This window comes from Gabonia massiliensis, assembly GCF_001403595.1.
GTDB classification, from domain to species: domain Bacteria; phylum Bacteroidota; class Bacteroidia; order Bacteroidales; family Coprobacteraceae; genus Coprobacter; species Coprobacter secundus.
This window is the reverse complement of record NZ_LN877939.1, coordinates 435,454-492,858: the sequence shown is the minus strand read 5'-3', so window position 1 is coordinate 492,858 and position 57,405 is coordinate 435,454. Positions and strand designations below refer to the sequence as shown.

Annotated in this window: 35 protein-coding genes and 2 pseudogenes (1 of these 37 only partly in view); 17 read left to right on the top strand and 20 right to left on the bottom strand. The window is 34.7% G+C overall.

Translation table 11 applies throughout. From position 1 onward, the window contains the following. The 9 genes from BN2628_RS06830 to BN2628_RS06790 form a co-directional block, all read left to right on the top strand. The coding region (locus BN2628_RS06830) for a DnaJ C-terminal domain-containing protein (RefSeq protein ID WP_074024036.1) at nucleotides 1-785 on the top strand (785 nt) is incomplete at its 5' end. Between the two features lie 17 nt (nucleotides 786-802). Beyond that, a complete protein-coding gene (locus tag BN2628_RS06825; protein WP_021931452.1) occupies nucleotides 803-1,117 on the top strand; it encodes a chaperone modulator CbpM in 315 nt (104 codons plus the stop codon). 190 nt (nucleotides 1,118-1,307) lie between these two features. Further along, complete coding sequence (locus tag BN2628_RS06820; RefSeq protein WP_044229434.1) at nucleotides 1,308-2,225, top strand: hypothetical protein; 918 nt, start codon at nucleotides 1,308-1,310, stop codon at nucleotides 2,223-2,225. A 12-nt stretch (nucleotides 2,226-2,237) separates the two neighbouring features. Continuing rightward, on the top strand, nucleotides 2,238-2,780 hold the full coding sequence (locus BN2628_RS06815) for a DUF4924 family protein (RefSeq protein ID WP_044229437.1): 543 nt from the start codon (nucleotides 2,238-2,240) through the stop codon (nucleotides 2,778-2,780). A 25-nt stretch (nucleotides 2,781-2,805) separates the two neighbouring features. Beyond that, a complete protein-coding gene (gene rfbD, locus BN2628_RS06810) occupies nucleotides 2,806-3,666 on the top strand; it encodes a dTDP-4-dehydrorhamnose reductase (RefSeq protein WP_044229440.1) in 861 nt (286 codons plus the stop codon). 12 nt (nucleotides 3,667-3,678) lie between these two features. Further along, a complete protein-coding gene (locus BN2628_RS06805; protein ID WP_044229442.1) occupies nucleotides 3,679-5,259 on the top strand; it encodes a peptide chain release factor 3 in 1,581 nt (526 codons plus the stop codon). A 65-nt stretch (nucleotides 5,260-5,324) separates the two neighbouring features. Next, nucleotides 5,325-7,544 (top strand): monovalent cation:proton antiporter family protein, encoded by a 2,220-nt coding sequence (locus tag BN2628_RS06800; RefSeq protein WP_044229444.1) that lies wholly within the window; start codon nucleotides 5,325-5,327, stop codon nucleotides 7,542-7,544. A gap of 69 nt (nucleotides 7,545-7,613) precedes the next feature. Then, the gene (gene guaA, locus BN2628_RS06795) at nucleotides 7,614-9,137 is read left to right on the top strand and encodes a glutamine-hydrolyzing GMP synthase (RefSeq protein ID WP_044229445.1); all 1,524 of its coding nucleotides are present in this window, start codon (nucleotides 7,614-7,616) and stop codon (nucleotides 9,135-9,137) included. Between the two features lie 167 nt (nucleotides 9,138-9,304). Next, nucleotides 9,305-10,573 (top strand): DcaP family trimeric outer membrane transporter, encoded by a 1,269-nt coding sequence (locus BN2628_RS06790; protein WP_044229449.1) that lies wholly within the window; start codon nucleotides 9,305-9,307, stop codon nucleotides 10,571-10,573. Between the two features lie 94 nt (nucleotides 10,574-10,667). On the opposite strand, the gene ribB is transcribed toward BN2628_RS06790, so the two are convergent. After that, nucleotides 10,668-11,315, bottom strand: coding sequence for a 3,4-dihydroxy-2-butanone-4-phosphate synthase (gene ribB, locus BN2628_RS06785; protein ID WP_044229450.1), 648 nt, complete (start codon nucleotides 11,313-11,315; stop codon nucleotides 10,668-10,670). Between the two features lie 218 nt (nucleotides 11,316-11,533). Here ribB and BN2628_RS17555 point away from each other — a divergent pair, with 218 nt between their 5' ends. Both BN2628_RS17555 and BN2628_RS06780 read left to right on the top strand, forming a co-directional pair. Continuing rightward, nucleotides 11,534-11,728 (top strand): cupin domain-containing protein, encoded by a 195-nt coding sequence (locus BN2628_RS17555; protein ID WP_257606418.1) that lies wholly within the window; start codon nucleotides 11,534-11,536, stop codon nucleotides 11,726-11,728. Further along, nucleotides 11,725-12,288, top strand: a complete 564-nt coding sequence (locus BN2628_RS06780) for a helix-turn-helix domain-containing protein (RefSeq protein ID WP_257606417.1) — start codon at nucleotides 11,725-11,727, stop codon at nucleotides 12,286-12,288. Before BN2628_RS17555 ends, BN2628_RS06780 begins: the two co-directional genes overlap by 4 nt. A 75-nt stretch (nucleotides 12,289-12,363) precedes the next feature. On the opposite strand, the gene BN2628_RS06775 is transcribed toward BN2628_RS06780, so the two are convergent. After that, a complete protein-coding gene (locus tag BN2628_RS06775; protein ID WP_257606416.1) occupies nucleotides 12,364-14,454 on the bottom strand; it encodes a M3 family metallopeptidase in 2,091 nt (696 codons plus the stop codon). Nucleotides 14,455-14,618: 164 nt separating this feature from the next. On the opposite strand from BN2628_RS06775, the gene BN2628_RS06770 reads away from it, so the two are divergent. Beyond that, nucleotides 14,619-16,457, top strand: coding sequence for an LTA synthase family protein (locus BN2628_RS06770; protein ID WP_044229455.1), 1,839 nt, complete (start codon nucleotides 14,619-14,621; stop codon nucleotides 16,455-16,457). Nucleotides 16,458-16,575: 118 nt separating this feature from the next. Here the strand turns inward: BN2628_RS06770 and BN2628_RS06765 are convergent, their stop codons facing one another. Both BN2628_RS06765 and BN2628_RS06760 read right to left on the bottom strand, forming a co-directional pair. Continuing rightward, nucleotides 16,576-18,798 (bottom strand): tetratricopeptide repeat protein, encoded by a 2,223-nt coding sequence (locus tag BN2628_RS06765; protein WP_044229458.1) that lies wholly within the window; start codon nucleotides 18,796-18,798, stop codon nucleotides 16,576-16,578. Nucleotides 18,799-18,930: 132 nt separating this feature from the next. Continuing rightward, nucleotides 18,931-19,665 carry a hypothetical protein gene (locus BN2628_RS06760; protein WP_052431537.1) on the bottom strand — a complete coding sequence of 245 codons (735 nt, stop codon included), beginning with the start codon at nucleotides 19,663-19,665 and terminating at the stop codon, nucleotides 18,931-18,933. An 899-nt stretch (nucleotides 19,666-20,564) separates the two neighbouring features. Here BN2628_RS06760 and BN2628_RS06755 point away from each other — a divergent pair. The 5 genes from BN2628_RS06755 (at nucleotide 20,565) to BN2628_RS06735 (ending at nucleotide 31,610) form a co-directional block, all read left to right on the top strand. Then, a complete protein-coding gene (locus BN2628_RS06755; RefSeq protein ID WP_052431538.1) occupies nucleotides 20,565-23,153 on the top strand; it encodes a zinc-dependent metalloprotease in 2,589 nt (862 codons plus the stop codon). A 20-nt stretch (nucleotides 23,154-23,173) separates the two neighbouring features. Then, nucleotides 23,174-26,257, top strand: a complete 3,084-nt coding sequence (locus BN2628_RS06750; RefSeq protein ID WP_044229568.1) for a SusC/RagA family TonB-linked outer membrane protein — start codon at nucleotides 23,174-23,176, stop codon at nucleotides 26,255-26,257. A 44-nt stretch (nucleotides 26,258-26,301) separates the two neighbouring features. After that, entirely contained in the window at nucleotides 26,302-28,056 is a 1,755-nt protein-coding gene (locus BN2628_RS06745; RefSeq protein ID WP_044229570.1) for a RagB/SusD family nutrient uptake outer membrane protein, read from the top strand. A gap of 36 nt (nucleotides 28,057-28,092) precedes the next feature. Next, nucleotides 28,093-28,959 (top strand): T9SS type A sorting domain-containing protein, encoded by an 867-nt coding sequence (locus BN2628_RS06740; RefSeq protein ID WP_154668414.1) that lies wholly within the window; start codon nucleotides 28,093-28,095, stop codon nucleotides 28,957-28,959. Between the two features lie 86 nt (nucleotides 28,960-29,045). Then, nucleotides 29,046-31,610: a M6 family metalloprotease domain-containing protein gene (locus BN2628_RS06735; protein ID WP_044229465.1), complete on the top strand. Its 2,565-nt coding sequence runs from the start codon at nucleotides 29,046-29,048 to the stop codon at nucleotides 31,608-31,610. A gap of 100 nt (nucleotides 31,611-31,710) precedes the next feature. Here BN2628_RS06735 and ubiE read toward each other — a convergent pair whose 3' ends face one another. The 16 genes and pseudogenes from ubiE to BN2628_RS06660 all read right to left on the bottom strand — a co-directional run. Beyond that, nucleotides 31,711-32,451, bottom strand: coding sequence for a bifunctional demethylmenaquinone methyltransferase/2-methoxy-6-polyprenyl-1,4-benzoquinol methylase UbiE (gene ubiE, locus BN2628_RS06730; protein WP_044229468.1), 741 nt, complete (start codon nucleotides 32,449-32,451; stop codon nucleotides 31,711-31,713). A 77-nt stretch (nucleotides 32,452-32,528) separates the two neighbouring features. Beyond that, nucleotides 32,529-33,479, bottom strand: coding sequence for a phosphoribosylaminoimidazolesuccinocarboxamide synthase (locus BN2628_RS06725; RefSeq protein WP_044229472.1), 951 nt, complete (start codon nucleotides 33,477-33,479; stop codon nucleotides 32,529-32,531). Nucleotides 33,480-33,502: 23 nt separating this feature from the next. Further along, nucleotides 33,503-34,495: a PhoH family protein gene (locus BN2628_RS06720; protein WP_055096580.1), complete on the bottom strand. Its 993-nt coding sequence runs from the start codon at nucleotides 34,493-34,495 to the stop codon at nucleotides 33,503-33,505. Between the two features lie 251 nt (nucleotides 34,496-34,746). Beyond that, complete coding sequence (locus tag BN2628_RS06715) at nucleotides 34,747-36,951, bottom strand: sodium-translocating pyrophosphatase (RefSeq protein WP_044229478.1); 2,205 nt, start codon at nucleotides 36,949-36,951, stop codon at nucleotides 34,747-34,749. A 251-nt stretch (nucleotides 36,952-37,202) separates the two neighbouring features. After that, the gene (gene carB / locus BN2628_RS06710; RefSeq protein WP_044229481.1) at nucleotides 37,203-40,421 is read right to left on the bottom strand and encodes a carbamoyl-phosphate synthase (glutamine-hydrolyzing) large subunit; all 3,219 of its coding nucleotides are present in this window, start codon (nucleotides 40,419-40,421) and stop codon (nucleotides 37,203-37,205) included. Between the two features lie 266 nt (nucleotides 40,422-40,687). Continuing rightward, nucleotides 40,688-41,656 (bottom strand): M23 family metallopeptidase, encoded by a 969-nt coding sequence (locus BN2628_RS06705; RefSeq protein ID WP_044229573.1) that lies wholly within the window; start codon nucleotides 41,654-41,656, stop codon nucleotides 40,688-40,690. An 820-nt stretch (nucleotides 41,657-42,476) separates the two neighbouring features. Beyond that, nucleotides 42,477-42,683 carry a hypothetical protein gene (locus tag BN2628_RS06700; RefSeq protein ID WP_055096578.1) on the bottom strand — a complete coding sequence of 69 codons (207 nt, stop codon included), beginning with the start codon at nucleotides 42,681-42,683 and terminating at the stop codon, nucleotides 42,477-42,479. A gap of 34 nt (nucleotides 42,684-42,717) precedes the next feature. Further along, nucleotides 42,718-43,842: a DEAD/DEAH box helicase gene (locus BN2628_RS06695; protein ID WP_044229484.1), complete on the bottom strand. Its 1,125-nt coding sequence runs from the start codon at nucleotides 43,840-43,842 to the stop codon at nucleotides 42,718-42,720. 383 nt (nucleotides 43,843-44,225) lie between these two features. Beyond that, the gene (recG, locus tag BN2628_RS06690; RefSeq protein ID WP_055096576.1) at nucleotides 44,226-46,319 is read right to left on the bottom strand and encodes an ATP-dependent DNA helicase RecG; all 2,094 of its coding nucleotides are present in this window, start codon (nucleotides 46,317-46,319) and stop codon (nucleotides 44,226-44,228) included. Continuing rightward, the gene (locus tag BN2628_RS06685; RefSeq protein WP_055096574.1) at nucleotides 46,312-46,992 is read right to left on the bottom strand and encodes a 2-C-methyl-D-erythritol 4-phosphate cytidylyltransferase; all 681 of its coding nucleotides are present in this window, start codon (nucleotides 46,990-46,992) and stop codon (nucleotides 46,312-46,314) included. The genes recG and BN2628_RS06685 overlap by 8 nt, the downstream gene beginning before the upstream one ends. A 241-nt stretch (nucleotides 46,993-47,233) precedes the next feature. Beyond that, complete coding sequence (locus BN2628_RS06680) at nucleotides 47,234-47,716, bottom strand: hypothetical protein (RefSeq protein WP_055096573.1); 483 nt, start codon at nucleotides 47,714-47,716, stop codon at nucleotides 47,234-47,236. A 304-nt stretch (nucleotides 47,717-48,020) separates the two neighbouring features. Next, a pseudogene (locus BN2628_RS06675) lies at nucleotides 48,021-48,953 on the bottom strand (sigma-54 interaction domain-containing protein); the annotation flags it as partial. A 144-nt stretch (nucleotides 48,954-49,097) separates the two neighbouring features. Next, nucleotides 49,098-49,331 (bottom strand): annotated as a pseudogene (locus BN2628_RS17790) (response regulator); the annotation flags it as partial. A 110-nt stretch (nucleotides 49,332-49,441) separates the two neighbouring features. Next, complete coding sequence (locus BN2628_RS06670; protein WP_052431540.1) at nucleotides 49,442-51,904, bottom strand: hybrid sensor histidine kinase/response regulator; 2,463 nt, start codon at nucleotides 51,902-51,904, stop codon at nucleotides 49,442-49,444. Between the two features lie 13 nt (nucleotides 51,905-51,917). Continuing rightward, nucleotides 51,918-54,797 (bottom strand): calcium-translocating P-type ATPase, PMCA-type, encoded by a 2,880-nt coding sequence (locus tag BN2628_RS06665; protein WP_044229497.1) that lies wholly within the window; start codon nucleotides 54,795-54,797, stop codon nucleotides 51,918-51,920. Between the two features lie 906 nt (nucleotides 54,798-55,703). After that, nucleotides 55,704-57,405 carry the 3' portion of an alpha amylase C-terminal domain-containing protein gene (locus BN2628_RS06660; RefSeq protein ID WP_044229500.1) on the bottom strand. The gene runs 326 nt beyond the window's last position, so 1,702 of the gene's 2,028 nt are visible here — the last part of the coding sequence; its start codon lies off the right edge, out of view; the stop codon is at nucleotides 55,704-55,706.

The window sequence follows — 57,405 nt, the reverse complement described above, 5'->3', positions numbered from 1 at the left end:
CTGCACATAAAAAATTTCAGGAGATTAATGAAGCGAATGAAGTGTTAAGCGATCCCGAAAAAAGAAAAAAGTACGACCAGTATGGAGAGAACTGGAAACATGCAGATGAATTTGAAGCACAGAGGCAGAGGTATAATCAGCAAAGTGGAGGTTTTGGAGGAGGTGAGGGATTTTGGTCTTCATCTCAAGGATTTGGAAGTGGAGATACAGGAGAATTCTCTGATTTCTTTGAACAAATGTTTGGAGGAGGGGCGAGAAGTCGGCATCAATCTGCAAGATTTCGAGGGCAGGATTATACTGCTGAGCTGCATTTATCATTGAGAGATGCTTCTAAAACTCATAAGCAGATATTGACGGTAAATGGTAAGAATATTCGTATAACTGTGCCTGCGGGAGTTGCAAATGATCAAACTATAAAACTTCCGGGACAAGGAGGTCCTGGTATGAATGGAGGTCCTGCGGGAGATTTATATATAACTTTTGTGATAGAAGAGGATCCAGTATTTAGACGATTGGGCGATGATTTATATATCACTTCAAACATTGATTTATATACGGCTGTGTTGGGTGGAGATCAATTAGTAGATACAATGGAAAGTCGAGTGAAATTAAAAATAAAACCTGGTACTCAACCTGGTACGAAAGTTCGTTTGAAAGGGAAAGGGTTTCCTGTATATAAGAAAGAAGGTCAGTTTGGGGACTTGATTGTTACGTATAGTGTTTCTATTCCGACAAATTTGTCGGAAAAACAGAAACAATTATTTGAAGAATTGAAGAAATCGTGAATTAAAAGGATGTAATTATGCAGACAGATTTAATTGTAATTAGTGAGTATTGTCAGAATTGTCATGTTGACCCTTCATTTATCAAAATGCTTGAATCAGAGGGGCTGATTAGTTTACAGACAATTGAAGATGAAAAATATATTGTTGCATCCGAATTACGCGAACTTGAACAATATACGCGTATGTATTATGATTTGTCAATAAATATCGAAGGGATAGATACGATACATCATTTGCTGGATCGTATAAAAGATATGCAACGGGAAATATCCGATTTGAAGTCTAGATTGCAACTGTTTGAAACAGAATATTTTTCTCCTTTTGATGAGTAGGATAAGTTATAGCTTTAGGACAGCTGTTGTACATCGAGTGAGTGTAGTACTATGAATAAAGTGTCTGAATATTTTGTGTGAAAAACATGTGTGAAAGTGCGGAGCTTAGCCCTATTTATATTAAATTTGCGCTGAATTTGGAGAAAATTATTGCCTTTGGAATAGTTAAATAAAGGAGAGATAAAATTGTATGAAAAGAGTTCATGTAGTTTCAGCAGGTGATTCATATATGTATCGTTTGGCAATAGCGCTAAAAAACAAGGGGTACGATGTCAGCTGTTCTGGTGTAAAGTATGATTCTCCCGAGGCACAGGAACTTTTGCAGAGTGATGTTTTGCTGGAAGAATTATCATATTTTACGGTATCGTCGCGTCCGAGGATAGATTATGTAGTACCGTCTTTGCAAGTTACGGCAGAACATCCTGAGATAAAAAAAGCAAGGGAACAAGGTTTGTTGGTGGTTGCTTTTCCTGATTTTATCTTACGCATGGCAAAAGATAAGATAAGAGTCGTGATTAGTGATGTAAGATATCCGACTCGTATTTTGTCAATGATTTATCGAGCAGTTGTTCGTCAGAATATGAGGTGCGATTATGTTGTGATGAATGAAATGAAAGGACTAGAAAAACGTATAGTGCTGAGTTATGATGCTCGCATAATACTTTTAGAAGGAGATGAGACAGATACCTACATGTTCGAAAAAAAACCAACACATCATCTATATCGTCCTCATATATTGTTATTGCCAGATGTAAAATGGCATGCTTCTGAAACGTTTCCGACGTTGGAGTCTTATAAAAATCTTTTAAAGGAAATGGTGGCGTCAATTGAACGAGATGGGAAATTTATATATAATCAGAATATTCCGTTTTTGCAAGAGTTAGCCGATTCAGTGCGAGAAGACATTACAGCCATACCTTATTCTTCGCATAAAATAATGGAGAATGCGGGTCAGGTTTGTTTGGACACGCGTTATGGATTGATACCGGTGTGCCATAGTGATGAAGATTTTCTCAGTGATCTCAATGCCGCACGTTTAGCAAGCCGTCAGTTGGGAGTAAATGATAAAGATTTTTATCAATTAGTGTCGGAATTTGTAAATGAATAACAGATACATATCATGATAATTGCCAGTCAGAAGAAAAAAGAAAATATCGCAGAATATCTGCTGTATATGTGGCAGATAGAGGATTTAATACGAGTCTATAAATTGGATATTGATGCTATACAAAAATATATTATAGACCCATATGATATCTCAGATGAGAAGAAAAAAGAGATGCGTGACTGGTATGAAAGTTTGATTGAGATGATGCGTTCTGAAGGTGTAGAAAAAAAGGGGCATTTGCAATTGAATAAAAATGTAATTATTGATTTGACTGATTTACATTTAGCTCTTTTAAAGTCTCCTCGTGAACCTTTTTATGGAGCTTCTTTTTTCAAAACTTTACCTTATATCGTAGAGTTGAGAGGTAAATCAGGAAATGAACAGGTGGGAGAAATTGAAACCTGTTTTAATGCTTTATATGGAGTGCTGTTATTAAAGTTGCAGAAAAAAGAACTTTCGGAAAATACACAAGTAGCTATTAAGCAGATCACTACTTTTCTGGCTCTTCTTTCCGAAAAGTACAAGCAAGAAAAAGCAGGTGATTTAGAATTATAAAAGATTGATACTGAAATAAAAGAGAATGAGCACAATTTTGGTTACAGGGGCTAATGGCCAGTTGGGTAATGAGATGCGCGATTTGTCCAAAATACATCTTGTACATAATTTTTTATTTACGGATATAGATGAGCTAGATATAACTAATACTCAGGTTGTTATGTCGTTTGTGTCGAATAATAAAGTAGACTATATTGTCAATTGTGCTGCTTATACAGCCGTAGATAAAGCTGAAGATGATATTTTATCCTGTCGGAAAATAAATGCTTTGGCTGTACAGAATTTAGCTAAAGCAGCTTCTATTAATGGTGTGCGTATGATTCATATTTCTACAGATTATGTGTATGATGGATGTGGTTATAGGCCCTATGAAGAGGATGATCAAGTAGCTCCGGTCTCGGTTTATGGAAAAACTAAACTCGAAGGAGAAAAACTTTTACTTGATGCTTGTTCTCAGTCCGTCGTATTGCGCACTTCGTGGCTTTATTCTTCATATGGCAATAATTTTGTAAAAACTATGTTGCGTTTGGGGGAAGAGAAGGAACAGCTCTCGGTGGTTTTTGACCAGATTGGGACGCCTACATATGCTGCTGATTTAGCTCAAGCCATTATGAAAATAATTGATTCTCCAGAGTTTGTCCCAGGGATTTATAATTTTTCAGATGAAGGGGTATGTAGTTGGTTTGACTTTGCTGTGAGCGTGCATCGTATTGCCGGAATAAGTAAATGTAAAGTATTGCCTATAGAAAGTAGAGAATATCCGGCAAAAGCTGTACGACCATTTTACAGTGTAATGAATAAAAAGAAAATAAAGAAAACATATAAGTTTGATATTCCTCATTGGGAAGAGAGCCTTGAAAAGTGTATTACAATTTTAATGAAATAATCTTTATATAAAGTGAGCACATTAAACGAAGAAATTCTGAAACGACGTACGTTTGCGATAATTAGTCATCCTGATGCAGGTAAAACGACACTGACAGAAAAGTTGTTATTATTTGGTGGTGCAATCCATGTAGCAGGAGCGGTAAAATCTAATAAAATAAAGAAAACTGCAACCTCCGACTGGATGGAAATAGAAAAACAGAGAGGTATTTCTGTTGCTACATCGGTGATGGGATTTAATTATGGTGATTATAAAATCAATATTCTTGATACACCTGGACATCAGGATTTTGCTGAAGATACGTATCGTACATTGACAGCAGTAGACAGTGTGATTATCGTTATTGATGCGGCAAAAGGAGTGGAAATGCAAACTCGTAAGTTAATGGAAGTTTGTCGGATGCGTAATACTCCTGTAATTGTCTTTATAAATAAGATGGATAGGGAGGGAAAAGACCCTTTTGATTTGCTTGATGAGGTGGAGGCTGAGTTGAAAATTAGTGTGAGACCCTTGAGTTGGCCGATTAATATCGGGCAGCGTTTTAAGGGTGTTTATAATATCTATGAAGAAAATTTGAATCTCTATACTCCTAGTAAACAGGTAGTAACAGAATCTGTAGAGTTTCGAGATATCAATAATCCTGAACTTGAGAAATATATTGGTGAGATGGATGCTGAAAAATTGAGGTCGGATCTTGAACTTATTGAGGGAGTATATCCAGATTTTAATGTTTCAGAGTATCTTCAGGGACATATGGCTCCAGTCTTTTTTGGCTCAGCATTAAATAATTTTGGTGTAAAGGAATTGTTGGATTGTTTTGTAAAAATAGCGCCTACACCGCAGCCAATTCAAGCCGTAGAACGAGAAGTGAATCCTGAAGAGGAAGCTTTCTCAGGATTTGTTTTTAAGATACATGCTAATATGGATCCCAATCATAGAAGCTGTATTGCATTTGTTAAAATTTGTTCTGGAAAATTTGAACGGAATGCCAATTATAAGCATGTACGTCAGGGTAAAATGATGCGTTTTTCGAGTCCGACTGCATTTATGGCCCAGAAAAAGTCTACAGTTGATGAGGCGTATCCGGGTGATATTGTGGGACTTCCTGATACAGGAAACTTTAAAATTGGAGATACATTAACTTCTGGAGAGAATTTACATTTTAAAGGTTTACCCAGTTTTTCGCCGGAAATGTTCAAATATATTGAGAATACAGACCCGATGAAGACCAAACAGCTTAATAAGGGAGTGGAACAGCTTATGGATGAAGGAGTAGCTCAACTGTTTGTGAACCAATTTAATGGTCGAAAATTGATAGGTACGGTAGGTCAGTTACAATTTGAGGTTATCCAATATAGATTGTTGCATGAATATGGAGCGCAATGTAAGTGGGAACCTGTAAGTTTGTATAAGGCTTGTTGGATAGAAAGTGATGATTACGAGGCTCTTGATGCATTCAAAAAACGTAAATATCAATTTATGGCAAAAGATAAAGAAGGGCGGGATGTTTTTCTGGCTGATTCGAATTATGTTTTGCAGATGGCTCAATCTGATTTTCCAAAAATAAAGTTTCATTTTACTTCTGAGTTTTGATATAAGATAATCATATTTATAAAGTGAAATAATACAATTCTGTTCTTAATCTAAATATATGGCTGATGGGACACCTAAATACATTAATATCAGATTTAGCCTTGATTCTTGTTGTTGCTGGCGTTACAACATTGTTGTTTAAATGGCTAAAACAACCGGTTGTTTTAGGTTATATTGTTGCCGGTTTTTTAGTTGGACCTCATTTTTCATTTTTTCCAACTGTATCGGATTTGGCAAATATAAACATATGGTCTGAAATAGGAATTATTGTCCTATTATTTTCTTTAGGGCTTGAATTTAGTTTCCGTAAATTGGTTAATGTTGGTGGTTCGGCAGTCATAACGGCTGCCGTTATTGTTGTAGGCATGATGCTTTTAGGATATGCGGCAGGTCGAATACTTCATTTTACATACCTCGATAGCGTTTTCTTAGGAGGGATGTTGTCTATGTCATCTACGACGATTATAATCAAAGCATTTACTGATTTAAATATGCGTAAGCAGAAATTCACGTCTATTGTATTTGGAGTACTTATTGTGGAAGATATGTTTGCCGTATTGATGATGGTATTGCTTTCTTCTATTGCTGTAAATAATGAATTAGAAGGTAGTGAACTTATATACAGTATTTTAAAACTTGCTTTCTTCCTGATTACGTGGTTTTTGGTTGGCATCTTTGTTATTCCTACTTTCTTGAAAAAGGCCCGTCGTTTCTTAAATTCGGAGACATTGTTGGTCGTTTCTATGGGCTTATGTTTGGGGATGGTGGTTTTAGCTTCTTATGCAGGGTTTTCTTCAGCATTAGGTGCATTTGTCATGGGGTCTATTTTAGCAGGAACAAATGAGGCTGAAAAGATAGAAAAGGTAGTTCAACCTGTTAAGGACCTATTTGGAGCGGTATTTTTTATTTCAGTGGGTATGCTGGTTGATCCCGTGATATTGACTCAATATGCTTTGCCTATTGTTCTTTTATCTTTAGTTGTCATTTGTGGGCAAATATTATTTGGTACGACAGGAATGCTTATTTCCGGTCAGCCATTAAATGTTGCTGTGAAATCCGGATTTAGTCTTTCCCAAATAGGAGAGTTTGCTTTTATTATAGCAACGTTGGGAATGACTTTAAAGGTCATAGATGGATTTTTATATCCGATTGTTGTTGCGGTTTCTGTAATAACAACCTTTACTACTCCATATTTTATAAAGATGGCAGATCCTGCTTCCAAATGGATTGAAAATCATTTACCGGAGCGATTGAGTTTTCTTATTGATAGATATAGTGCTAATGCTTCGACTGTACAAGTTGAAAACCCTTGGAAAAAGGTGTTCGGGGTATATTTAGGAAAGATAGCTTTATATTCAACTATACTCATTGGAATTTTGATTTTGTCTTTATCTTGGTTTATACCAATGATAGAAGATGTCGTTCCTGATTCATGGGGCACTACGTTGGGGGTAGTGATAACGTTAGCAGTCATGTCTCCTTTTTTGTGGGGATTAGCAATGAAACGCATTAACAGTCGGAAACTGATGTCAATAAAAGAAAATAAAAGTGCAAATTTTGTACCTTTATTTTTAATGGTTATTCTACGTTTTTTGATAGGCTTGGCATTTGTAGTCTATTTCTTGTCAAAAGTATATTCACAGAGGACTGGGGTTCTTTTGGGGGTTGTGTTATTTGTTCTTATCACGCTCTTTTTATCAAAAAGATTACAACGGCAGATTTTGTCTCTTGAAAGTCGATTTATGGATAATCTTAATGAGAGGGAACTTCGACGTACAGGAAAGAAAAATAATCTAGTACATAATATGCATTTGGCCCATATGGAAGTATATGGTAGTTGTGAGTTTATAGGCAAACGATTGGCAGATGCTAATATCCATAGAAATTATGGGGTGAATATTGTTAGTATAAAACGAGGAAATAAGAGAATAAATATTCCGAAAGGAGATAGTCGTATATTTCCTGGAGATTTAATTAGTGTTATAGGGACAGATGAACAGATTCAACGCTTCCTTGAGGCTGTAGAACCTGAGGATACGGGTACAGATGCCGAAGAGCCGGAAATCCATTTTGAATTTGAAAGAATTGCCATACCGGATGATTCATCATTAATAGGAAAAACTTTAGCTCAGTCTGGTATTCGTGAAAAAGATTCATGTTTGGTTGTTGGGATAGAACATGCTGACGGAAGTTTTTACGAGCCTACGGCTGACTTTCTATTTAAGAAAGGAGATATGATATGGATTGTAGGGGAAAAGGAAAAAATAGGAGCGATATTGAGTTAATATTGTATTGTGTATTTGTCTTGTAATAACTATTTTTGTAAAACAAATAAAAAATAATAAATATACTTCATGCAGGAAAAAATCATTATTCTTGATTTCGGGTCTCAGACCACACAGTTGATTGGGCGTCGAGTGCGTGAACTCGATACGTATTGTGAAATTCTACCATACAATAAGTTTCCTAAGGGAGATGCAAATATTAAGGGTGTGATACTATCCGGTAGCCCTTTTTCTGTGTATGATCAGGATGCATTTAAAATAAATTTGGATGAAATTCGTGGTAAGTATCCGATTTTGGGTATTTGTTACGGAGCTCAGTTTATAGCTTATACTAATGGTGGAAAAGTAGAGCCGGCAGGAACTCGGGAATATGGCAGGGCACATTTATCGTCGTTTGATAAAAACAATATCTTATTTAAAGATATTAAGCTTGGAACGCAGGTTTGGATGTCCCATGGTGATACAATAACATCTATTCCGGGAAACTTTAAGAAGATAGCTTCTACTGATGAGGTTGCCATTGCTGCATACCAGATTGAGAATGAAAAAATATGGGGAGTACAATTCCATCCAGAGGTTTATCATACGGAGGAGGGAACTCAATTATTAAAAAACTTTGTAGTTGATATTTGTGGTTGTAAACAGGATTGGTCACCCGCATCGTTTATTGAAAGTACAGTTGTCGAATTAAGACAGCAACTTGGAGATGATAAAGTAGTATTAGCTTTAAGTGGAGGGGTAGACTCATCGGTTGCTGCAGTGTTATTGAATAGAGCTATAGGAAAGAATCTTACATGCATATTTGTTGACCATGGAATGCTGCGTAAGAATGAAGCAAGAAATGTATTGCGGGATTATGGATGTTTAGGTTTGAATGTAATTGGGGTGGATGCTAGTGCGAAATTTTTTAAGGAATTGGCTGGAGTAACTGACCCTGAGCGTAAGCGTAAGATTATAGGTAAGGGATTTATTGACGTATTTGACGAGGAAGCTCATAAAATAAAAGATGTAAAATGGTTGGCTCAGGGGACGATTTATCCTGATTGTATAGAGTCGTTATCAATTACGGGAACTGTTATCAAAAGTCATCATAATGTAGGAGGATTACCTGAAAAGATGAATCTGAAATTGTGTGAGCCATTACGTTTACTCTTTAAAGATGAAGTGAGACGAGTAGGTCGGGAATTAGGTATGCCAGAACATCTTATTACACGCCATCCATTTCCGGGGCCCGGATTGGCGGTTCGTATATTGGGGGATATAACTCCTGAGAAAGTGCGTGTTTTGCAAGATGCTGATGATATTTTTATTCAGGGTCTTCGTGATTGGAATTTATATGATCAAGTTTGGCAGGCCGGTGTAGTATTACTTCCTGTTCAGTCGGTTGGTGTTATGGGAGATGAACGTACATATGAGCGGGCTGTGGCTCTTCGTGCCGTGACTTCGACCGATGCAATGACTGCAGATTGGGCTAAGCTTCCATATGAATTTTTAGGGAAGATATCAAATGAAATTATTAATAAAGTAAGGGGTGTTAATAGAGTCGTGTACGATATAAGCTCAAAACCACCTTCAACTATTGAGTGGGAGTAAAGAGAACGACAAAAAGTATATAAAATAGCTTCGGCTTTTTAAAAAGGTCGAAGCTATTTTATTAAAAAAAGATATTTGATAAATAGAGGTAAACTTTTTCTTTATGCCTGTGTTATGTTTAATGTGTTTCGTGAATACGAAATTGATAAACGTTAAAAATAGTCATAATGAAAAAGTTGTTATTATTGTGTATGATACTGTGCCTTTCTTTATCTGAATTTCCAGTTTGGGCACAGAAAGAAAACAAACGTCCGCGTGATGTGATATTTTTGTTGGGGAAAAGTAATGGCAATGATGAAATCATTGGCATTTTTTATGAAACCCAATTACAGCATTTTCAGGATCCGAGGGCACCACGTTTTTTATTATTAGATCAAAAACGAAAAGTCGCTTTAGGTATTGGTGGATATGTAAAGATGACTGTATCCAATGATTTTAAGGGAATTTCAGATAATATAGATTTTGTTCCTTATGATATTGCTGTACCGAATAATCATGTTGATAATGGACAGTTTCAAATGGATGTATTTACTTCTCGTTTATTTTTGAAACTTGTAGGTGCCAATAAGACTTTAGGTAAATATACAGCTTATATAGAGACTGATTTTAGGGGGCCACATCATACATTACGTTTGCGCCAAGCCTATGTATCCATGAAAGGTTTTTTATTGGGACAGTCTTGGAGTACGTTTTCTGATCTGTCGGCTTTACCTCCCACGATTGACTTTCAAGGGCCGAATGGAAATACGGCTTTACGTAATGTGCAATTACGATATACATTTAGTTTAGGAAAACATTGGTCTGCAGCAGCGGCAATAGAAGCCCCACAAGTTAGTTACACTTTGGCAGATAACACTCAGATGATCCATCAACGTATGCCGGATATACCCTTATGGATACAATTTGATTGGGGTAAAAATAGCCATATTCGGGCTTCGGGATTGTTTCGCGGATTATCGTATCGCAATGATATACTGAGAAAAAATAGAATGAAAATGGGATGGGGAGTACAGATGAGTGGTCTTGCTGAAATTATTCCGAAGCTTTCATTTTATTATCAAGGAACTTATGGTAAGGGCATATCCCAGTATGTTACAGATTTATCAGGAAATAATTTAGATTTAGTTCCTGACCCTAAAAATCCGGGACATTTACAAGCCGTTCCTGTTTTGGCTGTAGTTGGGGGGATACGGTGGAATATAACTCCCAAATTATTCACTTCAGCAAATTATAGTTTAGCGCACGTATATTATGAAAATGGATATACTGTTCCAGACAGATATAAACAAGGTCAATATATTTGTGGCAATATGTTTTATAATTTGACTTCGAGCTGTATGTTAGGAGTAGAATATTTGCATGGTATTCGTGAAGATAAAAATAAAACTTTGGGACATGCCAATCGTGTACAGGCTTCTGTACAATACAATTTTTAATAGGTGGAGGTTGTTATAATTGATAAGTTGAGATAAAGAAGTCAAAAATATCTGTAATATATATTTTTGACTTCTGCTCTATTTAAATACTCTTTTACTTCATGTTTTTTACTTTAGTTCGATATTTTTTAATGTCTAAGATAGTGACGATAGGTAATTTATGAATCTCTCCAAACTTTGAAAGTTCAGGAAGTCTTGACATTGTACCGTCGTCATTCATCAATTCACAGAGTACGGCGTAGGGAGAAAGTCCTGCAAGTCTCATTAAATCGACACTGCCTTCAGTATGTCCTTCACGTTCGAATACTCCATTGGAACGTGCAATGAGAGGAAATACATGTCCAGGATGGTGTAAAGATTCGGGTTTGGCATTTTCGGCTATAGCTGTTTTTATAGTATGCAATCGATCGTAAGCGGAAACTCCGGTTGTAACTCCTTGGGCAGCTTCAATAGATATGGTGAATGCTGTGTTATATTGACTTGTATTTTTTTTAACCATAAGTGGTAAGTGCAGGTTTTCTGCCTTTTCTTCAGGAAGGCATAGACAAACAATTCCACTACAATGGCGTATCATTAGAGCCATGTCAGATACATTCATTTTTTCTGCAGAGAAAATTAAATCTCCTTCATTTTCGCGGTTTTCATCATCAATGAGGATGATACCTTTTCCTTTTTTCAATGTTTCTATTGCTGTTTCGATTCGGCTTTCAGGTGTCCCTGGCAAAATATATTTTTCATTCATATTGTTGAATTATTGTATTACTGCGAACAAAATTAATATATGATTGGAATTGTTCCTTATATTATATTTGCATAATAACTTATTATATTTGCAATTATTATCCATAAATATGACAATCTTAGAAAGGAAAATAATTTATGGAATAAATTCATCATTTAGCCATGTAATTTATTCACAATTTAAATTACCTCAACATTAGGCATATAGAATATGAGATTATGATTATTACTGCGGGAGAGGGACGCCAGTTTGTTGGAGAAGGAGTTTCTCCATATAAGGCTGGAGATTTGACATTGATAGGGAGTAATGTACCTCATTTGCATCTTTGCAATTCAATATTGAATGGTACAGGAGATTCCAAGAGTTCTGAGAAGTGTTACAGTTACCTCCATGTATTTTCCCTGAACATATGAAAACTTTGCCTGATTACAAGGTTGTATATGAATTATTACAGAGAAGTCAAAGTGGGATACGTTTTAGTGATTTTTCATTATCTGCACGAATTTATGATATGATGCAGAAATCTGATCATATTACAGGTATAAATTGTATTATATTGTTATTTGATATTTTAGATGAGTTGAGCCGGTGTACAATATATAAATTATTGTCTACAACAGCCTATAGTGTATATAATAATGGAAATGTACAGGCTCGAGGACCGGTAGATAGAGTATATGATTATTTATATAATCATTTTAAAGAGAAGGTTTCATTACATGTGTTGGCTCATTATGTGAAATTTAATCCAACGGCTTTGTGTCGATATTTTAAACAACATACGAATAAAACAATTTTTGAATGTTTGGCTGAAATCCGTATTGAACACACGTGTCATTTACTAACCTATTCAGATATGACAATTTCGGAAATAGCTTATGAATCAGGATACAATCAGATATCATTATTTAATAAACAGTTTTATATAATAATGCATATGACTCCGACGGAGTATCGAAAACAAATGAGATGAATATTTTGTGTTGATGTAAGATAACAAACTGGTTTCATTTGAACCAGCTTGTTATCTTTTAAATAAAATTGCTTTTTATTCGGAAATAATACCGTCACGTTGCATCAGGGCATTAATACTGGGTTCTTGTCCACGGAAGCGTTTGTATAGAATCATTGGCTCTTCTGATCCTCCTTTCTCTAATATATTATGAAGGAATGAGTTGGCTGTTGTTCTATCAAAAATTCCATTTTTCTTAAACATCGAAAACGCATCAGCATCTAAAACTTCTGCCCATTTATATCCATAGTATCCTGCAGCATATCCTCCGGAAAAGATATGGCTAAGTTGGTTACTTATCATTGTATTATCTACAATTGGAAGTAATTGTGTTGGAGCTATTGCTTTTCTTTCAAAAGTAATAGCATCAGTTACTTGTGAGCTTTGTGTATGCCAAGCCATATCAAGCAATCCGAATGTTAATTGCCTTACACAAAGGTAACCGGCATTATATTGTGATGCAGAAACTATTTTGTTTACCAGTTCGGTGGGAATCTTTTCTTTTGTTTCATAATGTTCGGCAAACGTGTCTAAAAATTCTTTTTCAGTTAGCCAATTTTCCATAATTTGAGAAGGAAGTTCGACAAAATCTTGGTATACATTAGTCCCAGAAAGTGAACTATAAGTACATTTTGTTAAGAGTCCATGTAAAGAGTGTCCAAATTCATGAAGGAAAGTTTCGACTTCGTCAAAAGTCAATAAGGCCGGTTTATTTTCAGTTGGACGTGTAAAATTCATGACAATAGTAACGTGAGGACGGCTATCTTTTCCGTCTTTTTCTTTCCACTGACCCTTAAATTCTGTCATCCATGCTCCATTACGTTTGCCTTCACGAGGATGGAAATCAGTGTATAGAACACCGATATATTCATTGTTTGAGCCGAATACTTCGAATGCTTCTACATCTGGATGATATACTGGTATTTTGGAATTCTTTTTGAATGTAATCCCATATAATCTGGTTGCTAGTCCGAATACCCCTTTTTTCACTTTACTAAGCTCGAAATAAGGTTTTAGTATTTCGTCGTTTAATTTGTATTTAGCATCTTTCAATTTATCAGCGTAAAATGACCAGTCCCAAGGCATAATATCTATGTTTTTGCCTTCCATACCGACAGCGAAACCTTTTATTTCGCTTACTTCTTGTAATGCTACGGGTTTATAAGCTTCTAAAAGTTGATTGAGTAGATTATAAACATTTTTACTATTTTTTGCCATTTTGAATTCAAGAGCGTATTCGGCGTAGTTTTCTTTTCCCATAAGTTGGGCAATTTCATATCGTATTTGTGCAATACGTTCCATAATGATGGTATTGTCAAATTCTCCACTCATGCACCGACTATTATAGGCCCGGTATAATTTCTCTCGTAAATCTCGGCGAGTAGAATATTTCATGAATGCAATATAACTAGGGAAAGAAAGGTCAAATAAATATCCGTTTTTACCTTTAATTTTAGCCAGGTGTGCTGCTGCATCGAGTACACTTTGAGGAAGTCCTGCCAATTCGTCTTTGTCGGTTAATAACATCTCGAACTGGTTGGTTGCTTTCAAAACATTATGTCCGAACTGGAGTGTAAGTTGGCTTAGTTCAGTACTTAGTTTACGATATTTTTCTTTATCCTCCCCTTGAAGATTTGCTCCTTTTTTAGCCATTCCTTCATAGGTTTCGGTAAGTAACATGAGTTGCTCAGCGGTAAGATTTAAATCGTTGCGTTTATCGTATACAAATTTTACTCGCTCAAATAATTTTTCATTTAGAGTAATATTATTTGAATGTTCTGTTAATTTGGGAGAGATGCGTTGTGAAATCTCTATCATATCATCGTTGCTTTCAGCTTCAAGTAAAGCAAAAAAAACATTTGCAACTCGATTTAGTAATTTTCCTGATGCATCAAGAGCTTCGATTGTATTTTCGAATGTCGGTATTGCCCGTTGATTGATGATTACATCGATTTCCTTTTGATGTTGGCGCATACCTTCTTCGAATGCTGGTTCATAATCCGTTACTTTTATTTTATTGAACGGAGTAGTTTCGTGAGGAGTCTTATACTTCCCGAAAAATGGGTTTGCTGCTTGTGTCATGTAAATAAATGTAATTAATACTACAGATAATAATAATTTTCTCATAAAAAAGTTTTTGGTCTAGCGCGACAAAGTTATAAATAATCGTTGCTTTAACATAATGTAGCTATTAATTTATATTAATAGAGATTACAATAATCTGAATAAAAGAATCATCTAATTGTATTTTGGCATATTTTTGCTGTATATATTTAAATTTTTTCCATAAAATGAAACATCGCCTATTCTATTTGATAAAAACATACGCTTGGTTCTTATTTATCTTTATATTACAGAAACCTATTTTCATGATTTGGCATTATGATTTATATCGTAATGTACCTCTTTCTGATTGGTTTGACGTAATGTATCATGGTTTGCCTTTGGATTTTTCTCTTTCAGCTTATATTCTGGTTATACCTGTATTTATTACTCTTCTGACTGTTTGGGTTCAGGGATGTTGGAGCGAGTTGGTCAGTCGTGTTTATTTTGGAATAATATCGTTAGTGCTATCTATTATATTTATATGTGATATAGAACTATATTCATATTGGGGATTTCGTATGGACGCAACCCCATTGTTTTATTTGAGTTCACCGTCCGATGCAGCAGCTAGTGTCCCATTATTAGTTATGATACTTGTTCCTGTTTGCATCATCTTTTATTTTATGTGTATATGGTTCCTTTTATCTCATTATATAATAAAGAATATGCGCAATTGGCGCTTTTGTAAACATCGTTGGAAGTGTACGATTTCATTTATTTTTGTTTTAGCATTTTTATTTGTTCCTATCCGTGGAGGATTTTCTGTTTCTACGATGAATGTAGGAAAAGTATATTTCAGTTCTAATATTTCGCTGAATCATGCAGCTATCAATCCGGTGTTCAGTTTTATGACATCTCTGTCGAAAGAGAAAGACTTTAAAAGTCAATATCGCTTTATGAACGATGAAAAAGCGGAAGAAATATTTACTTCGTTAAAAGGTGGAGATAATTATTTGCTTGAAGATTCACTTCGGTGGATAAAGACAGATAATCCAGATATTTTGCTGATAATATTGGAGAGTTTTTCGGGGGCAGCTATGGATAGTCTATGTGCCGATGCTCCTGCGGGGATAATGCCTAATCTTACGCAATTAGCAAAGGAGGGATTATTTTTTACTAACTTTTATGCAAACAGTTTTCGTACGGATAGGGGATTAGTTGCTGTTTTGAGCGGATATCCGGCTCAACCGACTACTTCTATTATGAAATATCCGTCAAAATCACAATCATTGCCTGCTATAGCTAAATCTCTTGTTAGAAGGGGCTATGAAACCCAATTTTTGTATGGAGGAGATGCTGATTTTACAAATATGCGTTCTTATTTTATATCTACTGGTTATCAAAGCATTGTTTGTGACGAAGATTTCCCGATTAGTGAGCGTTTGTCGAAATGGGGAGCTAATGATGAAGTGACATTTGATAAATTTTTTAACTTAATAGCAAGTCAGGAATATCATCCTTATATGAAAACTTTTTTGACATTGAGCAGCCATGAGCCTTTTGATGTTCCATATAAAAAATTTGATGATCCATATTTAAATTCGGTAGCTTATACTGATAGTTGCTTAGGTGCTTTCATTACAAAGTTTAAGAAAACTCCGCAGTGGGATAATACATTGGTTATATTAGTTGCAGATCATGCCATGAGATATCCTGCAGGTATTCAAGAAGCTGATATTTTGAGACATCATATACCTATGGTTTGGACAGGCGGTGTGATAAAATCCCCTCGTGTCATATATGATTATGCATCGCAAATTGATATTGCTGCCACGCTTTTAGGACAGTTAGGTATATCTTATGATGATTTTATATTTAGCAAAAACTTGGCTAATCCGAAACAATATAAATTTGCATATTATACATTTAAGGATGGATTTGGTTTTTTGGATGCAGACAATAGAGTGGTTTATGATAATGAGTCAAATAGCATAATAATATCAAAAGGAAAGAGTGTTGAGAGAATAGAAGAGCGGGGTAAAGCCTATTTGCAAAAATTGTATGATGACTTAGGAAACCGCTAAAATCCATTGATAATTTTTAATATTGTTTATAGCGATTATATATCTTTCCAAGAAAAAGATGATTACTGAATAATTATTTTTTTCTTGATATTCGGAGTATTGCATGTATAATATTTATCTATTGTGATACACTGTACATAAGTTGGTCTAAAAGGATAGGAATGTCGTTTGCCGATATTCCTGCGTGGATGAGTTCGTCCGTATCTTGGGAAAAATTATGTAAAAATTTTTCCATGTCGTTATTGTCAGCAGCGACGGATTGTCTATATAATTCTATTGCTTTTCTTATGTTACCTAAAGCGAATTCAACGTGTCCGGCATTCATAAAATCGAGAGTTGAGGGTTTCTCTGACAATATTTTTTCATAATATCTCTGGGCTTGATCACATTTCCCGATTAGGAATGAACACCAAGCAATAGGACGCCAAGCTTTGGAGCTTTTGGGATCGAGATAATCTACTTTAAAATAATGCTTTAAAGCTGCCCCATAGTCTTTCTGTTCCAGATAACAGTGGCCTATGTTCATTTCTATAGATAAATTATCGGGTCGAAGTTTCTCTGCACGATGGTAGTATTCAAGGGCCATCTCAGATTTTTTCAAATTGCGATAACACTGAGCTATACGTCTTATAGTCCAGAAACTTTCTGGATTTATCATTTCTGCTTTAAGATATTCTTCCAGAGCTTCTTCATAATTTCCAGCCATTTGAAGACAATATCCGGTTTTTTGATAAAGCTCACTATTTGAATGGTATCTTGTGGCTAATTCATTAAATATTTCAAGCGCATCGGTATAATATTCTTTTTTGAAATAAAATTCACCGATCAGTTGTAAACTTTCATCGTCAGAAAATACAGGTTTTAGTAGGGGAATATGATACAAATTTAATCCCGTAGAAAAAGGGTCTTTAAATTCATTTTTTCTTGGATGTAATTTAAAAAAACGATATAAGTCTTGGATATACTGATTTGAAATATACTCACCTTTTTTATTTTTTTTCATGAAAGCCTCTTCTTTTTCGAGACTATTCATTTCTGTTCCTTCATTGTTAAATTGTGATATCATCATCTGTCGTTGTGCTTCAGGAACATGTGTCAAACTCAGGCAAAAAGAATATTTGTCTGAATTGCACAAAAAGTGAGACATTCCGATAATTTTTTTGAAATTAGCGTCTGTCCCGTCGTTGGTAAAGACTTGGCTTAAGGCTGTATGTTCAGTTGAAAACGGTAAAAGCCAATTACCTGGTTCATTAAAAAATGCGAAGCTTTTCAAATTGGCAAAAGTGCTCATGAAAATATCAGCACCTTCCATTTGTAAATTAGTAAGCTCTTTTAGCTTGTCTGTAATTCCGGCTTTATCGAGGATGTCCTGCCATTCAGGATTTTTATCTAAAGCATCGATGTCGTTCATCAGCTCTTCAGGCTTTATCTTTTTATATAAAGATGGGCTGATTTTCATCATTTCGGGTAGCAATTCTTCTGTAAATTTTTTTGAAATACGTTCTGTTTCACGGCTTTTGATGAATTGCAGAAAAAGATTACGAGTGTCAGAACAAAATGCTGGATTTTCTTTTAACGAGTCTATTTGTAGGTTGATGGCTGAGGATAAGGAAATACGTTCATTATACATTGACAATGCCATTAATGCTCCGCATAAAGCTCGTAGTCGTATTTCGTCTGAATCGATGTTATAAGCTTCCAATAAAATAGACAATTTACGTTCATCATATCTGTGAAATAGATTTAGTGTCAGGGCGGATATAATGAGAGATGTTATTGTTTCGGGAAATTGTTTATCTAATATGGCATTTTTTATTAATGTACAGTCTTCTTCTGATGCCGGATAATTGGTCCATATGTTTAGGAATAATTCGTTACAATATTTTTCTACATCTTGTTTTAATTTGAATTGTTCTTCTGAACAATTTTCTTGTTCGTCAAGTAAGTGGTTCAATGATAAATTGTTAATAGCATTATCAACTTCAGTAAAGCTTTTTTGAAGTGAATTTTCAGATTGGGTATTGATATATCTTCTGTGGCTGTAGTATAATGAAGATGATTCTCTTTCAAGAAGTCGATCAGTCACCCTATCGGTCAAGTTATAAGTCGATAAGATTAGTTTATCATATATTTTTTTTCTTTCAGGGTCATTAAATCCATCAAGCATGTATTGAATCATGTATTTGTAAGAAGTTTCCATTTCGTTTAGGGATTCAGTTATTTGCCAATCTTGTAGAACGGATATTAACTGGCTCAATAAACCAAATGATTCTTTTAATCTTCTTTCAAAAAGAAATTTATATATATTATTTTGAGTATTAATGATTTCTTTTGTTGTCATTTTTTATTTCTTATGGGATATTTAATTTTTTAATGAGCAGTTTTATCTCTCATTTATATATACCAAATTTTGTGCCAAACTTTTAATATGTCAGTTAAACTTTTATATATAGTATGTTTGTTTTGATTTACTTCATTGATGATAAGTTCCTTTTTCTTTTACTAAAATAACGGATAATTGTGGGTCTTTTCTCATTCGATAACCTAAAGGAGAGAACATTAGTTCAAGGGGATGAGAGCGGTGGGCCCACGTAAGTAAATCTATATCGCTATCCAAATATTTTTTTATGGAGCGATACCACCAAAATGGAAAAGATAAAGCTTTAACGCATTTACTGTTGGCAATTTGTTCAAGAGAATCAGTATAGTGAATGATTTCTTCTTTTGATAGATGACTGGGTTTATCTAAGTCTATGTAGCAAGATGTGTACCATCCGGCATTAGTGAATTTTGCTAATGTCTGCCAATTTTTACTTTCAAGAATAATGCGGTCTTTGTCTATGTTATCTTCAGCTGTATTTTCTTCCAACCAGGCTAACCAATCATCTGCATTGTCTTCAGTTAAATTTTTGACATCAATCCAAATATGTTGTTCAGTAGTAGTTAGTTCTTCAAAATATTCATCAAGAGTAATTCCAAATGTTGTATCTTCATCATGAGTGATATCAGGTATACCGGAATCCCGTAAAACAACGTCAACTTCTATACCGGGATACTTTTCTCCTATTTCATTATATTTTTCCAATGAATCTACACGATGTAACCACATTTTTGAGGGATAATACCATGGATATGAAATAGCAGCTAATAACAGTATTATGATGATACTGCCGAAGAATCCCCAAAAATGAAAATTGCGTACTTTCATAAAATTAACTTAAATTCAGGTATCACCTTTACTTAATTGCTAAAATATGCAGATACCTTTCCAGAATAAATAAGCATAAATATATAATACAAATATAGAGAATTAAGAAATATATTATATTAGGTATTCTGATTATTTGTCAATTTATAAAAAAATTTAGAAGTGAAAGATGTAAAGTGAAGGTTCACTTTTTGGTGTAAAGTTATAAGAGATAAAAAGTATTATTTACTTGAATATGAAACGGGAAATCTTTGTCATTAGAAATTTCACATTTTTGAATAAGCATATTTTTTACTTTATAATTCATTTATAGATTTGTCTGTCGATAACTGAGATATAAGTTCGGGATTGAAAAACTGAAATTATGACGGATTTGTTGAGTTGATATTGTAGAACATTGTATATATCATAAAACTATGACATTTTCATTATCTTTTAGTGTTCCTTTTGTCTTAGTGGGCCATTTATTTTGATCATAAATAATATTTGAAATAGTTCCTAATTGAACAATATCCTATAATCCATAGGTAAAGTTTAAGATAGTTCTGTTATATATCGAAATCTAAAGATATATCTGGTATGGCTGTAAATGTGAAAGCTTCTGGTTACTCTTTTGATTTTGTAGGGAGGCGGAATATAGTATATAGTGTTAAAAAAAGTGTAATTTTTCTCATAATTTGACTTCGATTTAAAGTTATGTTTATATTTTAATGTATATTTGTCACAAAAAGAGAAGGAAATGTACTCTTTTGAAACTTTTATTCTAAAATTTTAAGTGAATTCTAATTTATTGATGGCTTATTTCATTAGATAACAGTATGTGAATGCCTAAATGCTTCAAAGTTGATTTCGTATGTATATGAAGCCTTAATTGTGAATTTTATATTTGTTTATTAATCATGGGAGTAAAGCGAATTTTTATATTGGTGTTATTGGCATGTTTAGGTACATCCCATTACATGTTGGCAAAAAAGAAAAGTACAAAAACTTCTTTAGCGTCAGTTTCTGTATTAAAGATGTCAAATGATAGTACGGAATATAAAAAATTGGTAAAAGATACAAAGACTAAAAAGGGATTATTCGTAACACACTTTTCTAAAGCACATAAACTGTATTTTGAAATTCCAGATACGGCATTTTTTCATACTTATTTGCTTACAAATCGAATTGCAAGTACAAGTAATACTCAGGATTTTGTTGCAGGGCAGATGGTTACGCGACCTTTGCTCATACGTTTGAGCAAGGATGGAAATAATGTATATATACATAAAGTACAAACCGATAATGTTGTTGCAAAAGCAGATCCGATTGCTTCCGCATTTGATAAAAACTTTATGAATCCGGTGCTCAAGGCATTTAAAATTGTTGCAAGGAATGGTAAAAATGTGGTAATAGATGTTTCTTCTTTTTTTGGTGGAAATGAAAAATGTATAAGTCCTTTAAAGCCAGAAAATCCATTAGCAAAGCTATTAGGGAACAGTAAAGCGATAAAAGGAACATTTGTTTCGGATGCTTCGTCTATCACTGAAGTGAAAACTTTTCCTCAAAATATAGAAATAAAAAGTTCTATGTCTTTTACAACTTCACCTTTGAACGAACCGTATACGGTAATTGTTCATCGGTCTTTTTTGTTGTTGCCAGATGAACCTATGAGAATGAGATTGCAAGATAATAGAGTAGGGTATTTTAGTTCAGATCAATCTTTATATACATCATCAAGAGATAAAGTTGAACTTTATACATTTATTCATCGTTGGCGTTTAGAGCCAAAAGAAAAAGAGAAAGAGAAATATTTTAGGGGGGAATTGGTCGAACCTCGTAAACCGATTGTGTTTTATGTAGATAGTGCTTTCCCAGAAAAATGGAGAAAGGTAGTGAAACAAGGCATTGAGGATTGGAATATAGCCTTTGAGGCGGCAGGTTTTAAAAATGCAATAAGAGCTTTGGACTATCCAAAAAATGATCCAAATTTCGATCCCGACGATATGCGTTATAGTTGTGTGAAATATGCTGCGACAACGACAGCTAATGCTATGGGACCAAGTTTTGTGGATCCTCGTAGCGGTGAAATTCTGACGGCTGATGTTATTTGGTATCATAATATTATATCATTATTACATAATTGGCGTTTTACACAAACGGCTGCAGTTGATCCTCGTGTACGTAAATCTGTGTTTGATGATGATGTAATGCAAGAGTCTATGCGTTATGTTGCAGCTCATGAGATAGGGCATACTTTGGGATTGATGCATAATATGGGTGCGAGTTATGCTTTTCCTGTAGATTCTTTGAGAAGTGTAACATTTTCGAATAAATATGGTACGACTCCCAGTATAATGGACTATGCTCGTAATAATTTTATCGCACAGCCTGGTGATTTTGAGCGTGGAGTAAAACTTACTCCTCCAGTTTTAGGCGTCTATGATATTTTTGCGATAAAATGGGGATATAGTATTATTCCTAATGTGGATTCTAAGGAGCAAGAAAAGGATATTTTAGATAAGTGGATTGCTGAAAAGAAAAATGATTCGATGTATGAGTTTGGAGCACAGCAATTTTTTGGCACGATAGACCCTACTGACCAGACTGAAGATTTGGGAGATAACCACATGAAAGCTGGAGATTTGTCAATTAGTAATTTAAAAATTATAATGCAAAATTTGGAAGTTTGGACATTACAGCCAGGACATACTTATGATGCTGTTGCTGATATGTATGCTCAAGTGGTGAAGCAGTATTCTCGCCATTTAGGACATGTGATGCCATATATTGGTGGCGTAAAATTTAAGGAGGTCCGTCAGGGGGAAGGTGAGCCAGCGAAGACTTATTTAGATAAAAAAGTGCAGAAAGAGGCAGTGTTGTGGTTGTTGAATCAGGCTCGTACTTATAATGAATGGCTTACTCCTCCATCTTTAATGTTGAAACTATCTATTGATTTGAATTCGAATGATAAATTGCAGCATGCTATTGTAGGATGTCTTTTGTATCCGGCTAATTTGTATCGTATTAAAGAAAGTGGGTTGGTTGACCCTAAGAATAATTATACACTTGAAAAATATATTAATGAGGTTATCACTGAAATATTTAGAGCTACATATAACGGTGAAAAACTGAATGAAACGGAACAAAATTTACAGACAGCAGCTTTGTCTGTGATTATGGGCTATACGAATCTTATGACGACATCTACGGCAAAGAGTTCGTCAAAATCATTGTCAGATTATCTGGATATCGTTGCTTTAGGGTATGAGCATTCTATTCCTTGTAATTATCCTGATGATTTATTGGGAGAGGGCACAACCTCTTTTTTACGAATCAATTTTGGGTTGCCGACTGTATCGCAAGCAGAAATTGCTCCTATTATGACTGCTAACCTTAAAAGGATACAATCTCTTTATAAGCAGAGAAGAGGGCAAATATCTGATGGACCTACTCGAGATTTTTATGATTATCAAATATTGAGAATTGAAAATTTATTTAAACAGTAATATTTATATAGATGAATGATATGGCAAGAATACTATATATATTCTTACTGAGCTTTTTTTCTTTTAATGTATTGGCTCAGAATACCTTGAGTACATTTACGGTCAAGGGAACAGTAGTGGATACATCTGGAGAGCCGGTGATTGGTGCAACAGTGAAAATCAAGGATACTACAACTGCGACAATAACTGATGTTAATGGTAGTTTCTCAATGTTGGTTTCTGGTAAAGATGTGAAATTAGTGGCTTCATTTATAGGATATCAATCAAAGGAAATTACAGTAAAGAAAGGAGAGACACCTATCCGTTTTGTTTTGGCGGAGGATGCCCAAAATCTTGATGAAGTTGTTATTGTTGGATACGGAACACAAAAAAAATCTTCGTTGACCAGTTCTGTTGAAGTAATCAGAGGAGAGGATCTTTTGCAGATGCCTACTGCAAATCTTGATGAGGCTCTTAATGGACAAGTAGCAGGATTACAGGTTATGTCATCTACTGGAGATCCTAGTTCTGCTAAGGAAGCGGATATTCGTATTCGAGGGGTAATTGGTGCCCCCTTGCTTGTTATTGATGGAGTCCCTCGATTTGGTAATAATACATCGGACGGAGAGATGAGATTATCGGATTTGAATCCGGATGATATAGAAAGTATATCTGTATTAAAAGATGCAGCAGCAGCAGCAGTTTATGGTGCTCGTGCTGCGAATGGAGTTATACTGGTAAAGACAAAGCGTGGTGTCAATGCCAATCAGAAAGTCCGAGTAAATTATCGGGGACAATTTAATTTACAGCAAGCTACGGAGCTTCCAAAATTCCTTGGAGCATATGATTTTGCTCAATTGTATAATACTGCTGTTGAAAATTCAATGAGTGAAAATTATACACAATATACAGAAGAACAGCTGGAAATGATTCGTACCCATTCTAATCCTAATGTATATGGAGATGAAAATTTGTTAGATTATTTAAATAAGTTTGGATATTCGACAATACATAGCTTATCTGTTTCTGGAGGATCTGGATTTATTAAATATTATGTTTCTGGAGGATATACCAATACAAAAGGTTTATATAGTGGAGTTGGTAGAGATAGATATAATTATTCTATAAAATTAGATGCGACTTTACTTAAGGGATTAGTCCTTTCTTTAGATGTAAATGGAAATCGGTCAGAAAACAAAAACACCAGCTATACAACTATTGATGCTGCGTATAGTTATTCTCCATTACAGACATTGAAATTTACGGATGGTTCTCTTGCTAGTTTAAGTGGCAGTAATCCATTGCTTGCTGTTGAGGGGTTGGGAGGTTATATAAAAAATAAGACTAATTTTAATACGATTTCGGCAAATTTGAATTATGAGTTTTCTCGTATTAAAGGGCTTTCGATGTATCTGAGAGCTACTTTTGACAGTAATAACTCGATAGAAAAAAGATTCAATAACCCCACTACTTTGTATCTTTATGATGAGAAAGATGGTTCTTTCTCAGAAGATCCGCTTACGACTTATCCTAAAGCAAAAATTACTTTGGAACAGAGGGATCAATTTGTTGATAATAAATTACTTGAAGCAGGGATTAATTATAGTAGAACATTTGTAGAAAAACATAATGTCTCAGGTATGTTTGTCGCTAATTATCAAGACTATAAAAACTTATATATGGATGGCACAAATAATGATATGCCTGGGGAATATCCTGAAACGATGGGGACTGTTACAGATAGTAGTTTGAGTGGTAATGAGTATTATTATCAGAGAGCCTCTTTTATAGGACGAGCTACTTATGGGTATGATAATCGATATTTTATTGAAGGTAGTTTCCGTATTGATGGGTCTACCAAATTTCATCCAAATAATCGGTGGGGCTTTTTCCCTACGGTTTCGGCTTCTTGGATATTGTCGAATGAACGTTTTTTCAAACAGTGGGACCAACCTGTCATATCAAATATAAAATTCAGGGCATCAACTGGTATCTTAGGTCGTGATGGAGGTATCTCGGATTATGCATATCTTAATAATTATATTTATGTTGTATCGCAAGGATATAATATAAATTCTTCATATAAACCGGGAATTATAATGGATACGAATACTTATCCAAATCCTGATTTAAAATGGGAGAAAAGTAAGGATTATAATATTGCTGCTGACCTTGGTTTATGGGGAAATCGTATTGGAGTGACGTTTGAACACTATTGGAGATACAGGACAAATATGATTACTTCAGCCCCTACTTATTTGTATCCTCCTTCGACTGGGACAAACGGGGTTGTTCCGGAAATGAATTTTGGTAAAGTGAAAACTTGGGGTTGGGATCTTACGCTGACTCATAAAAATACTATTCGTAAAGTCCGGTATGATGTTGCTCTAACTCTTTCTAAAGTAAATGATAGAGTTCTGGATTATGGAGATGAATCTACTGTTACTCCGTCTCTTCGTCGTAAAGGTGGAAATTATATGGTGTGGAAAGTATATGAAGCTGACGGATTGTTTCAATCATATGAAGAAATTATGTCTGCCCCAGATCATGATGGAAATGGAAATGCGTCTATTGCTCCGGGAGATATCCGATATAAAGATCAGGATGGTGATGGCTCTATAACTGAAAATGATCAGATATATGTTAAGAATTCATCTTATCCAGATATGGCTTTTAGTATAAAGTTGGGACTGCAGTATAAGGGCTTTTTCATGAATGCGATGTTTCAAGGAGTATCAGGATACCAGCAAAAAGTTAATGAACTTTATACTCTTGAAAGTGGAAGCTTACCTAGGTTTCAAGAGTATCATTTGAATGATAGTTGGACAGAAAGTAATCCTGGTGCCAATTATCCGAGAGTAAAATTTGCATCTAAGACTGATAATAATAGGAGGGAGTCTACATTCTGGATTAAAGATTGCAATTTTGTCAGGCTTAAAAGTTTGTCAGTGGGATATGGATTACCTGCATCCTTGCTTCGGAAATGGAAAATATCATCATTGAGTATAGCTTTGCAGGGAAGTAATTTATTTACATTGTCTTCTCTTGATAATATGGATCCGGAATCTTTACGAGGATATCCTATTCAGAGGTCTTATGGTGTAACACTTAATTTTGGATTTTAAAGGATGATTGGTTGTTTTGGAAAACTAAAAATATGATTGTAAAGATGAAATCTTATATAATATTAGTATTGGCTTTTGTTATTTTATTGACACAAAATTCATGTTTCAGAGAAGAGCCAAACAATAAGCTTTCTCAAGAGTCTATTTGGAAAAATGAATTATTACTTGATGAATATGTGCTTCCTTGGTATAGGAATATGGACAATGGTTTTTCCACATATGTAACGACAATTATGAAAGGGCTCGGTCGAGAGTATGAACCTTGGTATGGAGATCAAATAACTGTAAGCCGTTCAGACTGGTATAGTGCCGATTATGGAGATATTTTGAAAAGCAATATGGAAGGAATTACAAGACGAGCAAGAACTCGCTGGTCTACTTATTATACTCAAATACAGTCTATAAACTTATTGTTAGAGAATGAGAAAGAAATTGCGGATGGAGAACATAAAACAAGAGTGTTGGGGGAGGCTCATTTTTTTAGGGCTTATTATTATTATATGCTTCTCCGTAATTATGGTGGTCCGTTATTGATTAAAAATACGTATGATCCGTTGCGTGACAATAAGAAATTTCCTCGGGCGTCTTATGAAGAGACGGTAAATTATATTGTGTCAGAAGCTCGAATTGCTGCTGGATTATTACAACCAGCAGAAAATAGTGATGTTGGAAGAGCAAATAAAGGGGTTGCTTTGATGTTAATTGCAAAGACATATTTTTGGGCATCTGGAAGTAAATTTCAAAATCAAACCAAAGAATATTTAGGCTTTCCTGATGACCGATCTGATGCGATGATGACCGAGGCTGCAAAAGCCTATGATGAATTGATGAAATTGAATTATGGACTTGTACAGATTAATGCAACGACAAAAGATGAAATCGTATCCCAATATAGGAATATTTTTTTGACAAAGAATACTACTGAGTCTATTTGGGAGATTCAGCATTCGGATGATGGTAATTTTGATACAGGATTTGGGCATAAGTTAGATAGAGATGCTGCAGCTCCATCTTTTGGCGGAACTTATGCAGCTTATGTTCCTACTCAGAATCATGTAAATGAATATCGTACGATTACGGGGAAAACAATTACAGAAGCAGGTACGGATTATGACCCTGCAAATCCATATGAAAATCGAGATTATCGCTTTTATGCAAATATATTATATGATGGTTGTAGTTTTAAAAGCCATACGATGGATATTCACTATACTAAAGTTGATGGTACAGAGATTCCAGGGGAAGATTTGGTTAAGTATGGCTCGTCAACCACAGCTACATTTACAAAGACTGGTTATTATTTGGGAAAGTTTGTAAGAGAATCTCAGAAGATAGATAATGACGAAGTGTATGCAAGTAGCCAGAATTGTATTATTTGGCGTTATGCTGAAGTCTTGTTGGATTATGCTGAAATTGATTTTAAACAGGGACGGGTTGGCGATGCAAAGGAAAAATTGAATCAGATACGACGTCGGGTGCATATGCCAGAATATAATACTGTTACTTGGGATGATATTGTCAATGAACGTAGAGTGGAATTGGCTTTTGAAAAGTCAACATATTGGGATTTTCTACGTTGGGGAAATGCTGAAGAGAAGATGACCGGAACTACAAATCCTTTGAAAGGTATAAAGATTGTAAAAGAAGAAGGTAAGCCGACTACTTATACAGAAACAATTGTAAATGGAAAAAATTCAAAGATGAGACTTTTCAGGGCTATACAATATTTTCAGCCGATACCTTGGGATGAGATTAGATATCATGGGATTGAACAAAATCCGGATTGGAAAGAAATGTAAATTGATTCGATTAATAAATTTAAAAATTGATGTGTTATGAAAAGATTATTACTAACAGTGACGTGTTTGGGGTTATTGATGACTGTGCATGCACAGTATAATGTGTTTGATGCTGCTGACGTTGATGAACAGGGGTGGCTCTGGTTTGATAGTCAAGCAAAAATTGACAAGTATGTCGGATTGGAGGGCTCTGGCAAATTAATAGAAATGATTGCAGCCGATTATGAACCGTTTGAAGATGATGAGGCTTCTGCAGATTTTGTGGGAGCAGGTACGGATGGTAATGAAGGAGGTCCTGAAGCTAAGAAGGGAGCCATAAAATTAGTGGAAGGACAAACATCAGGTTCTTCTGATGGTGGAGGGATTTATATGAAAATATCGGACTGTGTTGAGTTTAGTTTATTTTTGTCTTCGGAAGGAAGAATGGCCCCGGGTGTATATCGAGGAGAATGGTCTGATATATTGGGCGATTTCGCTTTGGTTAAGGGATATATGCCTACAGCTTGGACTCAATTAAGTAAGGCAGGTCAATATACATGGAACAATATTCAGGAACTGTCCAATGCTAATACGGGTGCCACTATTGGTTCAGAAGGTGATGTTGCCGTTTATATTAAAAATCAAGGTACGAGTCCTTTATTTATTCATGGTATAAAATTGCTTTCTTCTAAGTTGTCGGGAATGGAAACTTCGACAAAGGATAAGCATCTGGAAATTTTGTTTGATGGTACAACTATACGATTGGAAGAGAAAGCAGAAATAAATGTTTATGATTCGAAAGGAGCACTTGTATGCGCAGCAACAGCATCCGGACTTTCGACCCAGGGATTGGCTCAAGGGGTGTATATTGTAAAAGCTCATAATGAAAAAGCTCAAAATGTATTGAAAATTGTCGTACGATAAAATATAAATCTGGCACAGTTTTTATAAAACAATATAAAACTGTGCCAGATTTGTATTTATAGGGATTTCACGCTCAAAAAATAGATATGAAAAATCTTTTATTATTCATTTTATTCTTGTTTTTAGAAAGTTTTCTAATCATGAAAGCTGCAGATAAGAATAAAGGTGATTTTAGCAATTTGGTAGTATTTTTACGTTTTGCAGATGAGGATGAAGAAGTATTTGAGAATACATTTTCTTATTATGAGAAAATGTTTAATAATTCAGAAGTTGGTGCTAATTCTGTATATAATTATTTTAAAGAAGCATCATACAATCAACTTTTTTGGTCTAGCGTTTTTTATCCGAAGGCATCAGATAGTGGGCGTATAATCTCTTATCAGGCGAAAAATAATAGAGCGTATTATAGAAAATATTCCAGTATTAATCCGGAAGGCTATGCCGATGATGTGTTAGGTGTAAATAAGCTTACGAGAGAGCAAAATCTTGTAAAAGAACTTTCTGATGCATTAGCAGATATCGTTCCGCCTAATGAGATAATTGATGCGGATGATAATGGAATAGTCGATAATTTATGTATTATTGTAAGTGGTCGTTCAGAAATAGGTAATACTCATTTGTTGTGGCCTCATCGCTCAACACTTTATACTAAGGATGGAATAATTCAAGGGAAAAAGGTAAATGAGTACATAATGCTTTTTGATGATGCGAATGGTTTTGGTTCTACTGTAACCCCTTTGAAGATAAATACGGGTGTTTTATGTCATGAAATGTCTCATACATTGGGAACTTATGATTTGTATCATGAGAATGTTCGTACAGATTTAAATCCTGTAGGAGTTTGGGACTTAATGTCTGATAATATGGAGGTTCCACAACATATGAGTGCGTATACCAAATATAAATATTGTAAGTGGATTGACGAAATACCTCAAATTTCTGTTCCGGGAAAATATGTACTTAATCCAGTCGGTGGAACATCGAATGAAAATGTAGCATATAAAATACAGCCTACTGGTTCGGATGAATATTTTATTTTAGAATATCGAAGTAAGACTAATGGTACATTTGATAAAAATTTGCCGGGATCAGGATTGTTAATTTATAGAGTAAATCCGTATTATACTGGGAATAATGCTTATGATGGTAGTAGCAAGTACGATGAACTCTATCTTTTCAGACCGGGGGGAACGACAGTTACAGATGGTAAAATAGAAGAAGCATTTTTTAGCCGAGAAAGTGGACGTACAGCTTTTGGTGGTGATGCCGAATATAAACCGTTCTATACTAATGGAGAGGAGGCCCGTTTTGCAATAGGTAATGTATCTTCTTGCGGAGAGACAATAGAGTTTGAGTTGTTTCCTCTTGCATCGCGTATTTATTTACCTCAATCAAAGGTTTCTTTGCCAGGGAATGCAGATAAAACGACGCAAGTAATTTTGGAAGCTGATATTGCTTGGCAAATTCTTACGATACCTGATTGGCTTGATGTTTTTCCCAAACAGGGTAAAGCTGGAAAATCTGTGATTACGATTGTAACAAAAAGTGAGAATAGTACAATGGTTCCCCGGTCGACAGAGTTAAAAATAGAAGGAGTGTCTGCTTCTGATGTATATGCAATGCTTTCTGTGATTCAAAATTCGGGAATGATACAACCACCTTCAGAAGTAAAGGCAACTCTAAATGGAGCATCTGTAGAATTAGTTTGGAAGGCTCCGGTTTCTGGTGTGACTGTATTACATGAAGATTTTGAATCGGAGTCATCAATGGCGTACTGGGAAATAAAGAAAGATTCTCAAAATCCGGCAGGATGGGTAAGAACAGAATCGGATAAGTATACTGAAGTTTATAATGGGAGTTTTGCCATGCGTTTGAATAGTGATATGTCTGATATGCATCAAGATGAATGGTTTATTTCTCCTGTTTTTGCAAAAGGTGCAAAGTTGGTATTTTATTCTAAATCATTGGCTCCGCAGAAGAATAATTCTCATAATTTTTATTATGTGTTGGTGAGTTCTGATGGAGGAGAGAGTTGGAAAACTGTTTATGATCTTAAGACTCAAGGTACGGTAGTAAATAAGTATGAGAAAATAACTGTTGACTTAATACCATATATTTCAGATAATATGAAAGTTGCTTTTAGAGCATATGATGATAATAATGGAGGATTGGCGTATTGGTGGATTATTGATGGTGTGGAGGTATATCCGGAAGCTGATTCATATGTAATAACTGGATATGAAATTTTCCGCAATGGAGTCAAGATCGGAACTTCAACAGAATGTATATTTACGGATAATATGCCTGTTGAGGGTGAGAATAAGTATACGGTTAAGGCTTTAGGAGATTTTGGAGAAACAGGGGAGTCTGAAGAATGCATTTTTAATTATTCAGTTTCTTCTATAAATAAAATTACAGATTCTTTTGCAAGTGTATATTATTCAATTCAATCACAACAGCTTAAAATAATGAATAAAGATGTACATAAGATTGAATTGCTGAACGCTGCAGGTGTTCCAGTGAAGAGGATTTTGGATGTGGCTAAAGATGGTAGTTTTTATATTGGAGATTTGACTTCTGGAGTATATTTTGTCCGACTTATTTTTGATAATGGAGAATTTGAAGTTACTAAAATAGCGAAATCGAATTAATCATCTTTTGGGCAGAGGGGTTCCGATATAAAAAATGAAGGAGCTCCTTTGTTTTCCATTGGAAAACGGAATCAATACATATTTTTTTCATTTTGAATATCTATTTCTCACCGATATAGATAGAACATACACCGAAAGTTAATTTTTTGTATTTGGTATTTTTGAATCCTGCGTCATGAAATACTTTTAGCATATTGTTTCCTTGAGGAACACCTTTTATAGATTTGGGCAAATAAGTATAAGCCTTTTTATCTTTAGATAAAAATCTTCCTAATATAGGAATAATGTAACCAGAATATAAATGATAAAGTTGTCGAAAAGGAAATTTTTCAGGAGTAGATAGTTCGATAACTAATAATACACCTCCGGGTCGTAAAACACGGTACATTTCACTGAATCCTTTATCAAGATCTTCAAAGTTTCGTACGCCATATGCTACAGTTATAGCATCGAATTGTTCATTTTTGTAGGTAAGATGTAGGCAATCTTGATTTTCAAAAATGATATTCTCCCAAGACTTGAGATTAGTAGCTTTTTTTCGGGCTATTTGGAGCATACCTTCCGACAAATCAGCACCTGTTATTTTTTTTGGATTCAATACCTGATTCATAAGGAATACCAGATCTCCTGTACCGGTAGCAATATCTAATATTTGTTGAGGAGCATAATGCCGTAACATATTTACAGCAGTTTTGCGCCATCTCTTATCTATGCCCCAAGTCATTGTTCTATTGAGTAGGTCATAAGCCGGAGCAATAGAATCGAACATTTTTCGTACTTGTGTACTCTTTTTATCTTCTTTGTTATATGGAAGTATAGATTCTGCTTTGTATTTAGTCATTGTTTAATGATAAAAGAGGAGATTTAGTAAGCATATGGTTCAAAAAACTTTTTTGAACCATATGCTTGTTTTAAAGTTTATTTCCGGTTGTTTAGAAATTCAATTACGTTTTTTTCAATACGAGCAGCTAAATTGTCTGTGTCAGCTTTTATGAATTTTTCACCGACAATATGTTCATACAATTCTATATATCGTTCTGCCACACTATTACAATATTCTTCAGTCATTTCTGGAATCTTTTGTCCTGTTTTTCCTTGGAATCCATTTTGGATAAGCCATTGACGTACAAATTCTTTGGATAATTGCCGTTGTTCCTCACCTTTGACAAATCTTTCTTCATAACCTTCAGCGTAGAAATAGCGGGAAGAATCTGGTGTGTGAATTTCATCAATTAAAATGATTTTACCATCTTTCTTACCGAATTCATACTTAGTGTCAACTAATATCAATCCTTTTTCTGCCGCTATTTCTGTCCCTCTCAGGAAAAGGGCTTGTGTATATTTTTCTAATTGTTCGTAATCGCTTTTTGATACTAATCCTTGGGCAATAATCTCTTCTTTGGAGATATTCTCATCATGGCCTTCGTCTGCCTTAGTCGTAGGTGTAATAATAGGAGTTGGAAATTTTTGATTTTCTTTCATACCTTCAGGCAATTGTATGCCACATAGGTTTCTTTCTCCTGATTTATAAGCACGCCAAGCACTACCAGTAAGATATCCACGAATGACCATTTCTACTTTGAAAGGTTCGCAACGGACACCAATTGTTACCATAGGATCAGGAGTAGCAAGCTTCCAATTTGGTACAATATCGGCTGTAGCATCCAAAAATTTAGCTGCAATTTGGTTTAATACCTGACCTTTATAGGGAATTCCTTTGGGAAGAATTACATCAAAAGCAGAAATTCGGTCACTGGCTACCATCACGAGCAATTCATCGTTGATGTTATATACATCCCGTACCTTTCCATGGTAGACTCCTTTTTGACCAGGGAAATTGAAGTCAGTTTTTACTAAAGCATTTTTCATTTCTGTAATACTTATATTATAAATTAGTTTGTTATATTATTGTTTTTTCCACTTATCTCTGCTGATCTGAGAGCCTTTTTCTTTTCATCATATTTTTCATAAGCCTCTACGATTCTCTGTACTAATTTATGGCGGACAATATCTTTTTTATTAAATTCTATTCGTCCTATACCATGTACCCCTTTTAGAATTTGTAACGCTTGGATGAGTCCTGATGATTGTGAAACAGGCAGGTCGATTTGGGTCATATCTCCTGTTATTACCATTTTAGCATTCAGCCCTAATCTGGTTAGAAACATTTTTATTTGGTGAGGTGTGGTATTTTGAGCTTCGTCCAGGATAATTATAGCATCACTAAGAGTTCGTCCACGCATAAATGCTAAGGGGGCTATTTGTATGACATTATTATCCATATGTTCTTTAAGCTTTGCCGTAGGTATCATATCTTGTAACGCGTCATAAAGGGGTTGCAAATAAGGATCTATTTTGTCTTTCATGTCTCCGGGTAGAAATCCTAATTTCTCTCCGGCTTCTACAGCGGGACGGCTTAAAATAATCTTTTTTACTTCCTTATTTTTTAATGCTCGTACAGCTAATGCTATAGCAACATAGGTTTTTCCTGAACCGGCTGGGCCTAAAGCGAATACTAAATCATTGGATTCGAAAGCCTTTACTAGTTTTTGTTGATTTTCAGTACGAGCAACGATAGGTTTTCCATTTACACCGTGTATAATAAGATGGTCTTGCTTTATTTCTATCGGGGCATTGCCTTTAATAATATCGGTTATGATTTCTTCATTTAATAGGTTGTATTCAGTACAATATTTCTCAAGCTCTTTTATCTTCTGTTCAAATATGGCCGTTTCGTTTTCGTCTCCGATAACTTTTAATACATGGCCACGCGCCATTAGTCTAAGTTTTGGAAAAAGTGTCTTGATAAGTTGCATATTACAATTATTCACACCGTAAAATACAACAGGGTCGATGTTTTCTAAAATGATTACTCTTTCGATCATTTAGTATTTGCTACTTTGTCTATTTTAATAAAGTTTTATATATCAGTAGGTTATATATGTATTTTATCCTATCTGTTTTACTCATGGCAAAGGTAATAAATATGCATCACATATTTTTTTTTATTGAATGAAAAGATGTAAATAAATTGGAATCAGTATTGGGGGGTATTGTATTGAAAAATCAGCCATAAGATAATTATAATTATCTTATGGCTGATTTTTTTGAAGGTTTTATTTATAATAGGGATATGTTAAAATAGACTCCATGCAACAGTAAGTCCTGCCATAACAATAGCTACCATGCTCATTAGTTTGATAAGAATATTTAGACTTGGCCCGGAAGTATCCTTGAATGGGTCTCCTACTGTATCACCGACGACTGTAGCCCGATGCACTTCTCCACCTTTTCCTCCAAATTTACCTTCTTCCACATACTTTTTTGCATTGTCCCATGCACCACCTGCATTTGCCATAAAAATAGCTAGTACAAAACCGGAAGCTAAGCCTCCAATCAAGAGGCCTATTACACCTGGAACTCCGAATATAAGCCCCGTGACAATGGGGGCTATTATAGCCAGAAGTGATGGAAATACCATTTCATGTTGAGCACCTTTGGTCGAAATGGCCACACATCTTTCATAGTCGGGCTCTGCTGTTCCGGAAAGGATACCTTTTATTTCTCGAAACTGTCGACGTACTTCTTCTACCATATGTGATGCGGCTCTTCCTACAGCATTCATAGTCAATCCACAAAATAGGAAGGCCATCATTGAGCCTATAAATATTCCAGAAAGTACTTTTGGATTCATGAGTGTAACGTCATAATAGTACATGAAGTCAGTGAATCCAGCTTGATGAATTTCGATTGTAGAACCATCGGCAAAGGTTAATACCGTTTCTCCGATTCTACTTAGCCCTATGCGTATTTCTTCAATATAAGAAGCCAACAATGCTAATCCTGTAAGTGCTGCAGAACCGATAGCGAAGCCTTTTCCTGTAGCTGCAGTTGTATTGCCTAAAGAATCAAGAGCATCGGTTCGTTTACGTACTTCTTCTCCTAATCCACTCATCTCTGCGTTGCCACCAGCATTATCAGCTATAGGCCCATAAGCATCAGTGGCTAAAGTTATACCTAAAGTCGATAACATACCTACGGCTGCAATTCCTATACCATATAATCCCATGGAGATGTTGGCAAAATCAAAACCAGAAGCAAACCAGTAAGAAAGAATAATACCTACGACAACTGACAATACAGGAATAGTTGTAGAAATCATACCTAAACCTATACCTGAAATAATAACGGTAGCGGGACCGGTTTGTCCGCTTTCTGCTAGCTTTTGAGTGGGTTTATAAGATTGGGACGTATAATATTCGGTAGAGCGTCCAATTACAATACCGACGAGCAAGCCTATAACAACAGCACATGATATGTTGAACCAATTATTTAATTGTAGGGTCCAAAGAATAAGGAAAGTGAATATAACAATCAAGATTGAACTCAAATTAGTTCCAAATGATAGTGATTTGAGCAGGTCTTTCATACTGGCATCTTCTTTGGTGCGAACAGAAAAGATACCCAGAATAGAAAGTAGAATTCCGACTGCAGCTATTAACATAGGTGCGATTACAGCTTTGAATTGCATATTTATATCGTTGGTAGTAATGAATGCAGCAGCACCAAGAGCCGATGTTGCGAGTATTGAGCCACAATATGATTCATATAAGTCGGCTCCCATTCCGGCAACATCACCTACATTGTCACCTACGTTATCAGCGATAGTAGCAGGATTACGAGGATCGTCTTCAGGTATCCCGGCTTCGACTTTACCTACAAGGTCGGCCCCGACATCCGCAGCTTTAGTATAAATCCCTCCACCGACACGAGCAAATAGGGCTTGAGTAGAGGCTCCCATACCAAAAGTCAACATCGTTGTTGTAATTACACATAGTTTTGCCGAAGGATTTAATATATCAGTCGGAATACAATAATCAAGCAGTAGATACCAAAATGAAATGTCAAGAAGACCAAGCCCGACAACAACTAGACCCATTACGGCTCCGCTTCTGAATGCTATACGCAATCCTCTATTAAGAGAAGTTCGGGCTGCATTTGCAGTCCGAGCTGAAGCATAAGTGGCTGTTTTCATGCCTAGGAAACCTGATAGTCCGGAAAAGAAACCTCCGGTGAGAAAAGCTATAGGGACCCAAGAATTTTGTAACTGAAATCCATAAGCCATGATAGAGAAAAAAATAACAAGTCCTAAGAAAACAAGGCCTACAACTTTGTATTGTTGCTTTAGGTAAGACATAGCTCCTTTACGAACGTACAAAGCAATTTTTTGCATAGCTTCTGTTCCTTCACTTTCGTGCATCATTTGTTTGTAGAAATACCAAGCCAAGGCAAGTGCTACAAGAGAAGCGGTTGGAACCAACCAAAATAAATAGTTTTCCATACAGTGATATCAGATTAAATATTTATGGTTTTAAAAGTACCTATTTGAAATGTTAAATACAACTTGAATAGAACAATTTTTTACTAAATAAGACTAAACTATTATAAGTTTGATGTAGGGAATTATTATTAATAGGTAAAGATATGTTTAGGTTTTTTATTTTTATATTTTAGAAAGAGCGGGAAAGAAGTAATAAAAAAACTATCTCAATTCTACTTTGAGATAGTTTTTTATTTTGGAATAAGAGAGATTTATTTATATTCTTGCCAGCTCTTAATCTGTATATCTTCCATTTTCAGGTTACAGAATGCTTCAATAAATGCACTTGCAAGACGGGCATTAGTAATCAGCGGGATATTGTGGTCGATAGAAGCTCGACGTATTTTGTAACCATTGGTTAATTCTCGTTTGGTATGGTTTTTGGGGATATTGATTACTAAATCAAAACGATGGTTGGCAATCATATCCATTACATTTTCTTTTCCACTTTCATCTGGCCAAGAAACGACTTTTACATTATCTATGTTATTCTCTGCCAAAAACTTTTGAGTACCGGCAGTGGCATAGATTTCATATCCTTTGGAAGATAGGGTGCGGCATGCCTCTAATAAATCCACTTTTGATTTTGCAGAACCAGAAGATACCATTACACTTTTTTGAGGAATGGGATATCCTACAGCAATCATGGAAGTTAGTAAGGCTTCATTGAAGTCGTCACCAATACATCCTACTTCTCCAGTAGAAGCCATATCCACTCCTAATACCGGATCAGCATTTTGTAAACGGGCAAAAGAGAATTGAGATGCTTTTACTCCTATACAGTCGACGTCGAATGCAGTTTTATCTGGTTTTTCGTAAGGAGCATCAAGCATGATACGAGTAGCAGTTTCTATAAAATTACGTTTTAGAACTTTAGAAACAAACGGGAAACTGCGGGATGCTCGTAAATTACATTCAATTACTTTTACATCGTTGTTTTTAGCTAGAAATTGTATATTGAATGGTCCGCTAATATTGAGCTCTTTTGCAATTTGTCTACTTATTTTTTTGATGCGACGGGCTGTTTCAAAATATATTTTTTGAGCAGGGAATACTAGAGTTGCATCTCCTGAGTGAACACCTGCAAATTCAACATGTTCTGATATGGCATATTCTACAACTTCTCCGTTTTGAGCAACGGCATCAAATTCGATTTCTTTCGCATTTTGGAGGAATTGAGATACGACTACTGGATATTCTTTAGAGACGTGAGCTGCAAGTTGTAGAAAATTTTCTAAACCTTCTCGGTCATAACAAACATTCATTGCTGCACCGGAAAGCACATATGATGGGCGTACTAATACTGGAAATCCTACACGTTCAATGAAGGCATCAATTTCTTCTTTACTGGTAAGTTCTTGCCAAGCAGGTTGGTCTATGCCCAATTGGTCAAGCATACTGGAAAATTTGTGACGGTTTTCAGCCCGGTCGATTGATACCGGTGAGGTACCTAAAATGGGAACATTCTGACGATGCAATTTCATAGCCAGATTATTAGGTATTTGTCCGCCAACCGATACGATAACTCCTTTGGGAGATTCCAAATCAATCACATCAAGAACTCTTTCATAAGAAAGTTCGTCGAAATATAAGCGGTCACACATATCATAATCTGTTGATACGGTTTCTGGATTATAGTTAATCATGATTGACTTGTATCCTAATTTTCGAGCAGTTTGGGCTGCATTTACAGAGCACCAGTCGAATTCTACTGAGCTACCAATACGATATGCACCTGAACCTAAGATGACTACTGATTTATCATTTTTATAATACGGAATATCATGATCACTACCATCATATGTCAGATATAGGTAATTAGTTAGTTCTGGATGTTCAGATGCCACTGTATTTATCCGTTTTACGGAGGGCAAAATTCCAGCTTTCTTACGGTAATTTCGTACACGAAGATTTTCTGCTTCCATATTTCCAGAAGGATTTTCGGTAATACGTGCAATTTGGAAATCAGAGAATCCCATACGTTTAGCTTCCAGTAATATGTCTGCTGGAATTTCTTCGATTTTTTTGTAAGACTGTAATCTTATTTTATAATCGTGTATGTTTTTTAGTTTAGTTAAGAACCATTTGTCTATTTTAGTCAAATCATGTATTTTGTCAATACTGTAACCTTTATCAAAAGCAGTGGATATAGCGAAGATTCGAAGGTCAGTAGGATTAGATAATTCTTTATCAAGGTCTTCAAACTCAAGGTCATTATTGCCAACGAATCCGTGCATACCTTGTCCAATCATACGAAGTCCCTTTTGTATAATTTCTTCGAAGCTTTTACCGATAGACATAATTTCACCTACCGATTTCATGCTGGAACCGATTTGTCGAGATACTCCAACAAATTTACTTAGATCCCAACGAGGAATTTTGCAAATTAGATAATCTAAGTTTGGAGCTACATATGCAGAATTAGGAGTATTCATTTCTCCAATTTGGTCAAGAGTATAGCCTAGTGCTAGTTTTGCGGCAACAAAAGCAAGGGGATAACCTGTAGCCTTAGATGCTAGTGCAGAAGAGCGGCTTAGGCGGGCATTGACTTCTATAACTCGATAGTCGTCTGTTTCTGAGTTGAATGCATATTGGATGTTACATTCTCCAACAATTCCTAAATGACGAATTGTTTTTTTTGATAATTCTTGTAATAGTGTTAGCTCTTTTTCATCAAGTGAACAAGTAGGTGCAACAACGATACTTTCACCGGTATGAATGCCCAGAGGATCAAAATTTTCCATACTGGCGACGGTAAAACAATGATCATTTTTGTCTCGTATTACTTCGAATTCTATTTCTTTCCATCCTTTTAGGGATTCTTCTACTAATATTTGACTTGAATAGGAAAACGCATTTTCGGCAAGTTCTTTCAGTTCTTGTTTGTTGTTGCAGAATCCACTCCCCATTCCTCCTAATGCATATGCAGAACGGATAATTAGGGGAAAGCCTATTTTTTCTGCTGCATCGAATGCATCTTCCATGCTTTCTACTGCTATGCTTTTGGGGGTTTTTACTTCTATTTCGTCTAGTTTTTTGACAAATAGATCCCTATCTTCGGTACTCATAATGGCTTCGACAGAAGTTCCAAGGACCTCAACTTCATATTTTTTTAATATACCTTTATTATACAATTCTGCGCCACAGTTTAATGCAGTTTGTCCGCCAAAAGCCAATAATATTCCATCTGGTTTTTCTTTTTTGAAAATCTCTTCAATGAAGTAAGGAGTTACTGGTAGGAAATATACTTTGTCTGCGATACCCTCAGATGTTTGTATTGTCGCAATATTGGGATTTACTAATATTGTTTTTATACCTTCTTCTTTCAGTGCTTTTAATGCTTGAGAGCCTGAATAATCGAATTCACCTGCTTGCCCTATTTTTAAGGCACCTGAGCCTAACACTAAGACTTTTTTGATAGATTTCTGCATAATTTCCGTATAGTTTTTAGTTCATATTTCTTATCTTATAAAAAAAATGCGTTAACTTAAAAAGCCAACGCATTGTATTTAAAAAATGAATAATCGTTATAATAAAAAAACGGGAATACACTGTCGTATATCGACAAGAAAGAGTGTTGGGCTCCTATCTTTATAAGTGTATTATTCATCGGAATCTGTTCTTTGTTTTCAAAATTTTTACAAAGATAGATGAAGTGTTATAAATATTCAAACTTTTCATCTTTTTATTTCGTATTTTACTTAACTTTTAAGACTTGTCCTGGTCTAAGTTTTGTAGATTTATTTATTCTGTTCAATTTGCACAATTGATTTACAGAAGTATGATATTTTGATGCTAAGGCGTAAAGTGTATCACCCTTTTTTACCCGATGAGTCGCATATTTGGATCCATTTTGATGTTTGTCTGATGAAGCAACGGCTTTTTTAACTGCAGCATTGTTTTGATTTTTCCCAGAATATTTATTGGTACTGTGTGGATGATATACAAATATATCAGTATGAGGAACTTGATTTTCAAAATCAAAAATATCATTTGGATTCAAATCTATGCCTAAGAAACGAGTTTCAAAATGAAGATGGGGGCCAGTAGAACGCCCTGTATTTCCTCCTAAGGCAATAGGCTCTCCAACTTTTACTATTTGATTGGGGCGTACTAATATTTTAGATAAGTGCCCATATATAGTTTCCAAACCATTTCCATGTCTTAGCAATACATAATATCCGTAACCTCGGGCATCATACTTAGTGATTCTTACTTTTCCTGAGAATGCAGCTCTAACGGTATCACCTATTTGTAATTTTAAATCTACTCCTCGGTGCATTCTTCGCCAACGAGGACCGTAATCTGAAGTTTTGTATCCCGGTACAGGCATACAATAATCTGCTACATTGATGGCAAAAGAATCTGGTAATTGGGACATTGATTTTTTATAAGGATTTACCCATTCATTATTCCATTCGTCTCCGTATAAGTCAATTGCAGGAAATTCTTCAGCTTCTTGTTTTAACTTGCGGAAAAAGGTTAAGGAATCTATTAAGCTGATCTCCTTACGAATATTACGTTGATTAGCTAAGAGATCATGATGCTGTTGATTATGAATATTGTTTGTTGGTTTACCCGGATTAACCTGGGCGGATATTTCAATAAATGGCGCTGTAGCGATTAATCCAGTGATAATCAATTGCTTTAGTCCGGTAAAATTCATTATATAAATACGTTTATTTCTCATTTAACTTGTATGAATATAATTTTTACTTAGTCTATTATAAAACAAATTTTCTAGGGGAAAGTAATATTCTTTCCTCTAAATTTATTATAGAAATATAGTGATGTTTTATAATAAGTAAATTATTCATGTAATACATTTAGGCCTTTATATTTAAAGCTTACTTCTTCAAAGATAAAAAAAATCTTCTGAAAATGAGAAGCTTAATTAGCACAAATTAAAACTATGATTACCTAAAAAATAAATTTTTTCGATGTAATAAATTGATTATTAATATAATATATGTATATATGTTTTACAGCATATTTGTACATTTTAATATTGTGAGCTTGAGAATTAAATATAAAAAAGATTATATCTGTAATATTGTAAAATTATTTGTACAAGAGAATATAACTGAAAATAGGATTTCAAAATATATATTTGAGAGGGTTATAGTGTAGTTTGTTAAAGTTTTTTTATTGAAGTTATATCTCAACTAATTATTATAACAATTATATATAGCAATGTTTATAATCTGAGATTTTTGATTTATCATTTGAGTACTTATACTGATTATTTGTTTCAATTTTAGTGGTATTTGTTCCTTTAAGATTCTTTAGGGATTCGAATGGTACATTAGTCTCTGTCGGATATTATGTATAGAGTTTTATTTGATATAAAGAGGAATATTTTTAGATTAGTTTGAGTTTTTTATAGGTTTATATTTTTTTTAATTACTGAAATAGAAAACATTTCCGAAGTTTATAGTATCTTCATAATACCCTAAACTTCAAAAAAGATATATTTATCAGAAGATTTATATATTGTGATTTTTATTTTCTATTTTTACATCTGGTGGGGTAGAAGTGATTTGTCCGGTTTCGTCGATATAAGCTATCATATCTTCAAAATTTTTTTTTGAATTGTTTGCTTTTCGTTCATCTTTTCTTTTTTGTTTTTCTAATCTTTTTGAGATTTTTTTCTTTTCATTTTCTTTTTTATTAGATGAAATTCTATTTGACATATAATTTAGTATATAATTTTATAATCCGATAATTTTAAGCAGGAGCAACTATTTGTTGTATTTTTTGTCCAGTTAATTTTTGTATATTTTTTATGATAGGATGTTCTTCCTGAGAGCAAAATGACATAGCGACTCCGGCGTTACCAGCTCTTCCTGTGCGTCCTATTCTATGTACATAGGTTTCTGCCATAGCCGGTAAGTCGAAATTTATTACTAATTCTAATTGTTGAATATCTATGCCTCGAGCTGCTATGTCTGTAGCTACCAAAACTTTAGATTTGCCGGATTTGAAATTGGAAAGAGCATTTTGACGAGCATTTTGAGATTTATCTCCATGTATAGATTCACTTTGTATACCAGCCCTATTTAATTGTTTTGCAATTTTGTCAGCTCCGTGTTTGGTCCGAGAAAAAATAAGAGTTGATTTTTTTGAGTCAGTATTTAATATGGATAATAGTAATTCTTTTTTTTGTGCTTTTTCGACGAAATATATTACTTGTTTTACTGTATTTATGATGGAAGAAGTTGGGGTTACTTCGACAATATTGGGTTGCAAAAGGATTGTGTGTGACAAAGTAACGATATCGTTAGGCATGGTTGCTGAAAAGAATAGTGTTTGCCTTTGTTTGGGTAGTTTAGATAAAATTTGTTTTATATCATGAATAAATCCCATATCAAGCATGCGGTCTGCCTCATCTAAGACAAAATGTTGTATAGAATTTAAATTCACGAGCCTTTGATTCATTAAATCAAGCAATCGGCCAGGAGTAGCTACTAGAATGTCTATGCCTGCATTTAATTGGTCGGTTTGTTGTTTTTGTTTTACTCCTCCAAATATGACGGAATGTTTTATATTAGTATATTGGCAATATTCGGTAATGCATTCATTTATTTGTAATGCTAATTCGCGAGTGGGAGTTAAGATTAAGGCTTTGATTGTCTTTTTATTGGAATTACTATTCTTTTTTATTAATTGTTGTATAATGGGAATAGTAAAAGCTGCGGTTTTCCCGGTTCCGGTTTGTGCTATACCTAATATGTCTTTTCCTAATAGAGCTAAGGGTATAGCTTTTTCTTGTATAAGAGTTGGATTTTTGTATCCTTTTTTGTTGAGAGCTTTTAAAATAGGTTCTACTATTGATAATTCTTTGAATGTCATAAATAAACGCTGTAAATATTGTACAGACTTTTTTAATAAAATTAATAATTGACCGGTACATATTGGGTAATATGAATCAGTTTGAATGTTTTGGTTACATTCATAACAAGAAAGTTTATAACAATTGATTTCAACAGTAAGAAATGCGGTAGATTATAACCGAATATATACAGGAAGAAGATGAAGACCAAAGATGAACTTTATTGCTTTCGCAACAAAGATAAGGATTTATTCTTAATAATACATTATAAATACAAAATAATTGAACGAATGATATTATAAAGGAGAAATTTCTGTAATAGATATATCTTTTGTATATGTTAAATTCTCAAGTAGTTTTATTTGTTAATATCTTGGATGATAATGACTTACATTCTCATTATTTAGCTGATAAGACTCCAGTTAAACTTTTTCTTGAATATTTTTTGTAATTGAAGTTTTAATATATGATGTTCTGTCAATATTAGTTCTGGGTCTTTTTCCAAAACTTCGGTTGCGATGTCTCGAGCTAATTGTAATATTTGCCCATCTTTAGCTATATTTGCTATTTTTAAATCAAAAGCAATGCCGCTTTGTTGTGTACCGTCCATGTCTCCCGGCCCTCGTAATTGTAAATCGGCTTCAGATATTTCGAATCCGTCGTTGGTCCTTACCATGATTTCTAGTCTTTTTCGGGTATCTTCTGAAAGTTTGTGAGAAGTCATGAGAATGCAATACGACTGGTCTGCTCCTCGACCTACACGTCCTCTGAGCTGGTGAAGCTGAGATAGTCCGAATCGCTCAGCATTTTCTATTATCATTACAGAGGCGTTTGGCACATTTACACCCACTTCAATTACAGTAGTGGCTACCATAATGTGAGCTTGACCGGAAATGAATTTTTTCATTTCCACTTCTTTTTCTACAGGTTTCATTTTTCCATGTACCATACAGACTTCATATGCGGGGAAGACTTCCTGAATATGCTTGAATCCGTCTTCCAGATTTTTTAGATCTGATCGCTCGCTTTCTTGTATTAGTGGATATACAATATAAATTTGTCTGCCTTGCTCAATCTGTTTGCGTATCGATGCATATAGAGCTCCCCGACGATTATCGTATTGGTGTATTGTTTGTATTGGTTTTCGTCCAGGGGGTAACTCATCTATGACAGATACGTCTAAATCTCCATATACTGTCATTGCTAACGTTCTGGGTATTGGAGTTGCTGTCATTACTAAAACATGAGGCGGTTTGTTATTTTTTTTCCAAAGTTTAGCTCGTTGGGCTACACCGAAACGATGTTGTTCATCGATAACAGCTAAGCCCAAATTAGAAAAGTTGACAGTATCTTCGATCAGAGCGTGTGTTCCTACAGTTATATGGGTATCACCTGTTAGCAGTCTATTATGTATTAGTTCGCGTTCTTTTCTCTTTGTGGATCCAGTTAATAAGTCTACTTGCAAGCCTAAAGGTTTTACTAACTTATTGATAGTTTCGAAATGTTGTGTTGCCAATATTTCTGTAGGAGCCATTAAGCAGGCTTGGAATCCATTATCTACAGCCATTAGCATACTCATTAGAGCAACTAAGGTTTTACCGCTTCCTACGTCACCTTGTAAGAGCCGATTCATTTGTTTACCGCTTCCTACATCTGCTCGTATTTCACGTAAAACGCGTTTTTGAGCATTTGTTAAGTCAAAAGGCAGATATTCATGGTAGAATCGGTTGAAGATATCACCTATAATTTCGAATCGGAATCCTCCAAGTTTACGTCGTTGTAATTTGGTGAATCGTAATATATTTAATTGCAAATAAAATAATTCTTCAAATTTTAAACGAAATTGAGCTTTACGCAATATATCGGGAGATTTGGGAAAATGTATATTTCTCAATGCTTCATTTATATAGATGACTTGGGCTCTTGCAATAATCCATGCGGGGAGAGTTTCAGAGAGTGCTTCAGGAATAGTTTGCCAGAGATTATACATAATTTTTTGCATTGCCTTGGAATTCAAAAAATGAGTTTTCATTTTCTCTGTTGTATTGTAGTAAGGCTGTAATCCCGGACTTTTGTCAATAGCTTCTATCGGATCTATTTCCGGATGGGCAATATTTAGTTTAGAACCGAATACGTTAGGTTTCCCGAATACCGTATATTCTGTTTGTAATTTATATTTTTCAACTATAAATTTTATGCCTTTAAACCATACTAATTCTATAGTTCCAGTTCCATCGGTAAAAAGAGCGGTAAGTCTTCTTCCTCGGCCTTCTCCTATTGTTTCAAAAGAAGTGATGAATCCTCGGAGTTGAATATATGGCATGTTTCCGTCTATCTCACAGATTTTATATGTACGACTTCTATCTATGTATTTATATGGATAGTAAAATAATAAATCTTCACAAGAAAATATGTTTAGTTCCTTGTTTAGTAGTGCAGCTTTTTGAGGTCCAACACCGGGTAAAAATTTTATGTCACGGGAGGATAAATCAGGCATGGGAAATAAACATTTCTGCTAATAATAAATCTTGAGGTGTAGTTATTTTTATATTTTCAGTATTCCCCGATATAAGATGTACAGAGTATCCTGCACTTTCGACAACTGAGGCATCATCTGTAAACCATTCGTTATAGGTCTGAGTATAAGCTCTTTTTAATATATCGGATCTGAATACTTGAGGGGTTTGTACCGCTCTAAATTTTTGGCGGGGTACACTTTTACTACTTTTGTCAGGCATGATTTCGCGTAGTGAATCGATAACTTCTATAACGGGTATTACTGCTCCGAATAATTCTGCTTTTTTAAAAGCATTAGCAATTACCTGTTGTGAAGTGAAAGGTCTTACTCCATCATGTACAGCTATTAACCCTGGTTCAGATATAATATTTAGTCCATTATAAACTGAGGCAAAACGGGTGTTTCCTCCACTTACTACTGTATGTTTTATGTGGAAATTATAATCTTTACATAGTTGATTCCAATATTCTTGGTGGGAGTGAGGTAAAACAAGGATAATATGTATGCTATTATCATATTGGTAAAAAGTATTTAATGTATGCATTAATATAGGATAGTTACCGATTACCTTGAATTGTTTAGGGATTTCACTTCCCATGCGTAGTCCTTGTCCTCCTGCTACAATAATTACATATTTTTTTTTAATCTCCATTCTATTTCCTTTTTACAAAGACAAATTTATAAAAAAATAGAGAGATAATCTTTTTATAAATATATAAAAAAGGCAGGTTAGCCCTCTTTCGGGTTTACCTGCCGTACATCATCCACACAACATCAACATTTTCGGTAAGCGAGAGCAAAAGTTAAATAGTATAACTAATGCAAAGCATAGAAAAGTCGAATGAGTCAACATTTAGCCTATAAAATGCACCAGAGTATAGAGGCTAGTGGAGTTAACAGAATGATTTTTCCGATTTATTTTCGGTAGTATCTTTTTTCTCAGTAGTATCTTTCTTGGTTGGGTTTTGGGCAAGTGCGAGAGTCTTTTTCTCACATTTTGTTTCAGTAGAATCATTCTTTTGGGTAGTAGATTCTTTTTTTACAGGTTCTTGAACGAAAGCTAGGGACTTGTTTTCTGTCTTGTTCTCGGTGGAGTCTTTCTTTACAGGTTCTTGAGCAAAAGCTAAAGACTTGTTTTCTGCCTTGTTCTCGGTAGAGTCTTTCTTTTCAGGTTCTTGAACGAAAGCTAAAGACTTGTTTTCTGTCTTGTTCTCAGTGGAGTCTTTCTTTTCAGGTTCTTGAACGAAAGCTAAAGACTTACTTTGAGTGGTATCTTGTTTTTCTGTAGTTTCCTTTTTAACAGGATCTTGGGCAAAAGTTACAGTTGTAAATCCGCAGGCTAATACAAACGCTACTGTCAATGCTAACTTTTTCATAATTCATCAATTTTAAATGGTTATTCTATTGTGTTTTTATATTTTCGTTGTTTGCTGAAATATATTCAAGAGCTGTGCCAAAAAGTTTGTGGAAAATATAATATGCTGTTTATCATTTATTTATTTGCTTGTAAGTATAGTGAGATAAACATTTATTTGTGGAAAATTTCTACAATGATGTGGATTTTGTCTACGTAGAAACTGTTTTAAAAGAAAGATTTCTTTTTAACTGGAAGATGATTGGGATTAATAAAAGAATTCTTGTTTTTGGGAAAATAAAGTTTTTATTCAAAAAAATAAAACGTTACTCAATGTGATATAATTTCAGTTTATTGTATAATGTTTTACGATCAATATTTAGTAACTGAGCAGCCCGGCTTTTATTATTACCCGTTTGTTTTAGAGCTTCAAGTATGCGTTCTCGTTCGGTATTGGGATTCTTTAGAGAGAAATCGTTTATAGAAATAGAAGCCTGTACCTCATTAATATCATTTAGTTCTTGTTTAAGTTCTGACGCTGTTATGTAATCGTTATTGGCTAATAAAGTAGCCCGTCTTATAATGTTTTTCATTTGACGCAGATTTCCTGGCCAATTGTATTGGAGTAGCATAATAGATGCTTCGTTGTCAAATCCAAAGATATGCTTATCTAGTTCTTGATTAGCTTGGTCAAGAAAGAAATTTGCAAAGTGGAGTATATCTTCTTTCCTGTCTTTTAGTTGGGGCATACGTATCGTAAATTCGTTTATTCGATGGTATAGATCTTCTCTAAAAGTCCCATTAGAAATAGCGTTTTCAAGGTTTTCGTTTGTTGCAGTAATTAGACGTATATCTACCATTATTTCTTGATTAGAACCAATAGGTTTTATTTTTCTTTCTTGTAGAGCCCTAAGTAACTGTATCTGGGTCTCATAATTGAGATTTCCAACTTCATCTAAGAAAAGAGTTCCTCCATTAGCTTCAAGGAAAGCTCCCGTTTTATCATTGATAGCTCCAGTAAAAGAACCTTTTATGTGTCCAAAAAATTCAGATGCTGCTAACTCTTTAGGTATTGCTCCGCAATCAATAGCAATAAAAGGTTTATCAGAACGTTTACTTAGCTGGTGGATTCGGTGGGCAATGTATTCTTTACCTGTGCCGCTAGCACCATTAATAAGTACAGACATTGGAGTAGGAGCTACCAATTTCACATAATGATATAATTCCTTAGCTGCATCACTTTCTCCTTCTAAATATTCTTGATGTATAGTAACTTTTGCCTTGTTTTCCTTTAAAGAAATATTTTTTAGGGGCTGTTGAGTATCTACTTTTAAAGCTTCTATTATTTTTTTTAAGAGTTCATCAGGATTGATTGGTTTTGATACGTAATCTTTTGCTCCAAGTTTCATAGCTTGTACAGCCGTTTGTATTTCTGCATATCCAGTCATGATAATGAGTGGAATAGGATTTTTTTTTACATTCATCCATTCAAGAAGGCTGATACCGTCGTGGTCAGGTAAACGAAGATCTGAAAGAATTAGGTCGATATGGTAATTGTTTAAGATTTTTTGTGCATCCTTTATATTCCCTGCCGTTTCGACTTCAAATTCTTTTTTCTTTAGCCAGGTTTTTAACATCAGGCTGTATGTAGTATCATCTTCAACGATTAATATCCGCTTCATTTATTCCACATATTTCATATGTTATATACAAAGGTAAAATATTTTACTAAAATCGTCTTCTCATTTTAACAATAGTTTTGTTTTTTATATTTTGTGATATTATTTATAAGATTATCGATAAGGTGTAATAAATGTGTGGTTTGTTTATCGATATCTTCGTTGAATGTGTTGTTTTTAAGTCTTTCCAAAGATAGAAGAATTTTTTGCATTTCAGGTATACCAATCATCGTAATTACAGGAAGCATTTTGTGAGCAACAGTTGATATTTCATTTACATTCTTTTGAGAATATGCGGTTGTTATCCGGTCTTTATTTTTTTGAGTTTCATTTATAAATGTTTCAATAATTTCTTTAGAAGCTTCAATATCATCAGAAGAAAAAGCTGTTAATATTGAGAAATCAGGTTCTTCATTTTCATTTTTGGGCGAGATAGTATCATTATTATTTTGTATTGTTATTCCTGTGATTTTTTCTATAATTGCTGACATTTCGGATAGCGAAAAAGGTTTATGCAAACAACCGGCAAATCCTTTCTCGATAAAATAGCTTTCATTTATGTCACTTCTTGCTGTAACGGCTATAATAGGGATGGTATGACCTTGGGAAATATCCGAATTTCTTAAATATTTGAGTAAATCAAAACCATTGATGCCGGGCATTTGTACATCAGTGAATAGTAAATCATATTTATTTTCCCGTAATTCTTTATAGAGGATATTTGCTTGCCAGCAAGCTTTTGCAACAATCCCTTTTTGCTGTAGTTGAGCTGTAAATAATTCAAGCTGTATGCGGTCATCATCAATAAGCAGTACTTGTAAATTTTTATCTGAAAAATCTTTTGTAATAGATGTCGTTGCTATAGTGGAATTGGTAGTCTGTAAAGGAATTTTTACTGAAAATTTACTGCCTTTCCCTTGTTGACTTTCCGTATCAATATTGCCTTGGAGAAGAATTACTAATTTTTGTACTATTGATAGTCCTAATCCAAATCCTTCTTCTCCTTGAGCACTTTTTAGTCGAGTAAATTCTTTGAAAATTTTATTTTGCTCTTCGTGGGTCATACCGCAACCAGTATCTGCGATAGAAAAAGATAATATTTTATTTTGTATGTTTACTTCTAAAGATATTTTTCCTTGTGTAGTAAATTTTATAGCATTTGAAAGTAAGTTATTAGCGATTTGTGTAATTCGCAATGGATCACCTATATAATTTTTTTCAAGTTCATCTCCTGCTTTATACTCAAGTTTTAATCCTTTTTGTGTTGCGATTGGAATAAAGCGATTTTTTATTTCTTCGAATAGTTGGAGTGGAATAAAGGACAAATGTTGGACTTCTGCCTTATTTGAATCCAACCTGTAAAAATCAAGGAGATTGTTTACTAATGAAAGCAAATGTTGGGATGATTGCTTCATATTTTGTAAGTAGAATTGCTGACGCTCGTCTTGTATAAGGCGTTCGAGTAGGTCACTATAACCGATTACAGAGCTTAGAGGAGCTTTGAAATCGTGAGTTATGGTCAACATTAATTTTTCTCTTGAACGTAATAGTTCTTCAGCTTTTTTATTTGCTTCTTCAAGTTCTTTTCGATAACGATGACTTCTGGTAAGGTCACGTCCAATAATGATTAAGAAAGCTAGAGCAAGAATTACTGCTGCAGCGGCTATACAACCTAATACATACACAGCTTGTTGCCGTATAGCTTGTTGCTTTTTTATTTCGTGTAAGGATACTGATAGTTCTTCTTGTTCATAATCTCGTATGATTTGGTCTATTTTTGCATTTAGAGTTTGGTTGTTTCTCCATAGTCTATTACTTTGGATTGAGACTTTTTCTCTTAAATTCTCACGGCTATCGTCAATTTCGGTTCTCAAATTTTGTGACACAGTAACAATACTGTCAATAGGAATATATTTTCTTAAAGAATCAGTATTATTTGTAACAGTAATATCATCTTTATCTCCACTAAAGGCGTCAGCAAGTCTTTTAAGAAATCTTTTTGGCCTTTGTTTTTTTAATAAAGAGTCTTGTTTTTTCATTATTTGGTATTGCTCATGTTGTCTTTGTAGTAAAGAGTCTTGTTGTGCAATGATTAAGTCTAAGTTCTTTTCGTAGATTTCATTATTTTGTGTAGAGTGCAAAGCTTTAAGTAAATTGATGACATTTTTGCTTTTTTGCCGTAAAAGCGTATTTACGCTATCTATCCTGTTTATTTGTACAGAGTCCGTTGCAGTAGATTTTAGTGTATCGAGTGCTGCTAATGCTGTCGTAAGAGATTTTTGGTATCGAGGGAAGTCATTTTTTCTTCCTATAATGAGTGTTTGACCAATGGCATCTGTTTGATAAAGATAATTTAATGTTCTATTTATTGCTTTTCGCTTCACCATTAGTTCGGTTTCGTAAGGATTGGGGGTAGTGAGCAAAGCTATTTCTCTTCCAATAAAATAAAAGGAAGAGAGAAGTAAAGCAACCAGTAGAAAATAACTGGTTGCTACTTTTTTGATACTTATATCAGTACGAGTATTTTTCACATTTTTTTATGTCTTATTTCCTTTTTATCAATCTGATGATTTCACCTATCCATAAAACTATGGAAGTCCCACCAATGATGATGCCCCAATCTTTTAAGCTGATAGGTTCTGTTCTGAATACATCACCACCAAAAGACACAATCAATATTTGTCCTATAAGGATAACTAAAGCAACAGACAAGAATCCTCCATCATGAGTTAACCCATTAAAGGCTGATTTGCCTGTGGCAAATGCTTTTGCATTGAATAGATTCCAAAATTGGAGCATTACGAATATAGTAAAAAAGCAAGATAAATCGTACCTGCTGATATTTCCATTTACGTCTGTTGGGAAAATGAATAATAGCCCTAATAAAAGGATAACAAATGATATTCCTACGAATAAAATATTCGATCGCATAGCACGTGTAATGATAAAATCGTTGTTACGACGGGGTTTATCTTTCATTACATCTTTATTAGGTGGTAAAGACGCGAGAGCTCCGGCAGCAAAAGTATCCATGATTAGATTAACCCACAACATCTGAGTAACGGTTAAGGGTAATTCATGACCTAATAAAGATCCCAAAAATACAATAATCAGAGCTACTACATTAATTGTAAGTTGGAATAGTAGAAATCGTTGTATATTTTGGTATAGAGAACGTCCCCACATGACAGCTGTCGCAATACTTTTGAACGAATCGTCGAGTAAAGTGATGTCACTGGCTTCTTTAGCAACAGATGTCCCTGAACCCATAGAAAGTCCTACATGTGCATGGTTTAATGCTGGTGCATCGTTTGTTCCGTCCCCGGTAACAGCTACGATAGCACCACCCTGTTGCAGTAATTGCACCAATCGTTGTTTATCTGTTGGTCGGGCTCGGCACATAACTTTTAGTTTTTTTACTCGTTCGAATGCGACATCATCTGGCAATGCTTCAAAGTCGATTCCAGTAATAATGTTTTCTTCGTTGTCTTCAGGTTTCCATGTTCCTATTTGTCTGGCTATTTCTTTGGCTGTTCCAGGTGTGTCTCCAGTTACTATTTTTACATCTATACCAGCATTTAAACATTCTGCGACAGCATCAGGGACATCTGTACGTACAGGATCAGAAATTGCAACTATTCCCAAAAAGGTGAGGCCGCTTTCTACTAATTCCTGTATGGAGACATTAGGAGTGTCTTCTATAACTTTATAAGCAAAACCTAATGTTCGCATTGCTTGATTCTGATAGTCTAATAGCTGTTTTTCAATCTGTTTTCGATATTCGTTTATTGGTTGATACCCTTCAAAGGTTTTTATTTCACGACATTTTGAGAGTACAATTTCTGGGGCACCCTTTACATATAAAATTTTTTTCTTTAAAAGAGGAGAATGTACTAAAGTTGCCATGTATTTTCGCTCGGTAGTGAACGTGAGCTGTTCTATTACTGAAGCATTTTCTCGTAACAGTGTATATTCGATATTATTCTTATGTAACCATAGTAAAAGTGCCGCTTCAGTTGGATTTCCCAAAGATTTTACTTTTTGGGGGTCAGTGTAGTCTAAAAATGCTGTGGAGTTGACAGCAATACCTTCCTTAATTAATTTACTTTCTTCTGAATCATCGAGAGATTGGCTTGCTGTTAGTCCGTAGAAGTTGGTTTGATGCACTTGCATTTGGTTTTGGGTCAAAGTTCCTGTTTTATCGGTACAGATAACTGTTGTAGCACCCATTGTTTCACAAGCATGCATTTTACGTACAAGATTGTTCGTTTGTAACATACGACGCATGCTCAGAGCTAAACTGAGAGTTACACTCATAGGCAAACCTTCAGGAACAGCTACCACGATAAGCGTTACAGCAATCATAAAATATTGAAGAACTCGGTTTGCTGTCTCGATAGAAATCCATGCATCGGTTTGTAAGGCGTTTACTCCGAATGGATAACCTATGGCACAACATACAATGAAAACTATCATTCCGTAAATGAACCACGTGAACCATCCTTTTTTAGAGACTGAGGCAGGAATCCTTTTTTTCTTTCCTGCTAAATCAAACGCATCATAAAGAATAGGAATCCAGACTTTTGATAATGCAACGATAAGTCCTAATATTGCAGCGCCTAATAATCCGAGTTGTCCTAATGAAATAGGGTTCTGGATGAGATCTTTTATAAATAAGGCACTGAAAGTTAAGATAGCAAGAGCAAAACCAATGACACCAATGAATTGAGCTAACCCATTTAATTGTAGATTGAGAGGTGTTTCTTCTTCGTTGATTTCGGTAGATTTTTGAGCAACTTGTCCATATTGGGTCTGATCTCCGACTTGTTTTACTTCCATTATACCATGACCATCCAAAACTTTAGTTCCACGCATGACCCAGTTTGACGGATAGGTAGCATCTTTATCGAAATCATCAGGGTTCGTAGTCTTGTCTATCATGAGTTCTCCTGTAAGGCACGATTCGTCTATTTGTAATGAAAGGGCTTCAAGTAGTTCGCCGTCTGCAGGAACCTCCTCTCCAGTTTCGAGTAATACAATATCGCCAACAACAATATCTTTGCGAGGTACTTCTGTAATGTTTCCGTTTCGGTAAACTTTAATCATTATATCATCATTTACCTGATTGAGTATATCGAATTTTTTATTTGCATCCATTTCAAACCAAAATGATACACCCGTCGCTAAAAATATGGCACAAAAAATACCTATAGTTTCGGCATATTCATTATGAATGAAAGATATTCCCAAGGAGAGCAATGCTGCAATAAGCAATATGCGTACAATGGGGTCTGCAAATTTTTCGATAAATAGTTTCCAAAGTGGAGTTTTAACTGGGGGAGTAAGTAAATTAGAGCCGTATTCTTCCCGGCTTTTCAATACCTGGGCATCTGTCAGGCCCGAGTAATGCTTTTTTTGTTCCATTATATTTTGTGTTAAGTCTGACAAGAAAATGAAAATAGTTAAGAGTACTCCTAATTATTTTCATTTGTGTGACGAAGATATATATAATAGCGAATAATTTATATTTAAAAATCAATAATTGTGTTTCATATTGAGAAATGTCGAAATATTTGTAAGAAAATATAACATTTTAACATAATTTTTGATGTAGAAATAAAGAACTATCAATATTATTGAATATTTATCCTATGTATTCGGAGTCTTGTTTATTATGTGTTGTAATAGGAAACGGATATTGGTCTGAGTATTTATGTGAAAAATCTAATTTTTGTATTTCTGATGTATGTCTATTAATGTAAAAGTCATATCTGAGAATAATGACGTATTTCCTCGAAATTATTTTATTTGTGATATTCATTTAATTTGGATGTTAATTTGCTGCGGACTGGGTGTGTATGTCCTGATTTGAGATAAATAAGATTCTCGGATATTTCCTATTCCAAATTTGTGAAGAAAAAATAGTACATTGGATTTATGACTTATTCTCATTAGGTTGTATTTTTTATAAAAATAGAACTATTTTATTTTAAAAACTATTTTGGGATGATTAGATGAATTCATATTTTTTATTATTGTGATGTAATATTGATATGTTCCTTTCGTTATAAAGTTAAAAAGGAGCTTTTTCTCAAAAGCTCCCTTTTATAGGTTTTCAATAGGTATTAATTTTTAAGGTAAAAAAGATTGTTTTAGGTTAATGCTTGCAAAGTAGCCTCTTTTTTTTGTTCTCTCAAAATAAATTTGTATGTTTTATAATATGTTTTTGTGTGTATATTATACGCTTAATATAGGTTAAAAGCCCTTAAATGTGATAATAACATCAGAAAAACATAGTGCGTGTTATTTAATTTTTTTATCAAATAGTTGTTATTTTTTGCCAGATTTGGTCGGTCTTATCAGTCGTAATACCATTGCCGAGCGTGCAGGAATATATAATTTGAGCCATTCTTTTTTATCTTTTTTGTATAGTGGATCAAAATTGGTAAAGTGAGGAATAGATTCATCTATTAGACCATATCCCCCATATTCAGGAGAATCGGTATTTAATATAGTTTTGTATTCTCCTTTAGGGGCTAATATTCCATAGTCGGTAAATGATTTGTTAGGATGAAAATTAAAAACGAATATGAGATCTTTACGTTTGAATGCAAGAATTTGGTCACCTTCATTATCCCATAATTTATCGATAAGTGATTTCTCGAAATTATGTTCATTCTTGATGAGAGAAATCATATCAGCATCGAATTTACCCAAATAACTGTATTTTAGGTCTTCTCGGTCTACCAGGCTCCATTGTCTACGGGCATATTTATATGACCAACCGTTTCCCTCTCTAGGGAAGTCAATCCATTCCGGATGGCCAAATTCATTACCCATAAAATTCAAATATCCTCCATTGATAGTAGATAAAGTAATTAAACGTATCATTTTGTGTAAAGCAATACCTCGATCTACAGTATAGTTTATATCGTTTTTCATCATGTGCCAATACATTTGGTCATCGATAAGTCTAAAAATAATAGTTTTATCTCCTACCAATGCTTGATCATGGCTTTCCGCATAATTTATTGTTTTCTCATCAGAACGTCTGTTGGTAACTTCCCAGAAAATGGCTGCAGGTTTCCAGTCTTCGTCTTTTTTTTCTTTAATTGTTTTTATCCAGAAATCAGGTATACCCATGGCCATGCGATAGTCAAACCCCATTCCTCCATCTTCAATTTTCACTGCCAATCCCGGCATACCACTCATTTCTTCTGCAATTGTAATTGCATTAGGATTTACTTCGTGTATCAGTTTATTTGCAAGGGTTAGATATGTGATTGCATTTTCATCTTGTCCTCCATCATAATAATCATTATAATTACAAAAAGCTTTTCCCAATCCATGATTGTAATAGAGCATTGATGTAACACCGTCAAAGCGGAACCCGTCGAACTTGAATTCTTCCAGCCAGTATTTGCAATTGGATAAAAGAAAATGTATAACTTCATTTTTCCCATAATCGAAACATAAAGAGTCCCAAGCAGGATGCTCTCGACGGTGGTCTCCATAGAAAAATTGGTCATATGAGCCGTCAAATCGACCTAATCCTTCAACTTCGTTTTTTACGGCATGAGAATGTACTATATCCATTATTACTGCGATTCCTAAATTGTGGGCATCATCAATCAGGTGTTTAAGATCTTCTGGAGTACCAAATCTGGAAGAAGGAGCAAAAAAACTTGAAACATGATAACCAAATGACCCATAATAGGGATGTTCTTGTATAGCCATTATTTGTATGGCATTGTAGCCGTCAGCAGCAATACGAGGCAAAACGTTTCGCCTAAATTCGTCATATGTTCCTACTCGTTCTTCTTCTTGAGCCATTCCAATATGGCATTCATATATCAATAGTGGGGATATTTTTGGTGTAAATTTTTTCTTTTTAAAGATGTATTTTTTTTCGGGATCCCATACTTGAGCCGAAAAAATATAGCTTTTTTCGTCTTGAACCACTCGTGTTGCCCAAGCTGGAATACGTTCGCCTTGACCGCCATTCCAATGCATCGAGAGTTTATATAAGTCG

What these genes read in the sequence shown, in the direction of transcription:
- BN2628_RS06825 (WP_021931452.1), top strand. Translation starts at nt 803, where the DNA reads ATGCAGACAGATTTAATTGTAATTAGTGAGTATTGTCAGAATTGTCAT.
- BN2628_RS06820 (WP_044229434.1), top strand. Translation starts at nt 1,308, where the DNA reads ATGAAAAGAGTTCATGTAGTTTCAGCAGGTGATTCATATATGTATCGT.
- BN2628_RS06815 (WP_044229437.1), top strand. Translation starts at nt 2,238, where the DNA reads ATGATAATTGCCAGTCAGAAGAAAAAAGAAAATATCGCAGAATATCTG.
- rfbD (WP_044229440.1), top strand. Translation starts at nt 2,806, where the DNA reads ATGAGCACAATTTTGGTTACAGGGGCTAATGGCCAGTTGGGTAATGAG.
- BN2628_RS06800 (WP_044229444.1), top strand. Translation starts at nt 5,325, where the DNA reads ATGGGACACCTAAATACATTAATATCAGATTTAGCCTTGATTCTTGTT.
- guaA (WP_044229445.1), top strand. Translation starts at nt 7,614, where the DNA reads ATGCAGGAAAAAATCATTATTCTTGATTTCGGGTCTCAGACCACACAG.
- BN2628_RS06790 (WP_044229449.1), top strand. Translation starts at nt 9,305, where the DNA reads ATGAAAAAGTTGTTATTATTGTGTATGATACTGTGCCTTTCTTTATCT.
- ribB (WP_044229450.1), bottom strand. Translation starts at nt 11,315, where the DNA reads ATGAATGAAAAATATATTTTGCCAGGGACACCTGAAAGCCGAATCGAA.
- BN2628_RS17555 (WP_257606418.1), top strand. Translation starts at nt 11,534, where the DNA reads ATGATTATTACTGCGGGAGAGGGACGCCAGTTTGTTGGAGAAGGAGTT.
- BN2628_RS06780 (WP_257606417.1), top strand. Translation starts at nt 11,725, where the DNA reads ATGAAAACTTTGCCTGATTACAAGGTTGTATATGAATTATTACAGAGA.
- BN2628_RS06775 (WP_257606416.1), bottom strand. Translation starts at nt 14,454, where the DNA reads ATGAGAAAATTATTATTATCTGTAGTATTAATTACATTTATTTACATG.
- BN2628_RS06770 (WP_044229455.1), top strand. Translation starts at nt 14,619, where the DNA reads ATGAAACATCGCCTATTCTATTTGATAAAAACATACGCTTGGTTCTTA.
- BN2628_RS06765 (WP_044229458.1), bottom strand. Translation starts at nt 18,798, where the DNA reads ATGACAACAAAAGAAATCATTAATACTCAAAATAATATATATAAATTT.
- BN2628_RS06760 (WP_052431537.1), bottom strand. Translation starts at nt 19,665, where the DNA reads ATGAAAGTACGCAATTTTCATTTTTGGGGATTCTTCGGCAGTATCATC.
- BN2628_RS06755 (WP_052431538.1), top strand. Translation starts at nt 20,565, where the DNA reads ATGGGAGTAAAGCGAATTTTTATATTGGTGTTATTGGCATGTTTAGGT.
- BN2628_RS06750 (WP_044229568.1), top strand. Translation starts at nt 23,174, where the DNA reads ATGGCAAGAATACTATATATATTCTTACTGAGCTTTTTTTCTTTTAAT.
- BN2628_RS06745 (WP_044229570.1), top strand. Translation starts at nt 26,302, where the DNA reads ATGAAATCTTATATAATATTAGTATTGGCTTTTGTTATTTTATTGACA.
- BN2628_RS06740 (WP_154668414.1), top strand. Translation starts at nt 28,093, where the DNA reads ATGAAAAGATTATTACTAACAGTGACGTGTTTGGGGTTATTGATGACT.
- BN2628_RS06735 (WP_044229465.1), top strand. Translation starts at nt 29,046, where the DNA reads ATGAAAAATCTTTTATTATTCATTTTATTCTTGTTTTTAGAAAGTTTT.
- ubiE (WP_044229468.1), bottom strand. Translation starts at nt 32,451, where the DNA reads ATGACTAAATACAAAGCAGAATCTATACTTCCATATAACAAAGAAGAT.
- BN2628_RS06725 (WP_044229472.1), bottom strand. Translation starts at nt 33,479, where the DNA reads ATGAAAAATGCTTTAGTAAAAACTGACTTCAATTTCCCTGGTCAAAAA.
- BN2628_RS06720 (WP_055096580.1), bottom strand. Translation starts at nt 34,495, where the DNA reads ATGATCGAAAGAGTAATCATTTTAGAAAACATCGACCCTGTTGTATTT.
- BN2628_RS06715 (WP_044229478.1), bottom strand. Translation starts at nt 36,951, where the DNA reads ATGGAAAACTATTTATTTTGGTTGGTTCCAACCGCTTCTCTTGTAGCA.
- carB (WP_044229481.1), bottom strand. Translation starts at nt 40,421, where the DNA reads ATGCAGAAATCTATCAAAAAAGTCTTAGTGTTAGGCTCAGGTGCCTTA.
- BN2628_RS06705 (WP_044229573.1), bottom strand. Translation starts at nt 41,656, where the DNA reads ATGAATTTTACCGGACTAAAGCAATTGATTATCACTGGATTAATCGCT.
- BN2628_RS06700 (WP_055096578.1), bottom strand. Translation starts at nt 42,683, where the DNA reads ATGTCAAATAGAATTTCATCTAATAAAAAAGAAAATGAAAAGAAAAAA.
- BN2628_RS06695 (WP_044229484.1), bottom strand. Translation starts at nt 43,842, where the DNA reads ATGACATTCAAAGAATTATCAATAGTAGAACCTATTTTAAAAGCTCTC.
- recG (WP_055096576.1), bottom strand. Translation starts at nt 46,319, where the DNA reads ATGCCTGATTTATCCTCCCGTGACATAAAATTTTTACCCGGTGTTGGA.
- BN2628_RS06685 (WP_055096574.1), bottom strand. Translation starts at nt 46,992, where the DNA reads ATGGAGATTAAAAAAAAATATGTAATTATTGTAGCAGGAGGACAAGGA.
- BN2628_RS06680 (WP_055096573.1), bottom strand. Translation starts at nt 47,716, where the DNA reads ATGAAAAAGTTAGCATTGACAGTAGCGTTTGTATTAGCCTGCGGATTT.
- BN2628_RS06665 (WP_044229497.1), bottom strand. Translation starts at nt 54,797, where the DNA reads ATGGAACAAAAAAAGCATTACTCGGGCCTGACAGATGCCCAGGTATTG.